Origin of the sequence: Nocardia sp. NPDC058518, from assembly GCF_042719655.1 — a bacterium.
Taxonomy (GTDB): Bacteria; Actinomycetota; Actinomycetes; order Mycobacteriales; family Mycobacteriaceae; genus Nocardia.
In genome coordinates this window covers 12768-69398 of record NZ_JBHXNJ010000030.1, presented here as the reverse complement: position 1 = coordinate 69398, position 56631 = coordinate 12768, and the positions used below count along the sequence as shown (strand labels likewise).

The 56631-nt window shown below is 65.8% G+C and carries 51 protein-coding genes and 1 pseudogene; 27 read left to right on the top strand and 25 right to left on the bottom strand.

What is annotated here, in order from left to right; genetic code table 11:
• Positions 1–133 precede the first annotated feature (133 nt).
• The 10 genes from ACFWPX_RS33560 to ACFWPX_RS33515 are packed head-to-tail and all read right to left on the bottom strand — an operon-like array spanning position 134 to position 10221.
• Positions 134–433 carry a hypothetical protein gene (locus ACFWPX_RS33560; protein WP_378932215.1) on the bottom strand — a complete coding sequence of 100 codons (300 nt, stop codon included), beginning with the start codon at positions 431–433 and terminating at the stop codon, positions 134–136.
• Positions 430–3126 carry an RRQRL motif-containing zinc-binding protein gene (locus tag ACFWPX_RS33555; protein WP_378932213.1) on the bottom strand — a complete coding sequence of 899 codons (2697 nt, stop codon included), beginning with the start codon at positions 3124–3126 and terminating at the stop codon, positions 430–432. Before ACFWPX_RS33555 ends, ACFWPX_RS33560 begins: the two co-directional genes overlap by 4 nt.
• Before the next feature lie 10 nt (positions 3127–3136).
• Positions 3137–6127, bottom strand: a complete 2991-nt coding sequence (locus tag ACFWPX_RS33550) for a toprim domain-containing protein (protein ID WP_378932211.1) — start codon at positions 6125–6127, stop codon at positions 3137–3139.
• A complete protein-coding gene (locus tag ACFWPX_RS33545) occupies positions 6124–6927 on the bottom strand; it encodes a DUF4913 domain-containing protein (RefSeq protein WP_378932208.1) in 804 nt (267 codons plus the stop codon). Before ACFWPX_RS33545 ends, ACFWPX_RS33550 begins: the two co-directional genes overlap by 4 nt.
• Positions 6924–8816: a type IV secretory system conjugative DNA transfer family protein gene (locus ACFWPX_RS33540; RefSeq protein WP_378932206.1), complete on the bottom strand. Its 1893-nt coding sequence runs from the start codon at positions 8814–8816 to the stop codon at positions 6924–6926. Before ACFWPX_RS33540 ends, ACFWPX_RS33545 begins: the two co-directional genes overlap by 4 nt.
• A complete protein-coding gene (locus ACFWPX_RS33535; protein WP_378932204.1) occupies positions 8801–9145 on the bottom strand; it encodes a WhiB family transcriptional regulator in 345 nt (114 codons plus the stop codon). The genes ACFWPX_RS33540 and ACFWPX_RS33535 overlap by 16 nt, the downstream gene beginning before the upstream one ends.
• The gene (locus tag ACFWPX_RS33530; protein ID WP_378932202.1) at positions 9142–9390 is read right to left on the bottom strand and encodes a hypothetical protein; all 249 of its coding nucleotides are present in this window, start codon (positions 9388–9390) and stop codon (positions 9142–9144) included. Before ACFWPX_RS33530 ends, ACFWPX_RS33535 begins: the two co-directional genes overlap by 4 nt.
• Entirely contained in the window at positions 9387–9689 is a 303-nt protein-coding gene (locus ACFWPX_RS33525) for a hypothetical protein (protein WP_378932199.1), read from the bottom strand. Before ACFWPX_RS33525 ends, ACFWPX_RS33530 begins: the two co-directional genes overlap by 4 nt.
• Entirely contained in the window at positions 9686–9991 is a 306-nt protein-coding gene (locus ACFWPX_RS33520; RefSeq protein WP_378932197.1) for a hypothetical protein, read from the bottom strand. The genes ACFWPX_RS33525 and ACFWPX_RS33520 overlap by 4 nt, the downstream gene beginning before the upstream one ends.
• On the bottom strand, positions 9991–10221 hold the full coding sequence (locus tag ACFWPX_RS33515; protein WP_378932195.1) for a helix-turn-helix domain-containing protein: 231 nt from the start codon (positions 10219–10221) through the stop codon (positions 9991–9993). The genes ACFWPX_RS33520 and ACFWPX_RS33515 overlap by 1 nt, the downstream gene beginning before the upstream one ends.
• A 136-nt stretch (positions 10222–10357) precedes the next feature.
• Between ACFWPX_RS33515 and ACFWPX_RS33510 the strand changes: the two genes are divergently transcribed.
• Both ACFWPX_RS33510 and ACFWPX_RS33505 read left to right on the top strand, forming a co-directional pair.
• Entirely contained in the window at positions 10358–11203 is an 846-nt protein-coding gene (locus tag ACFWPX_RS33510) for a GntR family transcriptional regulator (RefSeq protein WP_378932193.1), read from the top strand.
• An 18-nt stretch (positions 11204–11221) separates the two neighbouring features.
• A complete protein-coding gene (locus ACFWPX_RS33505) occupies positions 11222–12169 on the top strand; it encodes a glycosyltransferase (RefSeq protein ID WP_378932190.1) in 948 nt (315 codons plus the stop codon).
• Between the two features lie 86 nt (positions 12170–12255).
• Here the strand turns inward: ACFWPX_RS33505 and ACFWPX_RS33500 are convergent.
• Positions 12256–13090, bottom strand: a pseudogene (locus tag ACFWPX_RS33500) (recombinase family protein).
• A 473-nt stretch (positions 13091–13563) separates the two neighbouring features.
• Between ACFWPX_RS33500 and ACFWPX_RS33495 the strand changes: the two are divergent.
• Positions 13564–14001 carry a phage tail protein gene (locus tag ACFWPX_RS33495; RefSeq protein WP_378932188.1) on the top strand — a complete coding sequence of 146 codons (438 nt, stop codon included), beginning with the start codon at positions 13564–13566 and terminating at the stop codon, positions 13999–14001.
• 815 nt (positions 14002–14816) lie between these two features.
• On the opposite strand, the gene ACFWPX_RS33490 is transcribed toward ACFWPX_RS33495, so the two are convergent.
• Both ACFWPX_RS33490 and ACFWPX_RS33485 read right to left on the bottom strand, forming a co-directional pair.
• Positions 14817–15899: a hypothetical protein gene (locus ACFWPX_RS33490; RefSeq protein WP_378932186.1), complete on the bottom strand. Its 1083-nt coding sequence runs from the start codon at positions 15897–15899 to the stop codon at positions 14817–14819.
• A 223-nt stretch (positions 15900–16122) separates the two neighbouring features.
• Positions 16123–19137 carry a Tn3 family transposase gene (locus ACFWPX_RS33485; protein WP_378932184.1) on the bottom strand — a complete coding sequence of 1005 codons (3015 nt, stop codon included), beginning with the start codon at positions 19135–19137 and terminating at the stop codon, positions 16123–16125.
• 422 nt (positions 19138–19559) lie between these two features.
• Between ACFWPX_RS33485 and ACFWPX_RS33480 the strand changes: the two genes are divergently transcribed.
• The gene (locus tag ACFWPX_RS33480) at positions 19560–19781 is read left to right on the top strand and encodes a hypothetical protein (RefSeq protein WP_364412501.1); all 222 of its coding nucleotides are present in this window, start codon (positions 19560–19562) and stop codon (positions 19779–19781) included.
• Between the two features lie 327 nt (positions 19782–20108).
• Positions 20109–21827 (top strand): hypothetical protein, encoded by a 1719-nt coding sequence (locus tag ACFWPX_RS33475; RefSeq protein ID WP_378932182.1) that lies wholly within the window; start codon positions 20109–20111, stop codon positions 21825–21827.
• Between the two features lie 84 nt (positions 21828–21911).
• On the opposite strand, the gene ACFWPX_RS33470 is transcribed toward ACFWPX_RS33475, so the two are convergent.
• Positions 21912–22766 carry a ParB/RepB/Spo0J family partition protein gene (locus tag ACFWPX_RS33470; protein ID WP_378932180.1) on the bottom strand — a complete coding sequence of 285 codons (855 nt, stop codon included), beginning with the start codon at positions 22764–22766 and terminating at the stop codon, positions 21912–21914.
• Positions 22766–23461, bottom strand: coding sequence for a ParA family protein (locus ACFWPX_RS33465; RefSeq protein ID WP_301908291.1), 696 nt, complete (start codon positions 23459–23461; stop codon positions 22766–22768). Before ACFWPX_RS33465 ends, ACFWPX_RS33470 begins: the two co-directional genes overlap by 1 nt.
• Positions 23462–23714: 253 nt before the next feature.
• On the opposite strand from ACFWPX_RS33465, the gene ACFWPX_RS33460 reads away from it, so the two are divergent.
• The 4 genes from ACFWPX_RS33460 (at position 23715) to ACFWPX_RS33445 (ending at position 28454) form a co-directional block, all read left to right on the top strand.
• Positions 23715–23966 (top strand): hypothetical protein, encoded by a 252-nt coding sequence (locus ACFWPX_RS33460; protein ID WP_378932178.1) that lies wholly within the window; start codon positions 23715–23717, stop codon positions 23964–23966.
• On the top strand, positions 23966–25771 hold the full coding sequence (locus tag ACFWPX_RS33455) for a hypothetical protein (protein WP_378932176.1): 1806 nt from the start codon (positions 23966–23968) through the stop codon (positions 25769–25771). Before ACFWPX_RS33460 ends, ACFWPX_RS33455 begins: the two co-directional genes overlap by 1 nt.
• 309 nt (positions 25772–26080) lie before the next feature.
• The gene (locus ACFWPX_RS33450; protein WP_378932174.1) at positions 26081–26578 is read left to right on the top strand and encodes a hypothetical protein; all 498 of its coding nucleotides are present in this window, start codon (positions 26081–26083) and stop codon (positions 26576–26578) included.
• Between the two features lie 7 nt (positions 26579–26585).
• Complete coding sequence (locus ACFWPX_RS33445; protein WP_378932171.1) at positions 26586–28454, top strand: relaxase/mobilization nuclease domain-containing protein; 1869 nt, start codon at positions 26586–26588, stop codon at positions 28452–28454.
• Positions 28455–28524: 70 nt separating this feature from the next.
• Here the strand turns inward: ACFWPX_RS33445 and ACFWPX_RS33440 are convergent, their stop codons facing one another.
• From ACFWPX_RS33440 to ACFWPX_RS33430, 3 genes are all read right to left on the bottom strand, one after another.
• Positions 28525–29019 (bottom strand): hypothetical protein, encoded by a 495-nt coding sequence (locus tag ACFWPX_RS33440; RefSeq protein ID WP_378932169.1) that lies wholly within the window; start codon positions 29017–29019, stop codon positions 28525–28527.
• A gap of 231 nt (positions 29020–29250) precedes the next feature.
• Positions 29251–34017: a MobF family relaxase gene (mobF, locus tag ACFWPX_RS33435; protein ID WP_378932167.1), complete on the bottom strand. Its 4767-nt coding sequence runs from the start codon at positions 34015–34017 to the stop codon at positions 29251–29253.
• A gap of 254 nt (positions 34018–34271) precedes the next feature.
• Positions 34272–34757: a hypothetical protein gene (locus ACFWPX_RS33430; RefSeq protein WP_378932165.1), complete on the bottom strand. Its 486-nt coding sequence runs from the start codon at positions 34755–34757 to the stop codon at positions 34272–34274.
• 307 nt (positions 34758–35064) lie between these two features.
• On the opposite strand from ACFWPX_RS33430, the gene ACFWPX_RS33425 reads away from it, so the two are divergent.
• On the top strand, positions 35065–35388 hold the full coding sequence (locus ACFWPX_RS33425; protein ID WP_378932163.1) for a hypothetical protein: 324 nt from the start codon (positions 35065–35067) through the stop codon (positions 35386–35388).
• 19 nt (positions 35389–35407) lie between these two features.
• On the opposite strand, the gene ACFWPX_RS33420 is transcribed toward ACFWPX_RS33425, so the two are convergent.
• Complete coding sequence (locus tag ACFWPX_RS33420; RefSeq protein ID WP_378932160.1) at positions 35408–35569, bottom strand: hypothetical protein; 162 nt, start codon at positions 35567–35569, stop codon at positions 35408–35410.
• A gap of 31 nt (positions 35570–35600) precedes the next feature.
• Here ACFWPX_RS33420 and ACFWPX_RS33415 point away from each other — a divergent pair, with 31 nt between their 5' ends.
• The gene (locus ACFWPX_RS33415; protein ID WP_378932158.1) at positions 35601–35825 is read left to right on the top strand and encodes a hypothetical protein; all 225 of its coding nucleotides are present in this window, start codon (positions 35601–35603) and stop codon (positions 35823–35825) included.
• Positions 35826–35857: 32 nt separating this feature from the next.
• Here the strand turns inward: ACFWPX_RS33415 and ACFWPX_RS33410 are convergent, their stop codons facing one another.
• Complete coding sequence (locus tag ACFWPX_RS33410) at positions 35858–36319, bottom strand: hypothetical protein (protein WP_378932156.1); 462 nt, start codon at positions 36317–36319, stop codon at positions 35858–35860.
• Positions 36320–36432: 113 nt separating this feature from the next.
• On the opposite strand from ACFWPX_RS33410, the gene ACFWPX_RS33405 reads away from it, so the two are divergent.
• The 6 genes from ACFWPX_RS33405 (at position 36433) to ACFWPX_RS33380 (ending at position 40140) form a co-directional block, all read left to right on the top strand.
• A complete protein-coding gene (locus ACFWPX_RS33405) occupies positions 36433–36630 on the top strand; it encodes a hypothetical protein (RefSeq protein ID WP_378932154.1) in 198 nt (65 codons plus the stop codon).
• A gap of 759 nt (positions 36631–37389) precedes the next feature.
• Positions 37390–37692 carry a hypothetical protein gene (locus ACFWPX_RS33400; protein WP_378932152.1) on the top strand — a complete coding sequence of 101 codons (303 nt, stop codon included), beginning with the start codon at positions 37390–37392 and terminating at the stop codon, positions 37690–37692.
• Positions 37689–38318 (top strand): RNA polymerase sigma factor, encoded by a 630-nt coding sequence (locus tag ACFWPX_RS33395; protein WP_378932150.1) that lies wholly within the window; start codon positions 37689–37691, stop codon positions 38316–38318. Before ACFWPX_RS33400 ends, ACFWPX_RS33395 begins: the two co-directional genes overlap by 4 nt.
• Positions 38319–38502: 184 nt before the next feature.
• Entirely contained in the window at positions 38503–38742 is a 240-nt protein-coding gene (locus tag ACFWPX_RS33390; RefSeq protein WP_378932148.1) for a hypothetical protein, read from the top strand.
• Positions 38732–39349 (top strand): RNA polymerase sigma factor, encoded by a 618-nt coding sequence (locus ACFWPX_RS33385; RefSeq protein ID WP_378932146.1) that lies wholly within the window; start codon positions 38732–38734, stop codon positions 39347–39349. The genes ACFWPX_RS33390 and ACFWPX_RS33385 overlap by 11 nt, the downstream gene beginning before the upstream one ends.
• A 77-nt stretch (positions 39350–39426) precedes the next feature.
• Complete coding sequence (locus tag ACFWPX_RS33380; protein WP_378932144.1) at positions 39427–40140, top strand: sugar transferase; 714 nt, start codon at positions 39427–39429, stop codon at positions 40138–40140.
• 155 nt (positions 40141–40295) lie between these two features.
• Here ACFWPX_RS33380 and ligD read toward each other — a convergent pair whose 3' ends face one another.
• Positions 40296–41270 (bottom strand): non-homologous end-joining DNA ligase, encoded by a 975-nt coding sequence (gene ligD, locus ACFWPX_RS33375; protein WP_378932142.1) that lies wholly within the window; start codon positions 41268–41270, stop codon positions 40296–40298.
• Between the two features lie 135 nt (positions 41271–41405).
• Between ligD and ACFWPX_RS33370 the strand changes: the two genes are divergently transcribed.
• Positions 41406–41591, top strand: a complete 186-nt coding sequence (locus tag ACFWPX_RS33370) for a YegP family protein (protein WP_378932140.1) — start codon at positions 41406–41408, stop codon at positions 41589–41591.
• Between the two features lie 46 nt (positions 41592–41637).
• On the opposite strand, the gene ACFWPX_RS33365 is transcribed toward ACFWPX_RS33370, so the two are convergent.
• Positions 41638–43524, bottom strand: coding sequence for a hypothetical protein (locus ACFWPX_RS33365; RefSeq protein ID WP_378932138.1), 1887 nt, complete (start codon positions 43522–43524; stop codon positions 41638–41640).
• 534 nt (positions 43525–44058) lie between these two features.
• Here ACFWPX_RS33365 and ACFWPX_RS33360 point away from each other — a divergent pair.
• Positions 44059–44259 carry a hypothetical protein gene (locus ACFWPX_RS33360; protein WP_378932135.1) on the top strand — a complete coding sequence of 67 codons (201 nt, stop codon included), beginning with the start codon at positions 44059–44061 and terminating at the stop codon, positions 44257–44259.
• Between the two features lie 177 nt (positions 44260–44436).
• On the opposite strand, the gene ACFWPX_RS33355 is transcribed toward ACFWPX_RS33360, so the two are convergent.
• Both ACFWPX_RS33355 and ACFWPX_RS33350 read right to left on the bottom strand, forming a co-directional pair.
• A complete protein-coding gene (locus ACFWPX_RS33355; RefSeq protein WP_378932133.1) occupies positions 44437–44898 on the bottom strand; it encodes a hypothetical protein in 462 nt (153 codons plus the stop codon).
• A gap of 160 nt (positions 44899–45058) precedes the next feature.
• The gene (locus tag ACFWPX_RS33350) at positions 45059–46075 is read right to left on the bottom strand and encodes a hypothetical protein (protein WP_378932131.1); all 1017 of its coding nucleotides are present in this window, start codon (positions 46073–46075) and stop codon (positions 45059–45061) included.
• A 207-nt stretch (positions 46076–46282) separates the two neighbouring features.
• On the opposite strand from ACFWPX_RS33350, the gene ACFWPX_RS33345 reads away from it, so the two are divergent.
• Positions 46283–47452 carry a hypothetical protein gene (locus ACFWPX_RS33345; protein WP_378932129.1) on the top strand — a complete coding sequence of 390 codons (1170 nt, stop codon included), beginning with the start codon at positions 46283–46285 and terminating at the stop codon, positions 47450–47452.
• A gap of 517 nt (positions 47453–47969) precedes the next feature.
• Positions 47970–48158, top strand: coding sequence for a hypothetical protein (locus ACFWPX_RS33340; protein ID WP_378932127.1), 189 nt, complete (start codon positions 47970–47972; stop codon positions 48156–48158).
• Positions 48159–48257: 99 nt separating this feature from the next.
• On the opposite strand, the gene murJ is transcribed toward ACFWPX_RS33340, so the two are convergent.
• Entirely contained in the window at positions 48258–49964 is a 1707-nt protein-coding gene (gene murJ, locus ACFWPX_RS33335; protein WP_378932125.1) for a murein biosynthesis integral membrane protein MurJ, read from the bottom strand.
• 441 nt (positions 49965–50405) lie between these two features.
• On the opposite strand from murJ, the gene ACFWPX_RS33330 reads away from it, so the two are divergent.
• The 6 genes from ACFWPX_RS33330 (at position 50406) to ACFWPX_RS33305 (ending at position 56090) form a co-directional block, all read left to right on the top strand.
• The gene (locus ACFWPX_RS33330; protein ID WP_378932122.1) at positions 50406–50573 is read left to right on the top strand and encodes a hypothetical protein; all 168 of its coding nucleotides are present in this window, start codon (positions 50406–50408) and stop codon (positions 50571–50573) included.
• Positions 50574–50682: 109 nt separating this feature from the next.
• A complete protein-coding gene (locus tag ACFWPX_RS33325; RefSeq protein ID WP_378932120.1) occupies positions 50683–51783 on the top strand; it encodes a hypothetical protein in 1101 nt (366 codons plus the stop codon).
• 350 nt (positions 51784–52133) lie between these two features.
• Positions 52134–52634 carry a hypothetical protein gene (locus tag ACFWPX_RS33320; RefSeq protein ID WP_378932118.1) on the top strand — a complete coding sequence of 167 codons (501 nt, stop codon included), beginning with the start codon at positions 52134–52136 and terminating at the stop codon, positions 52632–52634.
• Positions 52635–53248: 614 nt separating this feature from the next.
• Complete coding sequence (locus ACFWPX_RS33315) at positions 53249–53839, top strand: recombinase family protein (protein WP_378932116.1); 591 nt, start codon at positions 53249–53251, stop codon at positions 53837–53839.
• Complete coding sequence (locus ACFWPX_RS33310; RefSeq protein ID WP_378932114.1) at positions 53836–55278, top strand: Mu transposase C-terminal domain-containing protein; 1443 nt, start codon at positions 53836–53838, stop codon at positions 55276–55278. Before ACFWPX_RS33315 ends, ACFWPX_RS33310 begins: the two co-directional genes overlap by 4 nt.
• A 2-nt stretch (positions 55279–55280) precedes the next feature.
• A complete protein-coding gene (locus ACFWPX_RS33305; protein ID WP_378932112.1) occupies positions 55281–56090 on the top strand; it encodes an AAA family ATPase in 810 nt (269 codons plus the stop codon).
• Positions 56091–56631 lie beyond the last annotated feature (541 nt).

The window sequence follows — 56631 nt, the reverse complement described above, 5'->3', positions numbered from 1 at the left end:
GGGCCGCTTATTTTTTGTCGTTTTTTGTTTACGCCCCCCAAACCCCCCCCCCCCCGCCCCAACCTCGCCCGGCCCCACCCCCCAAATCCCCCGGGGGGCCCCCCCCTTCTCATTGATGGCTACCGGCCGGTGGTCACAGCTCCTCGATACCGGTGGTGGCATCGGCGAAATACCGCACCGCACCGCTGGAAGTAACGCGCTTCCGCCACCCGCCAACACGGATGTATCCGGCGCGGCTCATCGCCTGGTCCAGCTCGTCGAGGCTGGCCGGCGCTGTCGAGTCCAGACGCACCGACTCCCACCAACTCGCCACGGTGCGACCGTGGAACGCGCCGTCGTGGGCGTCGTAGTAGACCTCACAGCTGTACAGGTCCGCTGCGGCGTCACCGTTGTCGAGGCGGGCGATGACGTAGAGATCGACGGTCTCGGTCACCGGCCGACCTCGGGGGTGTGGAGCTGACGACGGCCCGCGACCGCATGGTTTCGGGCTGGGACGGGGGTGCTGGCCGACTTGCCCCGGTCGCTGCCGGTCGACTTGCTGGCTCGCGCACCGCGAGAGCCGCGCGCGGAGGCCGCGGCCTGCTGCTGGGCGAGTGAGTCGTTGCGCTGGGTGACGATCTGCTCGGTGCGGGCCTGCCACTGGTTGCTGCGCTGGTGAGCGGCCTGCCCGAGCGCGCCGGCCTGGCGGGCGGTGGTGTCGATGTCGGCACGGATCGCGCCCATGCTCTCGGGACCGACTCCAGCCTGGACAAGGTGGCGCCCGAGCTCGGTGCGCTGGGCGACGAACGCCTCGCGCGCCTTGTCCACGCCCTCGGTCATCCCGCAGCCCACGTTGTAGAGGGTGTCGCCCATATGCCGGACCGAGGCCCGCACCGCCGAGGCGGCCTTCTCGGTCGGCTGTGCACCGCTACTTTCGACCTGTCGGGTCACCGCCTCGGCAAAACCGCGCTTGACCTGGGCGGCTTGGTCGCTGCTGCGCAGGTAGTCGAGGTCGACTTTGGTGCGTTCGTCGGCCCACATCATCTCCGGCAGCTGCTCTCGGCGTGAGATGTAGCCGATGTCGATGTCGTCGAGCACCGCGGTCAGCTGGGCCCGCTCGATCGGGGCCAGGCCCTTGCCCTCAACAGCGATGCCGCGCAAGTTATCCCGCGTGACTGCCATCCGCAGAATCCGCTCCCCGATGTCGTCGCTGACGCCGATCTGGTCGTACTCGTAGTCCTCCTCGACGAGGAAATCGGCCTCCATGTGCTGTTCTTCGGCATCGGTGGCATACATCTGGATTGCTTCGAGCAGCTGCTCGCGGTCGACGAACTCCGGCCAGGGGTCCAGGTCCGGCTTCTCCCCCGCCTTGATCGCACGCCCGATCGCGCGCACGGTCTCCTGGTCGGGCGGGCTCATCACCGCCAGGTCTTCGGCGACGAGCTGGGCCGAGGCGGACTTACCGGCGTAGCGGGCCAGCAGCGCACCCATCCGGCCCCGGGCCTCCACACCCGGATCGACCGACACCGGAGTGTCGAGCAGATCGAGGTCGCGAGTATCGCCGCGAAGGTAATCGACCGTGAAATCGACGATGGCACGGTCGGACTCACTGAGCTTGGCCTCGTCGAGATCGGCGGCCAGCCGTGCGCGCCGCTCGTCTTGGGTGGCGATGTGGGTCCGGGGTGCCTGTGGGTCGACTTCTTCGCCGGACCAGCGCTGCAACGCTTCCTCGACCGCCGCTTTTCCCGCGGGGGTGAGTGGGGCCGCGGCGAGGGCGCCCACCGCTGCCTGCTCGCGCGTCCACACGGCGGCGGCTTCGGCGTATTCCTGGCGGGCGGGGGCGTCGTGGCCGGGGTCGATGCGCACCGATCCGGTGATCGGGTCGACGATCACACCCCACGAGGCGGCGTAGGAGGCGATGAGTTGGTCGCCCCGCTCGGCCGCGAGCGGGGACTCCTCACGCCAGGTCAGCGCCTCGCCCAGCATCATCGAGCACGCATCGGGGTTGTGCCAGGGGATCTGTGCCATGCGCGCTTCGGCGCCGGTACGCGCGGCCGAACGAGCGACCTCGAGGTCTTCCTCGCTCGCTCCCTTTCGTGCAGCGCTCGCGAGCCGGGCATCGCGACGTTCGCGATCTTCTCGGGAGCGGTTGACCGCGACCAGGACGTGCAGCCGAGCCAAACGCTGACCGTGGCCGACCGGCTCAGGGCCGTCCCGGTGGTCGATTCGCGAGTAGTACAGGCTCCAGTGTTGGTCGTTATCGATCTCGCTGCGGTAGAGATGCAAGTGTTCCAGCAGGGCCTCACGCGCGGTCGCGATCTCGGTCGAGTCCTGTCCGCGACGGGCGGTGTTGAGTTCGGTCTCCAGCTCGTTGGCGCGCTCGTGCACAGTCAGCGCATCGGTGATCTCGCCTGCGGATTCGGTGGCGAAGTCACGGCCTGCGAGGTCTTCGCCGTTGATCGCCGCGGCGACGAGTGTTGCTGTCGCGGTGTCGATCCGGCCGTTTGCCGCCAGCGCTGCGGTGTCGGCGCCGATCGCAGCGAGCTCGGCGTCCTTCTGGTCGAATCGGTCGCCGGTGATCAGCACATCGCGCGCTTTCGAGCCCCGGCTCGGGCCGACGATGCCCTGGTCTTCGAGTCTGTCCATCACCGCCGATGCTTCGGCGTAGCCGATGCGGAGTTTGCGCTGCAGCATCGAGGTACTACCGAACTGTGCATCGACGACGAGCTCGGCGGCCTTACGCAGCAGATCCTGTGTGTTCTGGTCGTTGTTCATGGGGACTTCCTTTTCAGTGGGTGGTGGGGAATCGGTGGTCCAGCCCGGCCCTGGATCGCCGGGCTGGGTGAGATCGGCCTCGGTGAGGCCACGCCGCTGCGCGGCGCGGAGCTTGCGGCCCCGGACCGCCTTCCCGACGGCGCCGAGCTGGGCGGGGGTGGCCACACGCTTGGGTGGGGCTTGGGTGGAGTCGAAGAGTGCGGCCCAGATCCGGCGACCGCGCCCGCGACGACGGGTCTCGCGGACCATGACGGCGACGGGTTGCGCGCCGCCGGGGGCCAGGCCTGCCGCGCGCAGCTGGCGGCGGGTCATCAGGTGGGGCGGAGCAGCCCGCCACGGGTAGGTGTCGGGCTGCTCGTCAGGCGTTGTCATCGCAGAAACCTCATCGGCCCAAGCCCTTTTCGGGCCCGCGTCCCTTGCCTCGGTGGTGGGTGCGCGAGACACCCGCACCGGGCGAGGTACGGCGCTGACCACCACGGGCGTTGCGCACTGCCGCACTCGGCGGGCGTGCACGCCCGGCATCGGCGGCCATCCGCTGGGCCACCGAGTCCTCACTGACCCCAGCGGAACGAACGTCACGTTCGAGGTCCGCGCGACGTTCGTGGCTGTCGTAGTCCGGGCCCGCTGCACCAGCGGCCGCACCGGCCACCGAGCGGGCCACTACGACCGCGTCGCGGCGCTGCGCCCACCGGTCGGCAATGCGCTGGGCGGACTTGCCCGCACTCGCCGACTCCCCTGCCGCGGAGTCCAAGTGGTTCGCGACCTTGTTGCGCAGCGGCTCGGGCACGCCGACGGCGGCGAGTTTGGCGCCGAGCTGCTGGTCCAGGCCCAGACGTTCGTAGTCGGGCAGGGTGCCGTGGCCCCGACCCAGCTCGGTCTGGGCGTCGATCACGCGGCCGAGCTCGGTGCGGGCCCGCCGCACAGTGCCCTCGGGCGCCATATTCGACTTGAGCATCTGCTCGGCCTGGCGGCGGTGGGCGTAGCTGGTGTCACGGGCGATGTGGGTGGCCCGGTCGGCGTCCACGGCGGCCGCGGACCGATCATCGGCGAACAGCATGTCCGGGGTCTGGGTCTTCCCGGCCTCGATGTCGCGCATAACCGCGCTGATCTGGTCGCGCTCGTAGGTGTGCAATCCCTTGCCGGACTTGAGGGCCTTGGTGATGGCGCCGCGGTGCTTGGCGGCCTGGCGCATCAGCCCGGACGCGGCCGCGTCGTCGAGATCGGACGCCTTACCGGCGGCGAGCTCTGCTTGCGGGGCGAGGGTCGCGTACATGCGGATCTTGGTGGCCAGCTCGTCGCGGTCGACGTGGTCGGGCCACAACGCCGGGAACTCCGTGGTCGGGGCCTTGGTGATCGCGAGACCCCGATCACGGGCGGCGGCCTGGTCTTCGGGGGTCATCACCGCGATGGCCTCGCTCAGCCGCGTCCGGATCGACTCGGTCGGAGCACCGAGCTTGACCCGGTCCTGGAAGCGGGCCAGCAGCTCATCCACGCGCGGCTTGACCTCTTCGCCGGGGTCGACCAGCGCCTCGGGCAGTTTGCGCAGCTCGGCGGTGGGCTGCACCGCGCGGATCGCGGCGAGATCGGCCATCGGCACCACATCGCCGGGGCGGCCGATGTAGACAGCGACGAAACGCGCCTGGGTGCGGACCTTTTCGGGCACACCCTTGTCGTCCATGACCTTGCTCAGCTCGGTCAGCGCCTTGGCGCTGGGGTGGGAACGCCAGGTCTCGATCGCCGCGTACAGCTCGGCTTTGCGGTCCTCGTCGACCTGGGTGTTCGCGACGAGCTCCACCATCCGCTTCTGGGCGGTGGCCAGGCGGGCGGCGGCCGCGCGGTCGGACTCCGCGCTCATGAGCGCACTGGCCAAACCCGCGGTGGCTTCCGTGGCAGTCTCGGGGACGACCTCACCGGTGACCGGATCGATCCGGATGCCGAACCGCTGCTGCACCTGGTGGCTGAGCTGGGTCATCACCTGGGCGGCAACCTGGGAATCGTCGCGCCAGGCAGCCGCATCGACGATGGCCTCGGCCAACTGGGTGCGGGAGGCGTTGCCGAGGCCGGCGTCGGCGAGCTTGCTCAACCGCACCTCCACCGCCTTGCGCTCGGTGGCGTGGCGCACGGCGAGCTCTTCGGCTTCACGCTCGGACTTCTCGCGGGCGACCCGTTCGGCGTGGGCGCGCTTCTCCGCCTGTTTGCGGGCCATCTCGGTCAGCTGCTGCATGAACAGCCGCATGAACGCCGACCAGTTCGCACCGATGGAATCGACTTCGTCGGAGTGGGTCTGGGGGACATCACCAGAGGTGGCGAGCAGGTATTCGGGCACAGATCCTCCTGAGATTGCGGGGTCAGCAGATGGGGCAGCCGAGACGGCGGAGGTCTCGGCTGCGGGAGTGGAAACGGCATGTGCGGCAACAGCCGCGGGGCCTGGGGTATAGGGGTCCAGGTGCGGGACCGGGACCAGCTCACTGATGTCGTGGCCGCACATCAGGTGGTCGGTGAGGTCTTTGCCGGTGGCGGCCTGCACGACCCGCACGCGCCCGACCAGGCCCTGCAAGGTCGACATGACCCGGTCGGCGCGCCGGTATCCGGCGGTGTCGTAGTCAGCGACGATTACGACCGTGCTCGCGCCTTCGAGCCACTGGGAGTGCTCGGCGGTCCAGGCCACGGCGCCACCAACATTGGTGGTCGCGGTCAACCCCGCCGCGACGGCCGATCGCGCGTCCTTCTCGCCTTCGACGATGTAGACCACGCCGCCCTCGGCGACGGTTTCGAGGAGCTGCGGCAGCTGGTACGGCAGCGGCTCGAATCCGCCCGGCTCCATCGCCCCGGTGCTGGGGTTCCAGCGGCGCTGCCCGAAGTCTTTGTCACGCCCTCGCTCGAACTGGGCTTCCTTGCGGAAGACCTCACCGGCGACAGTGCCGTCGGCGCGCAGGTACGGGTAGGTCTCGACCTGCTTCCACGGCGAGAGACGACGCCCCAGATCGGGTTTCGTGGGCTGCTTGGGCGGCAGACCAGCTGCTTGCAGAGCACGATCAGAGCGCGAGGCCGGCCGCTGGGTCGGGCGGGGCCGATATGCGCTACGGCCCCGCCCAGCGGCGCGGTCCAGGCGCCGGTCGAACAGATCGCGAACCTCGAGGCCGACAGCTTCGAGGACGTGCTCGTTCTCGCAACCGGCGAAACACCGCACCACCGTGCGATGCTGGCGGTCGTCGTACTTGACGCCCAGTGACGGCTTGTGAGCTCGGCCATCACCTTCGTGGCTGGGGCAGCAGTACTGCGTCCAAGCACCCGAGGTCCGCCCTGGGCCGACCTTCGACTCCAGCGCGGCGGTGATCTTCTCCCACGACCCCTGGGGCGGCTGGCTGGTCATTCGCCGAACTCATCGATCGCGACCACCACACGGGCCCTGCCGGTCGAGGGCGCGGGCAGGATCAGACCCGAGGCCGTCACGCCGGGCTCGACATCGACATCGTGGGCGTGCCCGTCCTGGAACCAGCCCTGCGGCGCGGGCACGGTGGGCAGGACCTTCATCGACGGCCGGTGCCCGTCGGAGACGCTGCAGTACTTGAACACGCCCTCGGGGTCGAACAGGGCGGCCATCAGCGGATCGGCGAACTGGGTCCACCACGCCGCCATCTCCGAGCCCTCACCCAGGCGCATCTCCTCCCAGGCCATCCACAGCGCGTCCAGGCGGCCCACGGCCTCGGCGTGGTCCCACCACTGCGGGCACCAGCGGATCTTGCCCTCGGTGCCTTTCCGGGAGACCTCGCGCCGGTAGGTGTGGGCGATGTACTTCTCGACGAACAGGTCCAGGCGAGCGTGGTGCAGCTGGCGCGGCTTCTCCTCCGGTTCCGGCTTCTCTTCCGGCTCGGGCTCAGGTTCGGGTTCGGCCACGGCGGCGACAGCGGCGGCCGCGTCGGGGTTGACCGCGGCTTCGGCTTCCAGCAGTGCGGTTTCGCGCATCATCGCGATGACGTCCTTGGTTAGGAAGTCGTTGATCGCGCCTGTGGCGATTTCTTTGGCGGCGGCGGTGACCTGGGCGTTGACCGCTTTGCGGACCGCGCCCGACAGGGCTTCGGTCAGGTCGACGCCGCCGAGTACAGCAGCGGCCTGCTCAGCATCGGTGTCGGTGGGCTCGGTTGCGGTGGTGGTGTTTTCGGTGGTGGTCATGCGGACTTGCCTTCCTGGTGGGGGTTGGGGACGGCAAACAGCTGCGGCCGTGCCGGGGGCTGTGCGTTTTTGGCGAGATCGGCCAAAGCAGCGCGGATCTGGGGCGCGTAAGGGCGGTCCATCCACGGCACGGTGGCGCCGAGCATCGGGCGGTGACCGCTGATGAAGACCACGACCTTGCCCTTGGGCAGAGCGGCGAGATCGCTGGCGTGGAGGGTGATTTCGCTGGTGCGCGAGGTTGACACGGACTGCGACTTCGAGCCCTGGCCCTGACCGCGCGACTTCGACGTCGACGTCGTCAGCTCGTAGTGCGGGCCGATCAGCTCGGAGCGGTCACGCAAAAATCCGGCGTCGTCGAGACCGGCGCCGAGCACCTTGATGTTGGCCGCCGACCACAGCGCCAACATCCCGTCCGGGCCCCAGCAGCGCACACCCTGAGCCCAGGACTGCAGCACGGTCATCACGACGATGCCGCGAGATCCGAAGTGGGAGTATTGCTTCGGCAAGTCGCGCCATCTCACGATGTTGGCGGCCTCATCGAGCACCACCAGCAGAGGAACCGGCATCCGACCATTCGGGTACCGGGTGCCGAGCTGGGCACCGGCGAAGGTGATGGCCTCACACATCGCCGCCACCAGCGGGCCACCGGAGCCGGGGCCTTCCTTGCTCAGCGGGTAGAGGGTGTCGCGGCTGCGCACGAACTCGTCCACCTTGAACTCGCGGCGGTTGCGCTCACCCTTGGCCGGCGGGCACACCCACGGGCGCACGTGCGCGTACTGCAAGCACGACGCCATCTTCTTGGCGGTCGAGAAGATGCCGCTGCGCTGCTTGTCGGGGGCGTTGTACTGGTCCGAGAGCGCACCGGCGACCAGGTCGTATCCTGCCTCGCCGACGATGTCGATCGGCTCCTGCTCGGAATGCTTGGTCACCCATGCGAACACCTGCGTGATCGGGCGCTTGGCCAGCGCGGCCGCGAGGATCAACCCGGACAGCAGGCCCTCACCCTCGGGGTCGAAGAACGCATCACGGGAGTCGGCGTCACCACCAGAGGCGAAGTGCGCGGCCACCATCGCCGCCCGCACCTGTGCACCGGTGCCGCCGTCTTCACCAGCGACCCAGGCGATCGGATCCCAGAACCAGGTGCACGGTTCCTCTGCGACGCCCTGGGGGTCGAACACGTGCACGTCGCCGCGCTCGGAGCGGATCGTGCGGGTCGCGTCGACCACGTCGCGCTTGTTGCTGGTGCACACGACCGCGCCGATGGCCTCCACGACCGCGGGGATCACGCGCGAGGTCGACTTGCCCGATCGCGGGCCCCAGATGTCGAGGTGAAGGTCTTCGTAGCTGCCGTAGATGGTCGCGCCACCGACCACGTTGCGCGCCACCGTCACACCGGGGGCGTCCTGGGCACCCATCTGCACGCCCAGCTGCGCGGCCTTGGTAGCGACCGAGGCGTGCGTCAGGTCGGCGAGTTCCCTGCTGTCGGCCATGTAGCGGGCCTGCGCATCGACCGCATGGCGGGCGATCTTGGCCTCGGCGCGCTGTCCTCGGCGCTGCACGCGGCGGGACGAAACCTCGTGGCACTTGCGGCACGCGGCACGCCAACCCCACACCGACCCGACCGCGCCCGCGACCACGGTCGCAGCCAGGGTGACCGCACCGCCGGTGGCTGCACCGGTCCAGTGCAGCTGCCCAGTGCCGAGGTTGATCGCCAGCGCGATCGGGTTCCACGGCACGTTCTGTTGCTGCACATCGGCATAGAGGGCCTCACCGAGAGTGATGCTCGTGCGGGTCGCGACCGTGAGTCCTGCGCCAGCGCCCACAGCGATCAGTTCCTTCCACTCGTCGAAGGCCGTGCTGGAGCCGGGGTCTTTCACGCGGCGGTCCATGCCGCACCTCCTAGGTCGCTCAGGAACCCATCACCGGCGGCGATCGCGGCCAGCTCCTCGACGGCGGCCGCGCGAGCGACGGCGTAGCGCTTGCCTGCCGGCGGGGGCGTCAGCACACCGGCCACGACGGCTTCGGTGATCAGTCGGTCCGCGACCAGCGGGCCCGCCCAGCTCGCGCACTGGCGCAGCACCGGGCAACCCCTGCACAGGCGCTGCGCGCGGTCGAGGGTGTCGAGGTCGAACGGGCCCGGGAAGAACACATTCGTCGGCACGTTGTTGCAGGCCCGGTCAGCGGAAAACGCAGGGTCGCGCGGGGTTTCGACGCTCATCGCGGCTCACCCCCGGCAGGGGCATCGCAGAACGCCGCGCACACCGCACGGGTCGGTGTCGGCACGGTGGAGACCTGCACCGGTGCGTCGGGGTGGCGGTGGCTCGGGAACGCCAGGGTCACCGCGATCATGACCAGCACCGCCAGCACGATCAGCGCACCGAACGCTGCGGCCATTGCCCCGATGGGGTTGCTGGTGCCCGCACCGGGCCCGACCGGGACGTAGATGTCGACGTAGCGGTTCATGCCTGTACTCCCCGCACCCAAGTGAGCAGCTTCGGGTCGGTGACCAGGGCGTAGAGCTTCGGATCGGCCAGGCGGTCGGCGTCGATGCGCTGCACTCGTGCCGACGTGGTCTGCGCACCGTCACGCACGACCACCCGGTAGGAGACCTGGCAGCGGGCGCGGCCCTTGGCGTCGGTGGTGGGCTCGGCGAAATCGGTGACCAGCAGGACGCGGGCGCCGTCGCGGTAGATGTCGGTCCACAGCTGGCCGACGGCGAGCTGCACATTCTTGGTGGTGGTGAAGGTCTTCATCGCGGTCACGCCCCGACCGGCATGGCCATGTAGCCCAGTGCCTCAGCAGCGGTCAAACCCAGTACGGCAGACCACCTCTCGACCTCGGGCTCGGTCGGGGCGACGGCGATCTGCATCGCGGCCGTGGCCTGCTCGCGGGTCAGGTGGCGGCCCGGCAGGTAATCGACGACCCAACGGTCCTGGCCGACGAAGTCGGCGTGGTGCTCGGTTGCCTCGCTGACCATGTGCCCGGAGACGACGTGCACTGCGGGGATGGTGGGAGTTGCTGCGCGACGCCAGATGTCGCGGCTCCACGTGGTCGGGATGTTCATCAGTGGTCACCGCTCACGGTCGCGACGGGCTGAACGAGACTCAGAAGCTCGCTACGTCGCACGCGGTAGTGACGGCCGTTGAGAAGCCATCCGCGCAGGTCGCCCGCTTTGATCCAGTTCTTGATGGTCTTCGCGTCCACGTGGACGAGGGCGGCTGCCGTACTCGCGGGGATCAGGTCTTCTGGGATCAGATCCCCGGGGCTCGAAGCGGCGGAGAGATCGACAGTCATAAGGGCCTCCTGCTGCGGTAATTCCGGAACTTTCCGTGATGCCTATGCAGGTTCATGGTGCATCAACCTGCATAGGCAGGTCAAGAGTTGAATAGGTCGCTTATGCAGGTTTTAGGCAGGTTCTATGCTGATAGGCATGAGCGCGATCGACCCTGACGACCCCCGCCCGCCTAGGCGGCAGCTCGCTGACCTGCTACGCGCCGCGATCATCACCGGAAAGGTGAAGCCAGGAGAGAAGCTGCCGAGCGGCCCCGAACTCGCTCAGCGGTACGGCGTGTCGAAAGTGACTGCGCAACAAGCAGTTGCCGAACTCCGCACCGAGGGGCTGGTCTTCAGCCGCGCCGGCTCCGGAGTGTTCGTGAAGGAACGCACAAGCAAGCCGGTCGGACTACGACCTCACCTCGAGCGCGCCTTCGTCGAGCCGAAGGTGACAGTGGACTTCGCCGGATTCGCTGCTGAGACCCTGCACGGCGCTATCTCCGAGCCGCTGGACAAGATCCGCGATGGGCGATTCCGGCCCCAGTCGATCGACGTGCGAATCCTCGTCCCGGACCCGGGAATGCCGTGGTCGCTCCCCTCGCGGGCCTCGGACCTCGCAGACAGTCCTGCGTTCCGTCGCCGGATGCAACGGATCATGGAGCGCCACGCCTTCGGCATCCACGATGAAGTGCTGGAACTCAAGCGAATCGGACTGATCGAGTCCGCGTCTGTGCAGATCCGCGTCTACCCGGCCGCACCTCTGTTCAAGCTCTACGTCATCAATCAGATCGACGCCTTCTTCGGCTTCTACCCCATCGAGGAACACCAGCTGCCGCTCGACGGTGAGGACACCGTGATGCTCGACCTGGTGGGTAAGAACGCCACCCTGTTCCACCTTGAGAACGATCAAGCTGATCGGGACTCGTTCCAATCCCAGTTCATCGGGGAGTGCCAGCGCTGGTTCGAGAGCGTCTGGAAAATCGGCCGCGATCTCGAACCGTAGAAACGAGACAGTATGTCGATGCCTACCACCGCCCTCGGCGTAGTGATCGTGACCTACAACAACGCGGCTGATCTGCCTCAGTGTCTGGATGCACTCCAGTCCAACGCGGGTGAGGCATGGGTGGTCGTACGAGACTGCGGCTCATCGGATCAGTCGATCAAGATTGCCGAGCGGCACCCGGTAGTGAACCGGGTCATCGCCGGGACGAACGTGGGTTTTGGAGCGGCCTGCAACGAGGCAGTGGACAGCCTCGGGCCCGACGTACAGATGGTCCTGCTGCTGAATCCGGACACAGCGATCGACTGCGATCTGGCCGATCTACTCGAATACGTCGCGCGGTTCGGCGAATTCGGATGCGTCGGTATCCAGCAGCGGTCACTCGACGGCGACCTCGTTTGGTCCTGGGACGAGTTCCCCAATGTGCCGTTGGAGTGGCAAAAGGCCAGGCAGAAACCACTGTTGCAACGCTCCCCTGCGGGCTACGTCGGCGACCGTCGGGTCGACTGGAACATGGGTGCGTTCCTACTCATCCCCCGATCGGCAATCGCTCTCGTCGAGGGATTCGATGAACGGTTCTTCCTCTTCTACGAAGAGATCGACCTTCAGCAGCGCTTGGCACGCGTCGGCCGCCCGACCTACTACGTCAACAGATTCCACTACCAACATGACCGAAGCGACAAGGCCACCTTGTGGCGCGAAGTACTCCGCCTCAACTCCAGGCGGGCATACGACCGGAAGTGGCTCACCCCGTTCGAGACCCTGCAATGTCAGGTCGCGCAGTCCTGCCGATGGATCCAAGATGCCGTCCGTCCACAGCGGGAACGTGACCGGCGACTGGTCATCCCGCGGCTGCTTGCAACCTGGGGACTCATACGCGCGGTCGTTCCGCCTGAAGCGATCGAGGGCGAGCTCGACTCTTGGTGTTCTGTACGCCCGTTCTGGGCACGGAGGTTCGGGAGCATCTAGGGGCGTGAGGATCTGGCAGTAGCAGGGGTTCCGGTAGTAATCGCCGAAAATCGGGCGGATATGGCCTAGCGCTGCGAGTTCGGCGACTACGCGGCGTCGTCGGGATCGGGCTCTGGTCCGGCATCGCCGCCCATGCTCTGGTCGTGATCGCGCAGCAGCCGCATCACGGTGGCCGGCGAGGGCGGCTGGCCCCTCTTCTTCCCGGTGGTGATGACCAATCGCTCGGCGATGTCGCGCAGGCTGTGGTTGCTCGCGCGCAGGTGCAGCGCCATCGAGAGCATGGTCTCGTCGACAACGGAGACCCCGCCGATGGATTTGCCGCGCCCGCGGGCGGATTCGTGGCCTTCGAGGGTGCGGTCGCGGATGTATTCGCGTTCCATCCCGGACAGGGCGGCCAGTACGGTGAACACCACCCCGGACGGGTCGTGGGAGCCCTGGAGTTCGCCGGTGAGGAACTCCAGGCCGATGTCAGCTGCCTTGAGCTGCTCGGCCAGCGCGGCCGAGGCGTTTGTGTTCGTGCACGACCAGGGTGACCGCGGCGCCGGAGGCGCGGATCTCGCGGGCCAGGGCGACGGCGCGGTCGAGTTCGGGGCGGGTCTGGGCGCGGGTGGAGATCTTCTCGGAGAAGATCCGGCCGATGCCGGCGGCGCGCAGGGAGTCGAGTTGGGTGTCGAGGGACTGGCGCACGGTGGAGGCGCGGGCGTAGCCGATGCGTACGTGCGCGCTCGATTCGGCGGCGGCCGCGGGCGGGCGCGGCAGTTCGGTCCACACCGTTCCGGGCTTGCGCAGCGCGGGGGTGGCGACGTTGAGGACCTTGGCGAGCGAGGGCACGAGACGGAAGCGGGCGGTGTGGTAGCCGATGGCGACTTTGCCCTTGCCGGTCCGGCACGGTGACCCGGCCGGGGCGGCGCAACTTGACATCGGGCAGTCGTGGGCCTCCACGCGGAGGAAATCGTCGTCGCTCACCCGAAAAGTGTTTCATGGGTATGTTTCAACACGCCAGATCTATGCACCGTCCTATGAAACACCGAATGTCCTGGACGGCCAACGGATTTCGCGGTGTTTCATGGGTGATCACCTATGAAACAACGGGGTAGTTCATCACGCCCGCGAACTAGACTTCATGCAGTCGACGGCTGGTGGACTCGAGATGCCTACTTGGCGTGTGGGGTGCAACGGTGCGAAAAGTCGCGCTAAGCCGTTCGGATGCCGCCGAGGACGCGAGTGAGCACAAACAGTCCACTCGTGGTCCGGCTCTCCGGAACCTGTTCCGGACGCCCCCGCGGCGGGCACTCGATGACGTGATGCGGCGGGCTGGCGTGTCCGGGCGTGAGGACTGCTCGCAGCGAATACGCTTGCGGCTGTTACCAATACGACGTCCTAGGAGCGCCACCGTGACCAACGCAGCTGTTCCCGCACCCGTGCCGACCTACCGCTACCGGTGCACGATCGGCGATGAATCCGTCGCTTTCAACTCCGTCTCAGGACTGGAACTCAGCGTAGACGCGATCGAATACAAGGACGGCTTTGGCAACTGGTTCCAGAAGCCAGGCGAGCGGTCGGAGCTGAACATCACCCTGCGCCGGGGCGCACCGGGAAGCGTAAGTGGGGTCTGGAAACAGTGGGCCGAAGGAGTCGGCAACAACGACGTGGACAAGCGCGATCTGTCGATCGCCTTTACCACTGAGGACGGCTCGGGGTGGGTGGTCGCCTGGCACGTGTGCGATGCCGTTCCTACCAAGGTTTCCGTCGATGACCTCGACGGGGACGGCACCTACGAGTTCGAAGAACTTTCGCTGCTGGCATCACGAATGACCGTGGCCTTCTCCTGAATTCGTGCTGTGGAATTCGGTTACTCATATCGGGCACTGGCAGCGTTGCGTGAACAGGACTACCCGGTAGGACGCCGCACGGCTGTCAAGCCCGTGGGGCCCAGTTGGCCGAAGAGTTGTGGTAAGCACTGTTCCTGAGCGTGCTCGACTCAAGATGCTCGCATCAGATGCAAGATTCCTTCATCTGATGAAGCCGGTTACCCGGCTACCGCAGATAATTCGCAGAGTCGGCCCACGTCATCAGCCACATCCACCCAGCTCACACAAGCGGTTACCGCAGATAATGTGCCTTTATCTGCGGTAACCGCCTTAGCGCGACTTTTCGCAGACCTGGACCCCGCACGCCTACTTGCACTTGGTGACCGCTTCGGGATTCCGGGGCCGTGTATGCGCTGGTCCATCGCTGGTTGGCGGGCGACGGTGCGGCCTCGGATCTGTTGCCGCGCCGCTCGTCCGGCGGCAGCAGCGGGTACGGCCCCCGGGCGAGGTGGAAGAGATCGTCGGCAAGATCCTCTATGCCCGGTAGCTGACCGGCAGAAGTGTTCGGTCACCGTGATCCGCCGCGGGTGCCGGATCGCCGCGCTCGAGCCGCTGGCGCGGGCGGCGGTGACCCGGGTTGGACCCGGGTGAAGGCCACCACCGCCTTCACCCGGGTCGACCGAGGTGAATAACAGCCATCACCAGCGACCGCACCTGAGCACAGGCACCACCGACCCGAATCCAGCCAGAGTCAGAGGGTTTCGGTCCTCGAATCAGATGCGGTCGCCACGTCATCGCAAAGCGTAACGACTGCTTGAACTACATCTCCGTCACGCCTATTGGCGCGCGCCTTGAACCAACGGCGTATCGCAGTCGCCCAGGTCCAGGGTTACGGAGATCTGCTTGGAGATCTCGTTGACAGTAGGTGTGCCGGCTTTGGCCTGCTTGAACACGCTCCACAGGAACATGCCGCCACCACCTTGGGCCTTGACCGCTTTGGCCAGCGATTCGACCTCCGCCAGCGTGATTACATGGGCGTTCGGCGCCCCTTCCGCCGGCCATGCCTCGGGTGCGACTTGGACACCCAGCAGGATGGGTCGCTTGAAGTAATTCTGGTAGGCGGCCAGGGCCTCCAGCGGGTCATATGCGGTGCTGGCGTCATAGGCCATGATGTTGAGTCGGGTGATCTTTTCGGCCACGTCCGAGCGCAGCAGGGCGAGCGAGGTCCCGGTGAAGGAACACAACGGTTGGGAGTTGGCCCACTGCCCCTCGCCGTAGGCACCCACGTGGAAAACCGAAACCGAGAGAGTCGATCCCGGGGGCAGCCCCTGGGCGATTGCCCCCACTGTCCTGACGTACTCCTGATCCGTGCTACACGTATACGTCCCATTCCCGGGTACGCACCCCGGGTCTGTTGGCTCATAGCCGACATCGACACCGTCGAGGCCGAAGTCGCTGACGAAATCGGCAATCGCGGTCACGTTCAGCCCCGCCCAGTTGCGGTAGTCGGCGCCGCCGATCCCGAGGAGCACCTCGACACCGGGATTACGTTGGCGCAGTAGGGACACCGCATCGCGCACGACAGTCACATCGTATGAAAAATGGATGCCGGTCCCCTGAAACGAATAGCTGCCCTTGGCGTACTGCGCGTCGGGCCGCATGTAACACAAGATGATCGTGCCGACGTAAGCTGGAAGGTTGGCCAGCTTCGCCTGGTATGGGTCGCTCACCCAGGGGTCGGCCCAGGACTCGTAGTAGACGGCATAACGAAACGGTGTCGACGACAAAATATCTCCCTTGGGAAATGGTTCGGCGAACTGCTCATCTGACGCCGACCATCGTCTCAGACCCCCCGTTCGCGACCTCACGGTGTTCGAGATGACGAAACCGCCAGCGTCACAACGCTGCTCGTAGCTCACCGAAGAACAACGATCGGTCCGCCCCACGAGCCGCTGAGCGTGACTTTCTCGCCACTGGACCTCACGGGCCTCTACCTGCTCGCGACCTACCGCCGACAGGGTCGTGACGATCTCGCAGCGGCCCTGTCGGACGATCTCCCTGGATGAGGTCTGGCAAGACTGCGATATCACCGGAGGTATCGGAGCAGCCCGATGCCGAACAGCGCAACGACTGATTCGATGCTCAGAACAGAGTGTCGCGTACCCGCAGGGGCCGGTACCCGGTCGGACCGAGCTGAGCGAGTTCACCCTCGATGTCGACCTCGATCGCGCCGAAGAAGTTGATGTTGGCGCTGTGCGCCGGGCTGATGTGGGCCAGGACCTCGTCGTCGATGCGCTGCCCAGCCCGGCGCATCTGCTCCACAGCCAGCCCGTAATACTCGGTGGTCCAAGCGATCACGGCATTCGTCGCCAGGGTCAGGCACCAGGCCTGTTCAGCCTGCTGCTCGAGGTGACGGGCCCGAATCATGCCCTCGTGCGCGTAGAGCAGGTCCCGGCGCAGCGCGTGCAGCGATTCGCCCTTGTTGAGCTGACGCGAGATCTTGCGGCGATAGTCCGGGTCGGAGAGATATTTCGCGGCGTAGATCGTGCGCCGCAGCGCCCCGTACTCCTTCAGCGCCGCCGCGAGGGTGTTCTGGCGTCCGGAGGCCGAGAGCTTGCCGACCAGCAGAGACGCGGTGGCGTGCCCGAACTTCAGCGAGCCGGCCAACCGCAGCAGGTCATCCCAGTGCCCAGCGATCAGATCCAGGTTCAGTTTCCGGGTCAGCAACGGACCCACCTGCACGAACCGGGCCTCCGCGTCGGCGCGGGACTCGCACCGATACAAGGTGATGCGGCCAAGGTCGCGGATCCGCGGCGAAAGCTGCATCCCCAGCAGGTCGAACAGCCCGAAATTCACGAGCGTGACCCCGTGAGTGTCGGTGGCGTGCTCGGTGATCGGCAGATCCGTTGCGTTGCCGAGGATTTCGTCGAGCACGTAGTGGGCTTCGCGTTTGGTGGCGACGATGACCTTGGTGCCGTAGGTGGCGTGCTGATCGGTGACATGGGTGTAGGTCGACAGGCCCTGGTCGGCGAAGTAGCGGCTCATCGGCCGCGCCGTGGTCGACTTACCGCGCGTGGGGAAGCGTTGCCCGTCACTGGAAGACAGGGTGCCCGTGCCGAACACCGAGGTCAGCGGCAGCCGCTGGTGATAGTCGATCAGCACCACATTCGCCGCGCGCAGGGTTTCCTCGCGCACATACCATTCGTTGGTCCAGGACAAGATGTCGTAGGTGATGCCGCAGGCCTCGGCCATCCGCGTCAACCCCAGGTTCGTCGAATGTGCGAGCAGCACCGCGATCAGGTTGCGTTTCAACTCCGGGCTGCGGGTGGCTTGGCCGCCGGCGTGGGTGAAGCAGTCCAGGTAGCCGGTGCGCTTGTCCAGCTCGATCAGCAACGACACGATCGGCGCGAACGGCAGCATCTCTGTCAGCTCGGCCTTGAGCGAGACCGCCTCGGCCGGAACATCTTCGGCCGTCAGTGGCGAGATGATCAGATCACCGGTCTCGTCCAGGCGCACCGGACCGTCCCCCTCGACCAGCACGGTCTCCAGCTCGGCGAGCGCGGCGTGCAGCTCGTCGACGACTGCGGCCAAGGCGACGCCGGGATCGGCGGCCCGGCCGACCAGACGGCAGAACTCCTCACGTTGCGGTTCCCACTGATCGGCGGTGAGTAGGTAGGCGGCGGGGTCGGCGTAGCGGCGCGAGCCGGGCACGAACACATCCCCGCTGCGCAACCCGTCGCGTAGCCCGAGCAGCACGCACAGCTCCCAATAGTGCCGATATGCCGTGGCGCTACCGGTCGTTCGGGCCGCATCGAGGTAGCCGCGCCATTTCGTCGGCACGAACCCGGTCGGGGCATCGTCGAACACCTTGCGCCGCCCGGTGGCGTTGAGTTCGCGCAGCATCGCAACCGCGATCAGCAGCTCAGTCGCGGCAGTGCCGCCGGCGAAGCGCACCGTCTCGAGCACCGCCGGAGTGAACTGACGCAGATAGTTGTAGCTGGAGTCCAGGGCGGCTAGATGCCCGTGATCGCGGGGAAGGCGCGGTTTGGCCTGGGCGAGTGCGGCGCGCAGGCGTTCCCACCCGATCTTCTCGCCGCGGATCAGCGCGCCGATCTCCTCATCGGCGACCGCCGGGTCGGTGACGATTTCTAGGAGATCATCGAGCAGGACTTGGCGGTCTTCCCCGGACTTGCCGCGCTCGGCGAGTTCCTGCTGCATCTTGCGTTCGGCGGCACCGAATTTCGCCGAGATCGCCTGATCGAACAACGCCACGACCTCGTCGAGCACGTCGGTGCCGGACTGAGCGAGCACGGTGAGCAGGATTGGATACCGGCGCTGCGGGTCGCGGCGCTCGAGGGCTTGCGGGGTCAGCCGGCGGCCCATCGCGGCCAGGAACCGGCGCCGCTCGGCGGGCAGCACCGACATGTCCAGGCGATCGGCACCCAGGCCGCGCAGGAACGCCAGCTTGTCGACCTCGGCGCGCACCGCCGCCGCTGACGCCTCCACCGGGCCGGTCGACAGCCACCGCAACCGCGAGATCCCCAGCGAGGCGTCGGTGATCAGCAGCGCGTCCAGCTGTGCGCAGCGGTCCGGGGTGAACTCGTAGGAGAGCCGGTCGTAGGTTTCGGTTTGGGCTTGGTGGCGGGCGTGGGCGACGCGTTCGACCACGGTGACCGGACCGGGCCGGATCACCCGCGCCGAGATCAGGTACTCGCATCCCAGCCGGAACAGCAAGGTCGGCGAATCGTGTTCCATCGCCCGCGCGAGCAGGAACTCGTCGAGTTCCTTGAGTTCGAGCTGCCCGGCCGGCCGCCAGCCCAGATATTGCGCGGCCAAGCGTACGTGCTCGGTACGGGTCTTGGTCCGGCGCCCGTACGCGCCGATCTCCACCGGATCCACCCGCAGTTGCTCGGCGATGCGGGCCACCGCCACCGGTGGGGCCGTGGTGAGGCGGTCGGGCACGAACCCCAGCCACGGCAGCGTGCACAAGGCGATCGCCAGCCCGAGCCGCTCGGCCGGGCCCCGGCCGCGGCCGGGATCCACGAACGCCAGATCAGCCGGGGTCAGGGTGAAGTACCGGAACAGCTCCTCGCGGCTGATCTCCGGGAATCCCCGCAGACGTTCCAGTTCCTCGTCCGCGAACATCCGCGTCGCCACGAACCCCAGCCTCCATCAGTGCCGACCAACAACATCATCGGCAGCCAAGCACCTACCCGACCCACGCGCATCTCGAACACGAAAAATGGTGTCTACCAGGCGGCTACGCCATATCCGCCCGATTTTCGGCGAATGCTACGGCTACCCCTAGCACGAGTCGAACTGGTCCTCGACTCGAAAGACGTCTTTACCGCACTCGATCGCTCATCTGAGGCATCAAACCCCTTATGCCTCAGATGAGCCCGGGTCGCTGGCGCATGCCAGAGCGCGGTCACTCTCGATCGCACTGGGAGGCAGGCAGATGTCACACACGCTGTGTGACATGCGGTCCTTGCCCTTCGATCCCCGGACAATAATGCTGATCGAAGGGAAATCGGCGCGCCGATACCCCTTTTCAGAAAAACTCATGTAGGAATACGTGTATGTCGACCACATCTTCCCGGCGCGGCCGCCCCTCCAAGGGCGACAGAGTCGTGTCGATAACAACCCGCCTCCCTGCCGAGGTCCGAGAGGACGTGGACCGGATCGCTGCGGAGACAGGGTCGACCGTTAGCCAAGTCATCGCGGACCTGGTTTCGCGCGCAGTTGGACGAACTGACCTCGTTCTCGAGTTACAGGATCCGCTACCGGGGCTCGCCAGCTAATCTGCTGGGCGCCGTTAGCGACTCTCAAAGGAGCACACGCACGGTCGTAACCATCCAGGCGGCACCCGCCTGACCCACACAACCTAATAACGCGAAAAAGCCCCCGACGTAGCAGGTCGAGGGCAATCGCATCCCGAAGGGATCATGTCTTTGCAGGACAGCCCCCAGGATAACGCACGCCCACACAAACTTGTGTGTGGACACGGCTTTGTTGCACAACAAAGCCTTCGCACCCATCCTGACCAGCACAAACCGAAAACGTCACAACACGGCCATTCAGCGCGAACTGCGCCTACCCGCGCCATGCTTGGCGCCCTAGAGCGCGTCATGTACCGCGGCCAATGGCTGCTCATCGACGCTGACAACCGCAAGGTCCGCACTGTCCGCTCGCTTGACGCGTTGCGCAACGGTCTCGCGACCGGTGCCGCTGTCACCGCGGCCGCGCGGGTCGTCGACGGCGTCCACGGCGCCGATATCGACGCCGAAGACCCCGTGATCGGCGATGCCGTAGCCGAAGCTCTCGTCGCCTGGTGCGTCAAACACGCTCTGCCGTACCTTGTTCGGGAAAGCGGGCGGCCCGGCGGTCGACACGTGATCACCGCCATCACACACCACCGCGTCAATCCCGCCGAGTGGCACACGCTGTGCGTGGAGCTCGCCGAGGCGTTCGGGGTTGTCGTAGATGACCGCACCGACAAGGCATTGCGGCTGCTCACCGCGCCGCACAGACTCGGGCGCTCCAGTCGTGTCATTAGCTGCACCCTGTCCCCCGGCGACGTCGTTGATGCTCGAAACCTCTACGACGGCATCCCTTCCGCAGCCCGCACTGGTTCACGGCGGCCTAAGCCTGCTCGTTTCGCGCGTGGCGTGTCAGGACGATCGCGATCCGAAGCAGAATTCCGGGTCGCGATGGTCCTGGCACGCCGCGGCTACACGATGGACGAGGCATGGACTGAGCTGCACCATCAGCTCAACGAGAACGCCAAGGCCTTCGGGCAAGGTCGTGACTGGTGGGAGCGCTACGTCTGGCTCATCGCGATGACTAAAGCCGCTGCCGAGCAAGGTCTTTCACCCACCCAAGCGTGGGCTCTCGTCGAGCGCGACCGACTTAGCGCCTGCGGGCAGAAGTGGTGGGACGAGCTTTGGTCGCTCTCGAAGGACGAAGCCGCCGCCGATCGCCCCCGTGCAGTCCGGCTGGTAGGGGAGCTGTCGCCTACCGCGCTCGATAGCGCCGATCCCGGCGACGCCGATGCGATGCGACGCGGCCTGCACCATGCCGTCGGCGCAACCCTGAGCGGCGTTGATCCGCGCCGCCGACACAGTGTCCTGGTTGTCCTCTGCGCCCTCGTGCCGGCACTCCTGACGCGAGATGGGTCGATGAGCATGCGTCAGATCGCCGAGCGCGGCCACGTGTACACGAGCACCGTGCAGACAGCGATCGCCACGGCCGTCGAGTACGGGCTTCTCACCGTTGTACGCCGCTACCCCGGAGGCGCCCGAGCTTGCCAAACGTATGCGCTAGGACCAACTGCCGCGCGCCACATCAGGGAAGCCGAGAGTTCTCCGCACACTAGCTGTAGCACCCCCGCCCCCCTCGGCCGCAGCTCCCCCTCCCAGCTCTCCGCGCTCCACACAGCCGAGCGTGCGGCCTGGACACCCCGCAGCGACGTTCTGAGTTCTGTAGCTCTGGGAGAACGCCTCGCTACTAGCACCCACCCCATTGCGAAGAACCTGCGCTCCCAGTGGGTTCAGAAGCAATGGTGGACCTCGCTCACCGCCGAGCAGCAGGCTGACCGTATCCGGTTGCGGCGCACTCACCTGGGGCAGCTACACCCATCTCTGCGGCGGACGTGGTTCACCTGGCTCGATGAGCGCGCCGGAATCATAGAGGCCGCCACAACTTTCATCGCCTCGGCGCCCGAGCCAGCACCAGAGGCGGCTGCGGTGCTCGCGGCCGCCCCGGTCACACTGCACCGCGGCCTGCGAGCACTCGAGCCGAACTACCAGCCTGGCACGCACGACGTCCAGCTCGTGTTGGCCGCATGAGCTGGACATCGTGCACAGGTGCAGACTCGGACGACATGAGAGGCTCTCGCGGGAATTAACCGCGGTTAATTTACTGACTCAGATCTATCCGCCGACCTTCTTCAGCTCCGCGATCAGTACCGCGATCCCGGCTGTGTCCAGGTGCTCAGCCAGCGCTGCGGCGAGCGTAGGCGCCGGGGCGTCCCATCGTCTGAAGGTCTTGGCGATCTGGGTGCTGGACAGCGCGGGACGGCGGTCCGGTTTCGGCGTCTGATCCCGGGTCCCTTCCTTGTTGACTGCAGCTTGCCATCGCTCGACCTGTTGCTCCATCGGCACCTGGGCCAGATTGCGAGCTACCCGGATCGCGATGTCCCCGCCACGCAGTGCCTGCTGGATTTCTGGCGCGAGCTTCAGCAGCGCGCGCCGCTGGGAAACCCAGGCCGGTGTCTTGCCGAGTTCTTCGGCAGCCTTGATCGCCGATCCCGCATCGGTCACGAGCTGCTCGACTGCCCGCGCCTCTTCGAGAACGTCGAGGTTCTCGCGTTCAACGTTCTCGCGGATCGCCGCAGCTCGCAGGGCAGCACGGCTGGTCGCGATTTCGTCCTTGACGACGACGTCCATCGTCGTACGGCCATAGGTTTTGCAGGCGACCAGCCGCCGGCACCCGTTGATGACGACGATCGACGCGTCACCAAGCGTGTTCTCGTCCTCCGGGAACAGCTTGAGGTAGGCCGCCCTGCTCACGCCAAGGCCGGGCTGCAGCTGCATCTCGGCGATGGAGGCGAGGTCATCGACGTTCAGCGCGCCTTCGCGCGGGTTCTGCGGATTGGCGACCAGTTTGGTCAGCGGCGTCGACAGCGGGTGCCGGGCGAGGCCAGCCGCGGGCTGTCCGTCGATGACCGAGTTCGTGCCAACAGCTCCGGCAAGTTCGGCAAAGTTGGTGCGTCCACCCCGGGCCATCAACGACCGCCTGCCTTGAGCTCGAGCGCCAGTCGCTGGAAGTCCTGGCGAGCTTCCATGCTCACGCGGTTCTTCGGGTATTCGGTGACGACCAGGCCCTCGGCGGCCGCGCGGGTGTGGACCTTGTAGTGCCGGACGACGGTGTTGGCCAGGGGCCAGCCGTTTGCGCGGACGAATTCCTTGGTCTGGTCGAGATCTGTTGTGCCGTCTCGGGGATCCCAGTTGTTGATCACGACGAGGAAGTCGAGGCCGCGTGGTTTGACGATGCGCTCAATGGTCCTGGCGGTGGGATCGAAGCCCAGCACTTCAGGTTCGATCGGGACGAGAACGTGGTTGGCGACATCGAGCGCGGCCTCCAGGGCTTTGCCGGCGGCGCCGTCGCCGAGGTCGTTGGTGTCGGTGCCGATCCAGCCCGGGGTGTCGACGAAGACGTGCTCGATGCCGGCGAGGTTCCCCATCGAGCGCAGGCCCTCGATGTCGTCGTGTGCCTGGATGATGTGGAACGGCAGGGCCGCTACTCGGTCGGCCCACCAGACTGCCGAGCCTTGCGGGTCGATGCTGACCGCGGCGACCGGCGACATATCGTCGGGGGAGCCAGTGGACAGGACGTCGGCGGTGGTGGCGGCAAGGTTGACGGTCAGGGTGGACTTCCCGATCCCGCCCTTTTGATTGAGTATGAGCTCGACATGGCCCATGGTCGTACCTCCGTGTGCTTCGCCCAGATGCTGGTGGGCTACTTCGGATCTCGGTGGGGGAGCGGCGCAGCTGTTAGGCGGCGCGGCTGAGGCGATCCTATAGCTGTCCCGTGCGTCGAAGCCCGACACGCGGCAAGGGTGCGCCACTTCGTACGTGGGAGAGCCGGTGTCGGCTTCAGACAATTAACCGCGGTTAATTCAGACATACATGCATGCTGTACATGTATGTGTTGCATACATGCTAGAATGTGCTATGTCCGATCCGACCGAATCCGCGAAGATTGCCCTGCCGCCCCGTCGTAGCCGCCGTGGGCCCACGAAGCGACCGTTCTCGACACAGCTGCAGGCGACCACGATGGCGCGACTGGACTGGATCGTCCGTCAGGGATACGCGCTCACCGACATCACCGACGCGGCAATCACCGCATACCTCGACGCCGCCGGTGTACCGCGACCAGACGCGGACGGCCACATGCCCGACTCCAGCCCAGAAGGTGACCGCTGATGTTCCGTCAAACCACCACAACCTCGCCCAACGAGTACGACGAGTTGGTGGCCGGCGCGCTGCCGGACCGGGTCCAAACAGCGCGTGAGCGGCTCGAGCACCAGTACGACCCGGCGCTGCTCGAAGCCCTCTCGGAACGCGAGCTGGCCCAGGATCGTGAGCTGGCCGAGTTGGTGCGCGAGCATCAGCGCACCGAGCAGCGCGCGCGCATCCGCGCGGCCGCTGACGCCGCCGAGCGTGTGCGCGAGACAGCGAAGTCGCTGGCGGATCGCGAAGCGGTCGATCTGCTGCGTGCGGCGCAGGCGGTGGGGGAGCAGCGCCACAGCAGCAGCCCCCACGCCAAGGTCGCCCGACTGCACAAGCGCAAACCGCGCGTGCTGGCCCTGCTCGTCGGTGTGGTGGCATTTTCGATGCTGTTCTCCGCGGTCACCGTGCAGCAGAACATCGCGCCCGGGCTCGATGTGGCCAACCCGATGTTCTGGTTGTCCTACGGCCTGGAGGCGCTCATCTCCGCGGTGCTGGTCGCGCTGATGCTCTCGACGAGCGACACCTCCGAATGGGACGTCATCGACCAGAGCAAGCTGCGCCAGGTCTACCTCGTCGAGGCCGCGCTGCTGCTGGCCTCGATCGGGCTCAACACCTTCCCCTACGTCCGCGCCGGCGACGTGTACGGCTTCGGTATCCACGCCATCGCGCCGGTGATGATCGGCGTCGCGCTCATCACCCACCGTTTGGTCGCCGAGCGCTACGGCAAGGCGATCGAAGCGGCTACCGCCGCGATCCCCGATCACGAAGATCTCCAGGCTCGTCTCGTGGCGCTGACTCAGGTCGGTGATGCCGGGAACCGGATCGTGCCCGCCATCCTCGCCCCGCCTGCTACGGAGCACGAACGCCCCGCTGCTACACAGCAGGCGCTCGACGCAGCGCAGCACCCGGCGCCGGACGTACAGCACGAGCACGCCGCTGCTCCGCGCAGCAGCGCAGCACCCGTAGCAACGACTGCTTCGCAGCAGCCAGTGCATGATGAGCAGAGCAGTCCAGCTACCGATGCGGAGCACAGCCCCGTTTCCGACGAGGTAGTCACCGAGGAAGACATCGACCCGGCGACCGCCGTGCTTCCCGTGCACTACATCGCGCAGCAGGCTGCTGCAGAGCACTCGACTGCTGAGCAATCCGCGACCGCGCAGCCAGCCGACGCCAAGCCCGCCGTCGAGGTCCCGGTGGTCTTCGAGGCCACAGAGGACGCTCCCGTCCCGAGCGATGTCGAGCACGAAACCGAAGCCGTCGGTGGGACCCTGTCGGCGGTCGGCATCGAGGTTGCCGAGTCCGTCGCGGTACGTAGCACCGATGCGGCGCAGCCCGCGCAGCAGCTCGCTGCGCAGCATCCAGCAACTGCTCCTCTTCGCTCTGCAGAGCAGCGCAGCACCAGCGCGGAGCAGACCGTGGAGCACGAGCGCAGCACCCCGGCTGATGCCGAGCCGTTGGCGCAGCAGGTGCGCAGCAGCGCCCCGCCTGTGGAGCAGACACCCGCTGCTGTGCAGCACTCCGCAGAGCAGACCGAGTCGGGCGTGCTGACGGCGGAGGTATGGGAGTTGGCCCGCGAGGTGAAGGACGCGACGCAGTCGCGGTCCGAGGTCGAGCGCATCGCCCAGGCGTTGGCCCACCACGATGCAACCGGCTCACCCAGCCGCGTCGCTCGCGATCTGGGCATGGGCTTCAAGACGGTCGACAAATGGGTGGGCGCCGCGACCGAGATCCGTCGTGCGCACGGTGGCGCTCGCGTCATCCACCTGCACAACAGCTGAGTTCCGAACACAACTTCGGAAAAGAGACAGGGCCCTGGCGGCGCATATCCGCCAGGGCCCTGTCGTGTGCAGACCTTACGTGACCGACCCGCCGAGACTTCGCGGTCCACGTGCTGGGCGGCCGCGAGCGAGTGTCGCCATGCTGGAAATTCGGGCGGTGCGGTCTACGTTGCGTACGCTCCACGCTCGCTGACGCTCCGGTACGGTCATGGGCAGAATTGAGTGGAGCGAGCTAGTATTTAGGTGACCTAAGATCGGTCACCCCACCCGTCCGGGTGGTCGCTGCGCTGGGCTGTGAGGGAGGCTGCGATGGCAGGGGAGTCGCCGAATCGGCGGGCGGGGGTGCGCCGCCAGCGACAGGCGAATGTGCCCGGAGGGCGACCGCACAAGCACATCGTGAAGCTCTCCGATGCCGAGCACGAAGACCTCACGCGCCGTGCTGTCGAGGCGGGTGTGTCGGTGCCGCGGCTGCTGGTGGAGTCGGCGCGGGACTCGGGCAAGGTCGAGGCCGGCCGCGCGTTCGCGGCGATGCGGCTGCTGGAGTTGGACGATCAGATTCGGCGGATCGGCGCGAACGTGAACCAGCAGACGAGGCATATGCACCAGGTGGGTGGGGAGCTCGCGCCGGATCTGGTGGCCGCGCACCTGGACGCGTTGCACGCGGTGGTGCGTGCGTGTTTGAGCGTGGACGCGACCGCGCGGTGGGTGATGGGCAAGGCTCCGGCGGTGACCGAGAAGTCGGTGAGCGTCGAGCAGGACCTGGCCGTGAGCGAGGAGTGGGCGGCCGCGGTCGACGGCGAAGGGTGAGCAGCCGATGATGCCGAACGTGGTCAAGGGCTCGGATATGGGCGGGCTGCTGCGCTACCTCGCGGGCCCGGGTCGGGCCAACGAGCACACGAACCCGACTGTGGTCGCGGGCGACATCGTGACCATGGCCGTGTACGGCGGCCGGATCGACGTCTCGCGCGCGACCGAGCTGGCGAAACTGCTCGACTCACCGCGGCAAACGGTGCTGCGGGGGGAGCCGGTGTTGGTCACCAACTACCGCGAAGCGCGCGCGAAGATCGCCGAAGGCGTGCCGCGCAAGGAAGCGTTCGAGGCGGCGACGCGCGATCAGAACGTCTGGCACTGCAGCCTGGCGTTGGACCCGAAGGAAGGGCAGCTCGACACCGCGAAGTGGGGCGAGATCGCGCGCCGGTTCATGGAGGAGATGGACTTCGTCGACCGCACCGACGGCGCCCCGGATGTTCGGTGGACCGCGATCCATCACGGTCTGACCAAGAACAAGGGCGACCACATCCACATCGCGATGGCGGTAGTTCGTCCGGACGGATCGTTGGCCGACGTGCGCCGCGACCATCCGCGGTCACAGGCCGCGACCGCGACGATCGAGCGGGAGTTCGGGCTGAAGGTGCTCGCCTCGCGCGAGGACCGTGCCACCGAGCAGGCGACTCGGCCGGACGAGCGCGGCCGCGCCGAACGAGTCGGCGCGCCGGAGACTGATCGCGAAGCGCTGCACCGCCGGGTGCGCGCGGTCGCGACCGCGACCGAGTCCGAGGCAGAGTTCGTGCGCGAACTGCGTGAGGTCGGGATGGTGCTGCGGCCGCGGTTCGCGAAGGGCGGCACCGACGAGGTCGTCGGGTACGCGATCCGGATGCCCGCGCAGAAGAACCAGAAGACCGGCTCGTGGGAGAAGGCGATCTGGTACGGCGGTGGTCAGCTCGCCAAGGATCTCACCCTGAACTCGCTGCGCGGGTGGACCGGATGGGACGCCTCCGACGACGCGCGCACGGCAGCTGTCGCGGAGTGGTCGCGGCCGCCAACCACACGCGGCGGTCGCGCGATCGGGCCGAACGTGATGAGCGAGCAGGACGCGATCCGTCAGCTCGGCCGGTGGAGCCAATACATGAGCACCATCCCGGCCAGCGATCGTGATGCGTGGGCGAAAGCCGCGTCGCAGACCGCCGGCCTTTTCGCCGCGGCGAGTGTGCGCACCGAAACCAAGCCCGGTCCGCTGGATTCGGTGTCACGCCAGCTCGCCCGCGCCGGGCAGCTGCCCGCGCATCGGCGCCGACCGCAGCAGGTTCACGGACAGGGGATGCGAGCAGTGGCGCGGATGCTGTGGTCGATGCAGTCCGACGCGGCGAGCAAGGTCGCGCTGGCGGTCGCGTTGACCGAGTGCCTGCTCGCGATCATGGACATGCTCGCCGAGCGTGACCGCGCCCAGGCCGCGAAGATGCTCGCCTCGCACGCGCACCGGTCGCTGACCCAGGTCCACATGCGCGCGGCCGGGATCGACCCGACGCGACAGATCGTGCCGGTCACCGAGGTCGGTTCCCCGCCGTGGGCAGCCGCCCGGCGGTCGCTGGCGGTCATCAACCGGGAGGACTACCAGGCCGTCGAGGACGAGGTCTCGACGTCGACCCAGGGTTGGCAAGCCAAGCGGATCTCGTTCCAGGGCCGCCCCGGCACGCTTCAGGTCGACGAATTCGGTCACGTGGTCGGCGAGAACAAGCCATGGTCGGCGAACAAGACCGCGCGGGCAGCTGGGCCGTTGACCCCACCCTCGGGTGCTGGGAAGTCCGGGCCGACGCTGCCGAAGCCAGGATCGGCGCCGTACCCGGGTTATGACCCCTACGGCCATGGTCGTGGGCGAGGCCGCGATCAGGGGCCGGGCCGCTAGACCGGCAATCGGTACGACGAACGACAGCGGTGGCCACCCGAGATAGGTGGCCACCGCTGCCATTTCGTGGCTATCCGCGGATCACGATTTCGATGGAGTCGACACCGACACCGTAGGTTTCCGCGAGTCCGGCCTTGGCTTGGGCGATCGTGAGCGCGGTCGATACGGCGGTTTCATTGCGTTCGAGCTTGTGGAATTCCACTCCGTCGAGGTTGATCCCGAGGGATGCGAGGGTGGTGTAGCGGACGGGGTTACGGTCGCCGGTCCACGCATCGGCCTGGCTGATACGCGCGAATTCGCTGAACTCGATCTTCCAGCGGCCCTCGACGCCGACCTCGGTGGCCGGAGTGATGCGGGAGATCCGGCCGACGAGGAAGGCGCTGCCGTGCGGTTCGCTGCCGTCGGCGTACTCCTCGTAGTTGTGGGCGTTCTGGGTGCACACGAGCCACTCGCACTTCCTGGCGCGGGAGGGGTCGAGCTTCCATGCCTGCGAACCACCCTCGCTGAGGATCTTCTCGGAGCTCTTGGCGGTGAACACGACCACGGTGTTTTCGGTTTCGCTCATGGAACTATAGTAGCAAATATCCTGAAAGTATCAAGGTTTTTATTTCGAAACTATATAAAACCCTTGATACCAGGGGTTTTATCGTTCGGCAACGGGCCATCGTCAGCCGAGAGAGGCGGATCGGTGCGCTGAACGGTGGTGGCGTTGGTCAACGGGCTGCCGCACCCGCACGCGGGCTTGCCACAGGGTTTGGGAGGCAAGCCCGCGTCAGCGGGTGCGGCAGTACTTCGGTCAGATCCCCAGGTCGTGTCCGTGGTCGCGGGTGGGTTCGTGGAGGTTTCGGTACTTCAGTTCTGGCTCGATCGAGCGATCCGGGTTCGAGCGGGTGTTGCCGTACGCGATCTGCGCCACCCTGATTGCTTCGCCGGGGCCGTCGAAGTACCGGCGCGCCTGGTCTTCGTGTTCTCGGGCAAGGTCGGTCAGGCCGCTGCGGCGGCGGTGTTCGGTGACGACGGCGTTGAGCCCGTAGCGCAGTTTCGCGGTCTCTTCGGCCTGGCGGCTGGCACGCTCGGCCTGCTGGTCGTCGAGGTTGCGGGCGCGGTCGAGATCGACCCGGCGCTGCTCGACGTTGTCGGCGTGGGCGAGGATATCGGGCCACCCGATTCGGGGTCCGAGGCTGTGGGCCTCGGCCATGATGGCTTGCTGCTGCCGTCGGCGGTAGGCGAGTTCGCGTTCCAGCTCCGCGATCTCGCCTCGGTGCTCGGTGATCGCGGCGGTGCGCTCGCGGCGGGCCTTGCCGTCCCACCGGGAGATCTCGCGTTCCTCGAGTGTTCGGATGGTTCGTTCGTGGGCCGCGAGGGCGTCGGCGGCCGCACGGCGGTGTTGCTCGACGACGGCCAGGTCGTCGAGGGCGGCGCGGATCTGGGCGGCGCGGGCATCGAGCTCGGCGTGGGCGGCCTGCTGTTTGTCGAGCTGGCTCCCGCCCTGTGCGGCGGCGAGTTCGGCGGGTGCGGTGTGGCGTTGCCGGTCGAGGATGTTGCGCAGCGAGCTCAGTTGCCGGTCGAGGTCGATATCGGACATGCGGCGTGCCGGGTCGGCCCGCATGATCTCGATCAGATCGGGCACCGGATCGGCCGGTGCCGGTGGTGGTAGCTCGTCGAGGTCGTCGGCCAGGCGCCAGCGCAGCGCGGCCGCGGGCTGCTCGGCCGGAAGGGGCCGGGCGGCAACCGCGGCGCGGGTGGCGTCGTCGATGTCACGACCGGCGTCGGCGGCGCGGGAAAGTTCTTCGGCCAGGACCGGCCACACCGGGTCGTCGGTCAAGCCGGACACTCCGAGCTCCTGGGCCAGGGGTGCCCAGCGGCGGACATTGGTGTCGGAGTCGCCGAGCAGCGCGGTGACCTCACGGTCGAACTTGGCTTGAAGCTCGCGTTCGGCGCGGGCGGGTACCGCGGGCCCGGTGGGTCGACGGTCATGGTCGGGAACGCTGTGGGCAGCGCGCCAGGTCGCGACCCATCCGACCAATCGTGAGCTGTTGGTAAGCGGCTGAGCCCACAACGGGACCTGGTCGGTCGGCAGGTGAGGCCAATCGCGGACCGCCGATTGGATCTGGCGGTCCAGGATGCGGATCTGCTCGGCGCGGGCCCGCAGGTGCGGACCGAACTCGGCGTCCTCGCGCAGCTGGTTCGGAATGGCGGGCAGCCACGGCAACGGCGCCGCCGTGCCGATGCCGGCGGAATGGGCGCCGGTCGGGTCGATACGCCAATCGAGCACCGCGGCCGGGTCGGCGGCGGTGTCGAGTTCGCGGAAGTTGATCGCGTCGGTGAGTGCACTGATCGGGTCGCGGCGGCCGTGAAGGGCGATGGTGGCCAGGTGCTGACGCAGGACCGGCCACGCCTCAGCAGTGGTCAGGCCCGGCAGCAGGTTCTCGGCGGCGGTATCGAGGGCGGCGAGTTGGGTGGGGCCGTAGCGGGTTTCGGCGGCGACGCCGAGCGCGTCGAGGTAGGAATCGACCGCACCGGCGAGCTGGCGGCGCGGGTCGTGGGCGTCGGCTTCGGCGGTGGCGGCCGAGACCTGGGTGCCGTCACGGCCCAGGACGCGGGTGAGGATGTCGAGCGCGGTCGGTGGGCGGACCGACTCGTAGTCGTAGAGGTTGGGTTCGTCGCCGGTGTTGGTGGACAGCCAGATTCGGTTGCTGGCGCGGCCTCGGGTGAGCGCCACGTAGAGCTGGGGGCAGCTTTCGCGGCCGGTGAGCACGCCGTGGCAGGTGTCGACGGTCATGCCCTGGGCGGAGTCGATGGTGGTGGCGTAGCCGAGCTGGGTGTGGGCGGCGACGTAGTCGGCGGGCAGGGTGACCCGGCGTCCGGATCCGAGATGGGTGGCGGTGATCGCGCCGTCGTCGTGGACCGTGCGGACCTGCCAGCGGTACCCGTTGCGCACGTAGTCGGTCTTGGAGATCCGCAGCTTGTAGTTGTTGACGCGCGTGGCGATGATGTCGCCGGTGCTCGCCGAGTGTCCGTCGGCGAGCACCGTTTCGGTTTCGGTGCCGGTTTCGGTGCCGGTGCCGGGGTCGGTTGCGGCGCGGGCGAGGCGGTCGGCGCGGGCGCGGCCGTTGAGCTCGCTGACCAGTTCCCTGGTCGGGGCCAGCAGCGCGGAATCGAGTCCGGCGTCGATGTCGGCGGCCCACGCCAGGTACGCCTGTTCGGTGACCGAATCCAGGCTGCCGATCCGGATGCGATCCTGGTCGGTGTAATAGGCCAGACCTGCCGGGTCGCCTTCGCGCACAGCGAGACTCGCGGCCCGCTCCCCCGGATCGCTGAACCGCATGACTCGTGTGAGGTTGGCCGATCCGGCGTAGGCGACGATGTCGCGGATCACGCCACCGGCCGCGACCGAGGACAGCTGCCGGTCGTCGCCGATCGCGCGGATACTCGCGCCGCGTTCGAGCAGCCACGACACTGCCGTGTCCAGGCTCAGGGTCGCCGATTTCGCGGCCTCGTCGAGGATGACCAGCGTGCGCGGCCCGATGTCGGTCAGCCAGGCCGGTGGTTGCACCAGTTCCCCGGCCTCGAGGTAGCGGGCCAGGGTGACCAGCATGTCGACCGTGCCCGCCTCGGTGCCGATCTCCTCGGCCAGGACCGCGGCCGCCGACGCGGTCGGCGCCATCCCGACCACGGTGCCGCCCTGACCTTGCCACGCCTGGGCGAGGACCCGCATCGCGGTTGTCTTGCCCGTGCCTGCCGGTGCCAGACCGACTTGCAGGCGCGCCCCGCTGGTGGCGAAGGTGCGCACCATCGCGGCCTGGCCGACCGTGAGCCCTTGGCCTTTGTTGTTGGCGGCGTGGGCGATGATCGCGGTGTCGACATCGGCCACGGTGATGCGGTGTCCGTCATGGCGTAATCCGGCGTCGACGAGACGGGCTTCGGCGGCGATGATCTGCGGCGAGGTGTAGAGAGTGGAGCGGGCGGTGGTGTAGACGCTGGTGCCGTCGCTGCGCGAAAGTTCGGGTGCCGTCGGGGCCAGGTCATGGACACCACGAGGGACCGAGACCGGCTCCGTCAACGCCGTTTCGGTGACCGCGCTGACGGCGATGGCCCACTGGTCAGGGGCGATGCGGCCGCGGACCTGGCGCTCGACTTCGGCGCGGATGTGGTGGTGCTGCCAGGTCGCACGGGTTTGCGACACGACCGTTACCGCCTGCTCGGCGGTGTGCTGAATCCAGTCGCTGGTGATCTGTTCGCGGTCGGGGATCTGCTGCGACAACGCGGTGTTCACCATCTGCTCGACCGCGGTGTCGCTGCCCAGGATCGCGACCGCGTCCGCTTGCCAGGCTGCGCGTTGCTCGGCCTGGCTGCGGGCGGCGTGCTTGCTGCGGCGCGTGGACAGCGTTGCTTGCTGGGAGAGGTCGACCAGCTCCAGCGCGGTCGGCTCGCGCCCGTGGTCTTGCTCGAACTTCGTGGCGAGCGTGGCGGTGGCCTTGCGGATGGCATGGCCGCGCTTGGACCACTCCTGCGCGAGCTCGGCATCGACACCGACGACCTCACGCACCGGGCGCTTCCCGGCAGGGTCGCCACGGTCGGCGAAGACCAAGCCCAGCGACGCCTCGAGGTGCGATTCGAGGCGGGTGTTGTACATCTCCGAGCAGGTGACGTTGTAGCGGTAGATCATCCGCCCGTCGATCGCGCCCCACTTTCCGTCGGCGCGGAGCACGTTGTTGGAGACCACGAGGTGGGTGTGTAGGTCCGGATCACCGGCGCGGGAATCGCGGTGGTCGAAGGCGGTGGCGATCAGGCCGGCGACTTCGACCTGGCGCACGCTGTGGCGCCCGACGCGCGTGTAGAGGACCTCGGATTCGATGTAGGAGATGACGTCTCGGATCGCCGCGTGGTGGGCGGTCTCGATCTGCTCGGCGACCTCACGTGAGGCCACCGCCCACAGCGCCGACACCGACTTCACCGGCGAGAAGGTCAAGTCAAAACCGGCGACCGCGGTCTTCGACGGCCGCGAGGCGCGGGCGATCCAGCCGGACAGCTCGCGTGAGTTCAACGGTGCGCGGCCGACGTCGTCGGTGAACATGCGCAGTGCGACTTCGGTGCGGACGCGACGGCGTTCCTCGGCCGGGACTGCCGCGCGGGGATCGCGGCCGTGCGCGGTGTTCCAGTCGGTGAGTTCCTTGGCGCATTCGTGGCGGTAGCTGCCCGGCGCGGTTGTGTACCTGCTGTAGGGGCGACCCAACTGAGCCTGCTTGAGCGCGTACCGGATCGCGTCTTTGCCCTTCGCGCCGAGCGCGACCTGCTCGGCGATCGCGGCGTCGATGATCGCATCGGCGTTGGGGTGCAGGCCTTCGCCGAGCAGGGCTCGCATCTGTGATTCGGTGACCTGGTCGCCCTCGTCGATGCCGAGCGCGGCCAGGCCGGCGCCGAGCCACACACCCGGCGACTCACCCTTTTCGGAGTAGTAGTCGTTGATCCCGGTGGTGCCGCGCTCGTTCGCGTCGTGGGTGGCAATCACGCGCGTGTAGTACTCGAAGCCTTCGCCCGCAGACAATTTCGCCAGTGACATCACCCCACCCACGGTAAGCACGCCACCGACCGATCAGGCCCACCTCGGACGCTATGTGTGGGATAGCTCGATCACGTCGCCGTGTCTACCTTCGGATTCCGTCGAACCGGCGCCGGATTCCCCTCTTCCATCAGGGGTTCGCGGTGTGAGGACCGCATTCGCCGCTACTGGTTCTACCGGGGATCTGTGACGTCGCCGATCGGTGATCCTTGTCACCTGAGATCCGAAGTTGTTCGTATCGCCGAATTTTGACGTCATGATCTTGGTTGCCTGGACGGCAGGGCTGTCTCGCCGCGAACACCGAGTTCGGTGCGCATCGCGGCATGCAACGCGCGGCGGAGCGGCGACCCGGCGGCCAGCTCCCGTTCGAAGACTTCGCTATCGCGCTCTTCGGCCGCCTTCGCTAGATCCCACAGCTGTGCCTGCACGGCGTCCGCGGCTGCTGAAACACTGGCACTGGCGGTGATCTGCAGTGTGTGGAATGCGCGATTGAAGTCGGTCGACTCCGACGGGGCGAATGCTTCGATCAGTGTGGCGGGCGTGGCGGCTTCGTTGCACTCGTTCCGGAATACGAGGATTCGATCACGCAGCGCGGTATAGGCCGAGAGATAGTCGACGAACGACTCGCGAACCTCTTGCCGGAACTTCTCGTCAGCAGCGGATTCCAGCTGTCGTTGGGACGCGAGACGTTGATTACGGCTGGTCAACGAGCTAGTGGTGATGCCTCCGACGGTACTCACAACCACACCTGACAAGGTGCCGAACACTGCAATCCACGCGGGTTCCACGAGGTCATGGTAGGTCAGTCGCAGCCAATCCTGGCGTGTCAGTCGAGCTCCTATACCCGCAGATGCGTGAAGGCCAAAGGCATCCTGCCAGTGACATCTTCGTGCTCGATGGCGTTGCCGAGCAGCCACGGCTGGGGCAGTACGTGGTGTCGGGTTCTCGCTCAGGAACTTCCGAAGCCAACGTTCTGTTATGCGCACGTTACCTTCAGAGCATGAGGTGTGAACGATTTTTGATGTTGTGTGCTCACGTGGTTTGTGGGTGAGGGATACGGTGGGCGCGTTTCGGTTGGTGCGAGGGGTGGAGGTGGTGGCGATGGTGGGGCGCTATCGGTGTGATCGGTGTTCGGTCGGCTGGCACGACAGTCCGTCATGCCCGAATTCGCCGGGCGCGCGGTTCGCGCCGACCCTGGGCGAGGTGCAGCGTCAGGTCCACGCGCTCAACCGTGTCGGCAGCCCAGCCGATCGCGACCGCCACCGACGCCTGTCCGGGCCACTGCCGGAGATCCCACCACCGATCGGGTTTCGGTGGTGGTGGATCCCGGTCGGGTTCGTGGTGTTCGTCGCGCTGGTGATCCTGATCTAGTCAGGCGCGCCGGGTGCCCCTACTTGTAGTTGATGCTGGTGATTCGGTGGCGGTCGTCGGCGACCTCACGGGTGCGGATGACGTAGGCGATCTTCTCGACCGTGGTGTCGTCGGGCCACTGCTGGCGCAGGGTCACGTCCCACACCGAAGTGTCGGTGGCGGAGCCGCGGGTGATGTGCACGCAGTAGCGCACTCCCTGGGGCAATCCGGCGTTGCCGGTGGCGAGCGCGGCCTCGTTGCCGGCGCTCGCTCCCCCACCGGCCTCCGCCGACGTCGAAACGGTTCTGCGGATACTCGCCCTCGCTCCTGTCGCCTTCAAGCGCGGCGAGCGGCCCGCCGCCGTGCTCGCGCGCATCCTGACCGCGGTCGAGATCTCCTCCGAGGGCGGCGAACTCGTCCCGCACCGGCCGGTCGCCGAGGTCGACGACCGCTATTGACTCGCTGATCTAGCGGATATCCGACACCGACATCAGCCGATGGCGGGAAGGGTCGTCCGCAGTGCACGAATCTGCTGGGCCCACTGCTCCCAGGTCTGATCGTCCGGTTTGCGGGCGTCGATATCGACGGCGCCGGCGGCTGCGGCTACCGACTGGGGTGAAGGCGTTGCGGCAACGAATTGGAACGGCTGCGCCCACTCGATCAGGCGCACAGGGTCGAGCAGTTCGTTCGCGTCGTCTTCGGTGCTCGGGTGTGCGATGGCTTCGACGTTGATCTGGGGTTCAGCGAGTTCTTCGACATCGAAGTAGTGGAAGATCCCGGTGACGTCCGCGACCAACGTGCAGCCGTCCGGCCCATCGAAGTTGAGCTGATCGCCATTGCGAGGTAGGAACCGCGCGGTGATCTCCAGACAGATCTCGTCATCGACGAACAGCGGTGCGTTCGGTCGGATGGTGAGGGTGTAGCGGGGCAGGTGGCTACCGTCTGTGGTCACCGCGCCAGTATCGCGCCGAGCTACCGGTCGCCGGAGCGCAATGGCGCACCGTTGGTGACTGTCTCGCGGTAGATGTTTGAGTCGCTGCACCCCAATTTTCTAATGTCCGCAGCATGTCCTTGATTCCAGATCTCGCCGGTCTTTCGCCTGGCGAGATCATCACCGCCGTCGGCACGGTGTGGTTCGTGTTCGACGGCGTTCCGCGACTGCTGGCCGGGCTTGTCGTCAACTTCAGCGACGACCCGCGCCGTCGCGCCGACCAGCTCAAGTTGCTGGCAGCGACCCGGCGCCGATGGTGGTGGTCACGATGAACTTCACGGGCGTGACAAGCTCACGCAAGCATCACCAGGAACTCCAGGCTGTGAGCATCGGGAGAGGCGGTCATCCAGCCATCATGGTGGCGATGAGCGCTGCGCGAGACCGAAACCGGTTCATGGTCGCCTGCGACATCTACGGCACGGGCATGCCGACCTCATCGGGCGTCTTGTCAGTCCGGCCGAGTCAGCTTGCCAACGGCAACCGCACCGTCGATCGCTACGGCGTCCGGCCATCACTACCGGAACCCGCCCGTCAAGGGGGGTATAGGCATGGGTATCGCATGAATCACACTGCCGCAGCGGGTCTGAATGCCCGCGGGCCGGTAACGGGGCGACTCGGTAGCAACCGAGCAAATCCCGAAGATGGACACAATTCGCCCAGTCCGGGGGGGTGGAGACGCATCAAGTGAGCGCCTCTTTGGCCCACCGCCCTGGACTTTTCCTTGGCCGGGAAGGGGCGGCGGGCCTATCAAGAGACAACGGAGTCGACCGTCCTAAAAGTGCGGACACAAAAACGTTGTCGAAGGTTAAGAGTCAAGTCGCGCGCGTTCGGACCCCTTTTTGTGAGAGTCGCCACTTTTTCGGGTCTACCTCGGTGAATTGCTGAAAGTCCTTGCGCGATACCGGCTCATCCCATGACTTGGTCGGTGGCGGGGGCCGGGGTAGAGATGACTCTGTCAGCCGTCTCCCAGGACCTTGGCCGGGAATGGGAACGGGCACTTGCTATATCAAGAGACACAACGGAGAACATCCATGTCCTTCACTCTGCCCCTCCCGGGGGTTCCGTTGGACCCGCGCTACTTCCAGACGTGTCGGCGCCAGCGCCTCACCGGCTACGGGGTCGCCGCCGGTTCGTTCGTCGTCGCCTTCACCGACGGCATCGTCCAGACCGGCTCGACCACTGTGGTGCTCGCGGCCGCCGGTTTCCTGCTCCTCGATGCCGGCCGCTCGGTGGGCAAGGAGGTGCGCAGCCACTGGAACGACTGGAAGCGCGCCCGCGTCACCCTGCACCGCAACGACGCCACGGGCTCCACCCAGTTGGACGCCCGGGAGTGACGCCGACGGAGACGGCCGCGCAGTTCGCCGATTTCTACCGGGCGAACTACGCGGTCCTCTACCGCCACATCCAGAAGAAGATCACCAGTGACGGACTGTGGCGGTTGCGCGCGAGCGACGTCGAGGACGTCGTCGCCCTGACGATGGAGCAGATGCTGCAGCGTTGGGAGACGATCGACTCGCCGGCCAGCTACATGTTCCAGACGGGATCCCGTCTGGCATACCGGTTTCACCGCGGCCTGGCCGACCAAGGTGAACTCACCGAACACTCCGAACGTGAGGAGAACAACCCCGACACGTACTCGACCCGCCTGAGCACGGCGCTCTCACTGAATCCCGAGACCGACCCGGTCCGGGCCGCGGTGGGAATCGAATTCCTGGCCGTCGCGACGAGCAGCATGACGATGGCCGAGAAGCAGGTCTTCATGCGTCGGATCGCCGGCTACCCCAACGCGGTGATCGCCGAAGAGCTCAAAGCGACCCCGAAGGCCGTGCAGCACCGCTACGACCGGGCTAAGAGCAAGGCTCTGCACAGTCTGCAACGAGCGGAGTTCCTCAGCCCGGACTTCGGACACGACTTCCCGTCATCTGCCGCGCAGCCGAACCCGATCGACTGGGCAATCTGACCCGGTGACAGTCCCCCAGCAGTTCGCCGCAGGGGACTGTCACCGCGCACGACCCGGATCGAAATCGGCCGTCACTTCAGCTCGTGTGACGACACGTCTGTTGGCGACATGTAGTAGTGAATCGCTGACAGGAGGACGAGAGATGCTAGGTCTTATCGCTGAGCTTGTGTGCCCAGGTGCGGCGGTGGTGCTGGCGCTGATCGTTCCGCTGATCACCCCGCTGATCCTCGCGCTGACTCAGGTGTGGCGCGAACGCAGCCGACGCAAGACCTACCGGGTGCTCCTGACCGCGGCCCTGCCCGGTACCGTTCTGCGCGATAGCCATCCTGACGGGCGCTCCCTAGTTCTTATACGCGACCGGAACCACTTCCCGGCGTACGCGATGCCACGCCCACTGAGCGCCTGTGATGCGAATGAGCGCTGAACGCCATGGCATGCCCTCCGCGCAGGACCGCGCCAGTTTCGAGACCTTCCTGCGCGTGTACCTCGAACTGAAGCTCATTCCCGTCGCCTATCGCTATGCGGCAGTACGCCAGTTGCCCAGTGCCAGTGCGATGGACATCCTCTCGACCGCACTGGTCCGAGTCTGGGAGAAGCAATGGCACACACTGGCGACCGAAAATGACGAGCGCCGTCTGGCGACGATTTTCCGGTTCATGCAGTTGGTCAGCCTGGAGCAGCAGCGAAAAGAAGGACGCGCCATCGTGACAGCGCCCGACGAACTGCCTGACTGTGCAGGCCGTGATCCTTACGAATACGTCGATAGCCGGTTGGCAGCCGAGTCGGCCGTGGCCCTCGTCGCCGAGGCTCTTAGCGAGCTCCCCGACGAACAGCGAACGATCATCGAGCTGGCGGGCATCGCAGGGCTGTCAGTCAGCGAAATCGCAACGCAGACCGGCCTTACCGCAACCAACGTGTCCAGCAGGCTGAGCCGCGCCCGAGCGCGGCTGAAACACATGGTCGGAGGTCACGTGCTTGCCGAATTCGGAATCGGAAGGCTGTCGAAGGAACCGGAGGGAGGTACACGATGAATCCGATCGAACGTGTCAGGGCATCCATCCCACCCATCGACAGCTACCCGCCGAGCAGTCACACCAGTGACACCGGGATGGACCAGCTGTTCGACCTGTTCAACGCGGAAGCCGAAGCCGACGTGACTGCCCCGATCACCGCCGAGGGCGTACTCCAGTTGGTGCTGGCTCGCACCGCCGAGGTGCCTCTTGGCGAGCCGCAGTCTCGTCCGCGCCGCCGCGTCGGAAAGGAAATCTTCGATTTCTGCTTCGCGCTGTCCATGGTGATTGCCGTGTTGCCCTCGCTCGTCTTTATCGCCCTCGCGATCAAACTCACGAGCCGAGGCCCGGTCTTCTATCGAGCGGAGCGAATCGGTCAGGACGGCAAACCGTTTCGGATGTTCAAGTTCCGGACGATGTACGCCGACGCGGATCTCGACATTCTCACGGCGCGCTCCATCAAGAAGAACACGCTCATGTTCAAGCTGAGCGCCGACCCGCGCATCACGCCCGTGGGCAGATTCCTGCGCAAGTACGCCCTGGACGAGCTGCCGCAGTTCCTCAACGTGCTGCGGGGCGAGATGAGCATTGTCGGACCACGGCCGCGGCAGACCCGTGACGTGGTCAATCGCCGCGTGCTTCTGGTGAAACCCGGGATCACCGGATTGTGGCAGTTGAGCGGACGCGACCACATTTCGATGGAAGACGCTCTGCGACTGGATCTGTCGTATGTCGAGAACTGGTCTCTAGCGCTGGATCTACAGCTCTTGACCAAAACGATCGGCGCGGTCGTACTGCACAATCCGACATAGGCAGCGTCTACCCGCGGCGGCCGAGTGGTCGTCGCGGGCAGACCGATGTTGGCAAATACGTTGCGCAATTGGGTGACTCGGCCCGTTCTGGGGCTGCGGTCAAGCCTGGATCTTGTCCGGTGCGTGCGCCGCATCGATGGTCGTGGGTCCGGCGGTCAGCTGGGCAGGCCGACCTCATCGGGTGTCTTGTCGGTCCGGATCCCCCGAAAACTTGGATGCCGCAGCAGACCGTCGCCGCTGATCTCGCGGTACTCGATATCGGCGACGAACACCGGCTCAACCCACCACGCGGACCGCGCGACCGACGCCGGCGGTGGGTCATCGAGCGGGCTGGTCTCACGGCGCACCTTGTCCAGCGCGGCGCGGATACTGCGCCGCGAGGCTGCGGTGAAACCGGTCCCGACCCCGCCGATACAGCGCAGCCGCCCGTCGGGGTGGTGCCCGGCCAGGACGAGGCCGCCGAAGGTGGCGGCGTTGGCGCCGTTGCCGGGGACCGCGCCGACGATCACGGCCTCGGTCGTGAGCCTCAAGACCACCTTCGTCCACGCCGACGAGCGCCGGCCCGGCTCGTAGACCGAGTCACCGCGTTTGCAGACGATCCCCTCCAACCCGGAGTCCGCGGCCACCCGCATCAGCTCCTCGGCGCCTAACTCGGCCAACGACCACATCGGTGGAACCCGCACACGCTCACCGTCGTCGAGGGTCAGGTCGGCCAGCTCGGCGCGGCGCGTGCGATAAGGGTCGTCGAACAGCACTTGGTCGTCGACGCCGAGCAGGTCGAACACGATGTAGTTGACCCGGACCTGGTCGATCAGCGAGGGCGCGGGGCGTTGGACGTGCATGCGCCGCTGCAACCGGGAGAACGAGGGTGCGCCGCGGTCGTCGGGGGCGACGAGTTCGCCGTCGAGCAGCATGGTGCGCCCGTCGGTGATCTCGGTCAGCGCGCCGACGATCTCGGGGTAGGAGCCGGTGATCTCGCGTAAATTGCGGCTCCACAAGCTGATCCCGCCCGGGGTGCAGTGCGCGATCGCGCGGACGCCGTCCCATTTCATTTCCGCGCACCAGCCACCTGGCGGCTGTGGTGGCCGTCCGGCCTTGGCCAGCATCGGTGCTGGCACCGAGAGACCCACAAGATCAGCCTATGCCCAGCTTGGAGCCACCCCGCGCGGGCTGCGGATGCTCGGCGCGGCGCCCTCCGCTCGACCGGAGCGGGCTTATTCTGCGCTGGTAGGCGCGTTTTCCCTTCGAACGAAGCGAGGCCGACCATGGCAGGAAAGTTCGAGCTCTTCGACGACGCCGCGGGCAAGGTTCGGTGGCGGCTCAAGGCGGGCAACGGCGAGATCATCGCCCAGTCGCAGGCCTACGAATCCAAGGAGTCGGCGAAGAAGGGCATCACCTCGGTGCAGACCAACGCCACCGGCGCGGCCCTCGTCGACCTCACGACGAAGTAGCCACCGGTGCTGGGGGCGTTGAACGTCGACGAAGTCGATCGTTGATTCAGGGCAGCACCGGCATCACGTGACGGGTCGATCGCTTTGAAATCGGTGCTGGTTCGAGGGGATCGTTGATCTTGAGGGGACCACTGATGTAGATGGGGATCTCCCTTGGGCGGGAGGCGTGTTCGCGTCTGCCGGTATCGAGGTTTGTGGCGATCACTTCTCGGATGTCGGCGACGCCGTGGTCATCGAGAAGGCCCCGCATGCGTGTGTTGAACGTGGGGGCGTGCTCTTCGAAGTAGAACAGCACATCCAGAATCTCGCGCGCGTGTTCAGCGACGATCCAGCGCAGAATCGGGTCGGCCGACTCGCCCGCGGCTACGACCAGTTCTTCGCAGAACCGTAGCTGGCGGCGACCATCGGGCATGCCCATGATCATCCGCGCCAGCACCACGGTCACGGTGGCGTAATCCTTGGCCAAGGCGATGAGCATCTTCTGGAACCGCTGGGGGGCCAGCCACGGCAAGGCCTCGAACAGAAGCCAGCCGCTACCAGGGTGTTTGGTGATCATCTCGGCGACGAGCGGGGCCGGGTGCGGCAACATCAGCACGGCCTCACCGAGCTTGGCCAGGGGCGGGTACAGATCTGGTATCCCGGTCCATGGCCGCAGTCGCTGGTCCCAGTCACGCAAGGCACTGGCCAGCACTCGCGTCGTCTGGTCTCGGTCCTTGTGGAACATGACGTCGAGGAGCGGGTCGAGGTGGGTCACTGCTTCGACGAGGTGGCCCACGCCGTGCTCTTCGTCGCGGGTGAGTCGTGGGTCGAGCATCGCGGTGCTCAGATAGTCGAGGTGTTGGCGCTGGACACCGACGAAGGCGGCGAGGTCCTCGATTCCGTCACCCTCGAGCCCGATCTCGTTGGGCACGCGGGAGATATGGCTCAGTCGCACCAGGATCTCGGTTCGCAGCTCGGGGCGCAGTTGCAGGTACAGGTCGGCCAGCAGGTTCGGGCGTTGCAGCACGCATGAGTGGCGGATCAGCTGCACCGCGGCGAGGAACATCTGGTCGCCGAAGCTGCCGGCCAACGCCGACAACAGCTTTCCCGCCAACGTCGGCCCATCGGTACCGCTGTCGATGATCCCGCCGAGCATGCTCTCCGGGCCGTGGGACAGGTCGTCTGTTCGTACGACGATTTCACGGCGAACCCGGGCGATATCGCCCTTCCTGATCACCCCGGCCAGCCGCCGACCGAACGTGATCATCGGATTCTGCTCGAGGACGCTGAACTCACCGTCTCCGCTCAGCGGAGGAGACACCGCCGCGATCCGCTCGGCGATCTCGGAGTTCCTGGAACTGATCTCGGCGAACATTCGGGAACTACGCGGGTAGTCGCGGCGCCGGATCTCCTCCAGAAGCGCCGCCGACATCCCCGGATCGACCACGGCCGCCAGATAGATCAAGACGTCCACCAAGTCGGAGAAGCAGAAAATGTCGTCCATCTCGTCGACGGCGCGCTGTTCGTCGTTGGCCTCGAGCAAACCGGCCAGCCACTCGGCGTTGCGCTTGAGCTCCGGGGACAGCGAGGCGTCGGCCGAGCTGCGGGTCGTCGCCGACACTGTAGACCTCGACTGCTGCCCGCCGCCGCGGGGCGGCCGCGGTCGGCCCAGCTCGGTCTTCATTGCGGACGGGCGCGAGTTCGACGTCGTCGCATTCCTCGCGCGCTCCAGCTGGGGGTCGAACTCGATGTGTAGGTCGTTCGACGATCTGCCGATCTTGCCCGCCACGCTGGTCAGGATCGCGTCGTAGAAGTCCTGGTTCGGGCCGGTCTTGGATTCGCGCATCTGGCGGCTGCACCGTTTGGTATCCAGCGCGGTCAACCCGTTCGCCTCGACGACCTGTTTGTAGGTCAGGTCCGCCTCGACGAGGAGTGCGTTTAGGCCGGCGTTCAACTCCGCCGTCGCCCGCGGCAGCTTCTCGAACGCTTCCGGAGAGGTCGGCAGAGGCCGCCCGGCTCGACTTTTCTCCGGCACCTGCGGGCCTTTCCAGTTGTCTGAGCTATCTGTGAGCGAGCCTCGTGCTGATCAAGTGTAGAACTCCACCCGGACAATCCCGAATCTCCACGGGGACAATCACATTCGCGCACGTCAGGGACTATTCCGGCTTGCTGGACAATTCTGTGACGCTGTTGAATCAAGGGGCGACCGTCAACCGGCCGTCGCACGAAAAGGGACCCGCATCGGCAACTTGACGGCCATCGATGCGGGTCCCGCGTCAGACCAACTCAGAAGGACCTGACAACACATGTTCTCTCATGAGGTCTCCGGATCGAAAGATCCACACGCCGAACATGACCGGGCACCGCTCGACAGTGGGCGCGGCGGCGGCATGGCGGCACTCAGTGGCGCCGGTCTCCCTCGGCGATCCTCGGTCATGATCAAGGCCACCGGGATGTCGGTGACGCGATCAGCGGGGCGGGTAGCGGCATGAACCTGCCAGCGCTCGTCATCGTCCTGGTTGTGTGCCTGCTCGCAGCGTGGGCAGTCATCTGCGGGCTGGGGGCAGTTGTCCTGGCCCAGAAGAAGGGCCACGACGGCGCCACGGTGGTCATGGCCGGGTGCGCCGCCGCTGGTGCCGCCCTTGTCATCGGGTGCGCCCTGCTGGGCGTAATCGCGGACATGGCCTGAGCCGTATCGCGGGCCCGCGCATGGCATGAGCGAGATCGCGCAGCCCTGCGGTCTTACTCGTGCCCCGCGGCCCGGCCGCCGGGATTCGTTGGGTGGCTGGTGAACACCAGGATGCCCGGGCATAAGACTGTCCCCAAGGCTCGATCGGCCTTGGGGACAGCGGGTGGTTGCGGTGAGTTACCGGCGGCACCGGTGGCGGCGGCGCCGCACAAGGGTGCGCAGCCGTCGCCAGCCGACATGAGACCGGCGGGCCAGGAACCGCATGCCGTGGCGCACGGCATGGACGAGGCGCCCGCTCAGCTGCGCGATACCGCGCCCCAGCCGGGCGAGGCCGGCACCCAGACCGCGCGCGGCCCGCAGGATCATGCCGAACGCCCTCACAGCGACCCCGCTGGTCAGCGCGCGCAGGATCCATACGCCGATGCGCAGGGCCCAGGCCGCCTCGGCGAAGCCGAACTGGGTGAGGGCCTCGGCGAGCAGCTCCGCCGCGGCGATCATGTGCGGCACGACGGCCTTGGCCGCACCGAATGCCGCCATGTATGCCTTGGGCGCCACCTTCTCAGTGGTGCCGAGCTCGGTATCGGGGACCCTAGAAACTACCTGTACTTCAGGTGACGTGTTGCCGAATTTGTTTTCCATGCCACCGACAAAACCTTATCGAAGGCATTCGGTCGAACTATTCAGCATTAGTCATGTATTCGTTTCGTGAATCACGAAAGCATTCATGGTTCATGCCTTGTTCCATGTTCCGAATCGTTAATCTGATTCGCGAACTTGAATGCATTGATGAACGCTTTCGTCATTCATAAACGGAAGCCGTAGGTGGCGTAGGTCCTTCCTCGGTCGGCAGCTCGGACGGGAACAGGATCGCCTTGAACTCGGGCGTGCGCATCACGGTCTCGATCGTGGCGTAGAGGGCGAACAGGTCGTCCTGCAGGCCCCTTCCGCGGCGAGCCGTGGGTCGGGTGATGGCCGGGTCGAGCTCGTTGAGCTTGGCCAGGACGTGGCGCGCGACCCTGGCACCGGCCTCCATCCACCGTTTGCGGCTGCCCTCAAGGTCTTCGGCGTCGATCGGGCCGGGGAAGGTCGGTTCGAACAGGACGTATTGCAGCCGGTTCAACCCGCTGTCGAGCACCGGCCGAAACAGCGCGGTGAACTTCGGGTCTTCGTAGAACTGGATGCACTCCTCGAAGACCACGCGCACCGCGGCGACAGCCTCGACGTCGGTGATGCCCCACTGCAGCAGCAGTTCCCAGGCCGCGATGTGGTTGCGTTCGATCTGCGACTGCACGACGGTCAGCGTGGCGCCCGGGGCGTACACCGAAAAGAAGTCCACCTCGTCGAGGGTGGACTTCAAGTCGATGCGGTGCTCTCGGCACACTGATCGCTCGAGCTGTTTGAACCTGTGATAGTTCAAAACCCGTGAACGACCAGCGATCTGGAGTACTCCTGTCCTGTACTCCGGTAGGCGTCCGGACAGGACGGCGTCGATCCCGTCTCGGCGGATCGCCCGGTAGTAGCGCATCGCCCGGGCGAGGTCGACCAGCGACTTGATCTCCGAGGTCGTGCTCGGCTGGTCGGGCACGGTGACGACCATGCCGTGGAAGACCCCGACCTCCTCGACGTTGAGCTTGTCGATCCCCACTACCTCGTGGCGTACACCCCGATCCTCGCATTGGGCCACCGCGCGCGAGGTCAGCTCACACGCGAGAGGTCCGGTGGATTCGATCACCATCCATGGTCCGCTGCCGTACAACTCCGCTCCGTCGGGGGTGCCGGGGTCACCGGCGCCGTCGTGAGGATCGCTAAGGCTCATATCCGGAATTGTCCGAGAATTCGCCACGGCCGTCAATACATGTCCGTATCTGCGATTGATTCATGTATTCGACTGTGGTGTTTTCATGAATACGTTCATGAAACCCGAATCCGTTCATGTATCGGTTGATGAAGTTATCATGTGTTTTCTAGGCCATTCATGAAACACGTATTGTGTTGATCTCTCGAATGTCGGAGAGTAAGAGTCGTGTCCGATCAGATTCTCGCCAGGTACGGTCATCTGGACCGCGCTCTCGCCACTGTCGTCAGGACGAGTATCCACTCCGTCCTGATCGTCGTTGTGCTCAGATTGGAAGAGGCTCATCGGAAGCTGGCCGGCCTGTCGAAGGACGGTGCCGAGGTCTGCCTGCCCGACAACGGCCCATCAGACAGGCTGCTGGTCCTGATGGTGGAGTTGTTCGGTGTCGAGCACACCGAGCTCCTCGATACCGAGCTCGATCCGATGTTCGCGCAGCTGACAGTGATGGCCTCCCGCGATGACCACGAAACTCAACGCACTGTGGTCGAGATCTTCGCCGCGGTCAGCATGTTCTTGGTCGCCGAGGCCAACATGTTGCGCCGATGCGTCGACGACCTCGGTCTCGTCGATGAGGAGGTCTTCGCGCTCATCGAATCGGTAGCGATGGAAGCGTTCACGCTATCGATGACGCTCAACCGAAGAGCCGACGAGGGCAGTTGGCTTCATCTACCCGAGCGCGTAGCGCGTGTAGAGCCCGCCAACGAAACCATGGAAGCCGAAATCGGCAGCGAAGCCTGTGACGAGTCCTCACAACAGGATCCGCTGTTCGAGGGACCTCGACGGCTCAGCAGCTGCCGGTGCCAGGCTCCCCTCGACGACGAGTACCGAATACCCGACTCGGTGGAATGCCTCGACGACGATGTGGTCTGGGAGCAGTTGCAGCAGGTCTTCTACAGCGAAGAGCACCCACCAGCTGCGCGAGATCCCATACGCCCCGATCTACCTGACGACGAAACTTCTGGCTCTGGATGTCAATTGAATGCCGCTCTGGTCAGAACTTCTGACGAAGTGACCAGGGCGGCGGCTCCGGAGAAAGGTTCGGTGGTCCTGACGGTTGTCGAGAGCGAGACGCGGCGTCGGATACGACCTATCGGGCCGTGGATAAAACTAGCTCTGACCTGCTCAGCCTCGGTAGGCTTCGTTGCGCTGATCGTGTCCGGGGGCGTACCGCCACTATGGGCTGCCGCCCTAGTTCCGCTCTGGCACATCGCAGCCGCCGGCCTCTATGGCCTATCAGGGCTAGCTACTCCGGAAGAAGTCGTCCGCCACTGGGCAAGCCGACATTTCATCTCGACTGACCGACGTTTCATCCTTGCTGATAGACGCTCTATCCACTGATGCCTCCGGCGGAGACCGGGGGCATCAGCGTATTCAGGGCCCGATCAGATGAGCGTGCACGAAGAAAGCGTCCGTCGACCGACAGACCAACACCTCTCGGCTCTCAGCCCTGGGTGCCGACGGCGTACTTGCCGATGCTCGGCGTGTCAATGACAGTTCTGCCCGAGCTCTTGCGGAACTATCAGTGACACAAGCGCATCCGCTGCGCGACCCTGGGCGACATGACAGATACGGGTGCACCTCCGCGGCGACAGTCGCGACCTAACCGCCTCCGCGCTCGGCGAACCGAATCGCACCCACCTCGGAGCTGTCCCCGACTCGGTTCGGCCCCTGCACTGAACAGCGCAGCCTGCCGATGCTGCGCAACATCGGAGAGGCCGCGTGGTAAGTGGCGTGACCAGCGGGGGCGCCGGTGCAACTCAGCCGTCGCGGCTGGCGATTTCGCGTTTGCAACAGATGGAGAACCCCCCTTCTAGGTTGTCGGCAGCACTCCCGTAACCGAGAAGGAAGAATCCCCATGAGCCCCGAAATGCTCGTCCTGACCGTCGCGTTGGCGGTCCTCGTGCTGGCGCTTGTCGTTGTCGCGATCGTCGTCGTCCGGGCGCCGCGCACAGACCTGCTGGCGATGCTGAAGATGATCACGACCACCTACGGGCCCGCTGCTCTCGTCACCGCCGGCCTTGCGCTGAGCGTCCTGTGGAAATGAGGTCTCTCGGATCCGGCAATGTTCCAACGAGAGCTCGACGGCCGTTCGGAAAACGACCGTTTCTCGAACGGTCCAGTCGACCTTTGTGAGTCGCCTGTCTTATCGGCGGGGCAGCAGCGTCTGTATTGCGCGCAGTTCAGGGATCCCGATGACGTAGGCGGCGATCGCGAAGACGACCATCGCTGCGGCGGCCCCGGCGGTGAGCGCGGTGATCTGTTCGAGGTGGCCCGGGTCGAGCGAGGCGTGAGTCAGGGCCACCGCGCCGAATCCGGCCGCGCCGGCGAGGACGGTGGCCCCGGCGACGCGGGTGACGGTGGTGGCGACGGTGGAGAATCCGAGCAGGCCGTGGCGGCGGCGCAGCAGGATGTGACCGGCGATCGCGCCGGCGACGTAGGCCAGCGAGCTCGCGACGCTGAGGATGACGATGACGGTGTGGTCGGTCAACACGGTGGCGGCCGCGACGAGAATGCTGACCTTGGTGGTGACCATGACCAGGTTGAGCAGGGCGGGGGTGCGGGTGTCGTTGTAGGCGTAGAACACTCGCATTTGCAGCATGACCAGTGCGAACGGCGCCAGACCGAAGGCGGCGCAGGCGACCGCGGTGCCGATCAGCGCGGCAGCGTCGCTGTCGACGCGGCCGGTGAACACCAGCGCGGTGAAACCCGGACCGAGCAGGGCCATGGCCATGGTCATCGGGATCAGCGCGACCGACAGGTACCGGGCGCCGCGGGCGAGGTCGGCCACGACCGCGCCGTGGTCGCCGAGGGCCGCCGCCCGGGAAATACGCGGCATCAGCACGGTCAGGATCGAGGCGGCCAGGATGCCGTAGGGGACTTGGAACAGCAGTTCGGCGTAGGTATAGATCGAGACCCCGCCGTAGTCGAAGGCGATGCGCATGGTGATCGCGACCCCGATCTGGCTGATCACCGCGTAGACCAGCAGCCAGCCCATCACCGGTAGCCCCGCCCGAACCGGGCGCCAGGTGTAGGGCAGTGGCCGCACCCGCCAGCTCCAGCTGAATCCGTCGCGGCGCAGCGCGGCCGCCACCCAGGCGGCCTGCCCGGCGATCCCGGCCGTGGTGCCGATACCGAGGGTCAGGATCTGGGCGGTGGTCATCGAGGCCGGGGTCAGGGTGACCGGACCGGGCAGGGCCACGAACACCGCGCAGGTGGCCAGCACGATCACGTTGTTGACCACCGGCGCCCACGCCGCGGTGGCGAAGCTGTCACGCACATTGAGCACCGCGCCCACCACGACGCTGATGCCGTAGAAGAAGATTTGCGGCAACAGCAGATACGCCAGCAAGGTCGCCAGTCGCCGCTGCTCGGCATCAGCGACGAAACCGCGGACGATCCAGGGCGCGCACAGCACCGAGGCCACGGTGACCACCGCCAGTACGAGCATGGTCGCGACCATCAGCCGCTGCGTGAACTCGCGGGAGCGTTTGCGCCCCCGCCGTCTCGCTCGCGTCAGCACGGGGATCACCGCGCTGGCCAGCACGCTGCCCAGCAGCAACTCGTAGACCATGTTCGGCAGGTTGTTGGCACCGTTGTAGGCGTCGCCGACCGCCGCGGTCCCCAGCACCGCAGCGACTACGAGCGTGCGCACGAACCCGGTCAACCGGCTCACCACACCCGCGAGCGCGACGCCCCCACCCGCCCGAACCAACCCCGAGGACCCGGAGTCTTGCTGACCGCGTACGCCTTTCAGCGCCATCGGTGCCACTGGTGCCACCGGCGCGACCGCACGCTTCTGCTGGTGCTGCACCGGCAGCGGTTGAGTCGCGAAACTGCCGTAATCGTTCAACCTGCCCCCTCGGCCGAGAATCCGTGAACAGCCACCCTACGGACCTCTCCGAACCGTCCGGATCGGCTGGGATGAGCATCTGCGGCGGGGTGTTCGGAAAACGAACGTTTACAGAACATCCGGCCGCCGCCGAAGCGCTGGCGGTGTGACTCGCAGTGATAGGTGGCGGTGATTTCGCAGGGTCAGGTGGCGCCGATGACGAGGGTGCCGGTTTCGACGACGTCGGCGGTGATGGTGTATAGATCGTTGATCTTCATAATGCGGTGGATCTGGGCGAACAGCCGCTGCAGAGACAAAATGACCGTTTGATCGTGGCCGCGTCAGCGACCACCGTTCGAATGTAACGGATAGCCAGGGCTCATTGAGAATGTTCGCAGACCGGGCTATTGTGAGACGAGTTGCAAGGTCCAGCGGTACGTGCCACAGAGGAAGGTTCGGATCATGGCCGGTAAACAGCTTCCTGAAGGCTTCTCGGAAAAGCTTCGCTCTCTAATTGGAGATCTTGAGGCGAACGACAAAGCCAGCCAGCGCGCCGAGTTTGGGGAAATAGAACTCAAGGTATCCGAGGAGGAAGCGCTTTGGTTTGTTGCCTACAGAACGGCGCAGTGATATTAGCTAGTTAGTTTGCTTTAGCGCTATCGGTCCAACTTTTGAATAGGCACCCGACCCTTCTACGTGAGGTGTGATCGTCGTGTGTAGTGCTATCGCGGACTTTTCCGTGTGCTCTGATGAGCATGTGTGGGCTGGAATCCAATCTCTCCTCGACAATTATGTACAACTTGATTCAGACGATGATGTCGTCATCGCGTACACGCCGGATTCAACAGAACCTGCGGCATGGGTGTTTCTTGCATTCGAGGAACGCGGCGTGAAAGCGGTTCTCGTCCGCATGAACCCATTGCGTGACCCGGGCTTCCATGAGCGGCTGTCCTCGGTAATACCGGAGCGTCGGGAAGGTCCAGGACGGTGCGTATTTCTACTCTTTGAGCGCCACACCATGTCGCACAACAAGGTGGTGAAGACAGCCTTCTCGAACTACGGGCCGGAGCAATACAAGGTCATTCGCGCAATTAACTCAGGACGCGATCTTTTCGGGATTGGTCTGGCAAGCAGTCCATCGGAGCTGTCTGCTCTGAACACGACAATATTGGAAAAATGTCGGCTCGCCAAGACGCTGCGGATCGAAACCGAGGGGGGCACAAACCTCACGGCTACGCTCGATAACTCTCGATTCCAATGGCTAAGCAACCGAGGTATCAGCCAGCCGGGGAAGTTTGTGGTGATTCCAGCGGGCGAAGTGGCGACCTTTCCTGCGCACATCAGTGGTACCTTGGTAGCCGACTTCGCCATAAACGTCAATATGTACTACGACGGTGACGCTCGACTCGAGCGCAGTCCTGCGATAGCCGAGATTGATGACGGAGTACTGGTCGATTTCCGCTGCGAAAATCCTGAGGTGACCGCCTTCCTGAAGAAGTGCTTCAAGAGACGCCACGCCAACAGGGTCGGGGAGCTGGGCTTCGGCACTAACACGGCGGTCAAGTCGGCAGTTGCAGAGAATTCGCATCTAAACGAACGGGTTCCAGGCGTTCATATCGGCTTTGGGCAGCACAACCAGACGGTCGACGCAGCGGGCTACTTCTGTGATATTCACGTGGATTTGTGCGCGAAAGGCGGACTGGTTTGGTTTGACGACTCGGTAGACCCGCTTGATCTAACGAATGTGGCACCGTCCCGGAATCCGCATCCCGTATTGATCAATTGCGAAGACGTGTTTTCTGACGATGCAGAAGATGATTGCTGCGGCATCTTGTCATGACTCATCCGACTAACCGAACAGCCTGCTTAGCCCTCGAAGCTGTTGTCAGAGAATGCGTTGGGTATCTGCCTGAATACATCAGCAACGAACTCCCACCGCTGCGATTCGGGTACCACGGAACGAACTTCGAAGATTTGGGTGCAAGAATCGTGCCGGCCGACCAGCGGACAGACGTGCACAGACAGATTGCGGATGCGTACACCTGGTGCACTGATCGGTTCCCTCTATCCGTAAGATCCTATCCTCGAAATGATCTAAGACCAAGTATCGGCGAATTAATCGTAGGCCATAGCCGCCACCGCGACGAGGTGCTTAGCGCATCCTCTGCCCAAGCGTTGGGTGTCGTCTTTATGGCCGCCGACTGGCCGCTGACAAGTCCCTATAGGTTCGCATCGCTCATCACTCATGAGGGCATCCACCAAGCTCTGTTCATCCGAGAATTGGAGGATTCTCCCGTTCGGCCAGGTTCGTCTGGATACTCGCCGTGGAAGAAGACTTTACGGCCAGGACGCCTCGTGTGGCATGCGTTTTGGACCTTTACGTGTCAGCTGGTGATGCTGTGCGAGTCTCTTCAACTTGACCAGCGTCTCATAGCCCGAGACCCATCCCTATTTAGCTTTCTTGCCGATATGGAGGCGCGTATTTCGGTGTGTCTTGACTCGCTGAAACTGACTGAGGTCGTCACGCCGAAGGAGTTCGAGCGGTGTACCAGCGCGTTTAATATCTTGACTGGATTGATTGAGGAACTGCTGGTCTTGCCGACTTTTCGCAAAAGCCGAGCTGACGCCGGGGATGACGTTTTCGGTGAATTCAATAATTGGGCCATCGAGTTCATGGATAGCCATTCGTGACGATGAGGGCTCTAGCCTCGATCTTTCGCCGGGCCTCCCTCCTGGCTTGATCGGTTTCGGATTGGTTGAAAACCGTTGATCAGCGGTTTTCGGGCAACCTGTAGCGACCCCCCCAGTTCTTTGAGCCGTCGTCGACCCGAGCGGGTCAATGCGATCAGATTGCGGCTCCCAGCCGCGGGCGGGGGTGGTCGTGCAGGGCGATGGTCTGCATCCAGGCGGTCACCTCCAGAACGAGCGCGAACCAGGGCGAGCCAGATATGGTTCGCGGCGAATGCCTTGTAGGGGGAGGTTACGGGCGCTGGTGTCTTTCGCGCCGCGGATGCGGTCTTCGCAACGGGGCCGGCGACGGTGCTGTAGTTCCAAGGTGACCTGCTCAACACCTTGTCGGCCACTGAACGAGGTCATCTGGCCGCTACTCGCCCGGGTTCTCGAATAGATCATCTACGCGGGTGCATCAACACACTCATCTGCCGCGAGGGTGCGGCATTGTGGATCGTTAACGATCGTTCGCGAGACACTTTGCCGCGCAGGACGTTCCCGCAGGTCGCCTCTGTAACGCTTGCCGTGTACGCGGCAATGTCAACCTGTCGGGGGTTCGCAATACACTCCGCGGCATGCGAATCGGCTACGGACGGGTCTCCACCCGCGATCAGCATCCCGAGGCCCAACATGACGCGCTCACCGCGGCCGGCTGCGAACAGATCTTCCTCGACAAGGCTTCCGGCAAGCTCGCCTCCCGCCCCGAGTTGAGCAAGGCGCTGCTGGTGGCCAACCGGCCCAAAGACCAACTGGTGGTGACCAAGCTCGACCGGCTCGGCCGTTCCCTCGAGCACCTGATCGAACTGTCGAAGACCCTGCAGGACCGAGGCGTGGACCTGGTAGTCCTCGATCAGGGCATCGACACTTCCACCGCCGTGGGCCGTATGTTCTTCCAGATCCTGGGCTCCATCGCAGAATTCGAGCATGCCCTGATGTCGGAACGCACCCGTGACGGTCTGGCCGCGGCTCGCGCCCGCGGGCGCACCGGCGGGCAGAAACCGAAACTCGGCCCGCGGCAGGTCGCCCTGGCCCGGCAGATGTATGACGAACTCGACGAGCGCGGGAAACGCCGATACACCGTCGAAGCGATCGCCGCCGAGTTCGGCGTTACCCGCCCCACCATTTACCGACATCTGGCCGCTGACGCAGCCAAAATGGAGGCGTGACGGCGGCCGGGCTGACCGGATTGACCGACGCGGACCGCCGCCAGGCGATGAGCCGCTTTGCAGTGCTGCGGCCTCATCTCGATGACGAGGTGCCACTGACCCGCGCTGCGGCACAGGCGGACGTGCCGCTGCGGACCGCGCAACGATGGTTACACCGCTATCGAACCTTCGGTCTGGCCGGGCTCGCCCCGACCCGCCGCCGATCGACCGACCGACGCACCCACCCGGACCTGGTGAGACTGATCGAGGGTATGGCGTTGCGCCGCCCACGCCCGTCGCTGGCGGCGATCACCCGCCGCACCGCCCGCGTCGCCGCCGAACAGGGGTGGGTTCCGGTGTCCTACAGCACTGTTCGTTCGATCGTCACTGCACTCGATCCGGCGATGCTGACCCTGGCGCACGATGGTGCCGCAGCGTTCCGCGACACCTATGAGCTGGTTTACCGGCGCCGCGCCGAACGTCCGAACGCGATGTGGCAAGTCGACCACACCCAAGTCGACATCCTGGTCCTCGATGGCGGGAACACGCGCCGGCCGTGGTTGACCGTGGTGCTCGACGACTGCTCGCGGGCGGTGCCCGGCTACACCATCAACCTGGGCGCGCCATCGGCGTTGAACACGTCGTTGGCGCTGCGGCAAGCGATCTGGACTAAATCTGATCCGGCCTGGCCGATATGCGGGATACCTGAGATCCTCTACGTCGACCATGGCAGCGACTTCACCAGCGAGCACCTCGCCCAGGTCGCCGCCGATCTGAAGTTCCAGATCGTGCACTCCACCGTGGCGCGACCCCAGGGCCGCGGCAAGATCGAGCGGTTCTTCGGCACCATCAACACCGAATTACTCAGCGAACTGGCCGGCCACCTCGTCCACGGCAAACCGGTCACGCCGCCGACGCTGTCGCTACGCCAGCTCGACGAGGCAATCGGCCGGTTCATCACCGACACCCACCACCGGCGCACCCATTCCGAAATCGGCGTCACACCACAGCAAGCCTGGGTGGCCGAGGGCTGGCTGCCGCGTATGCCCGAGAGTCTCGAACAACTCGACCTGCTGCTGATCCAGGTCGCCACACCGCGCGTCGTGCACCGCGACGGCATCCACTTCCAAGGCCTGCGCTACCTGCACCCCACCCTCGCCGCCTACGTCCGCGAACCGGTCACCATCCGCTACGACCCGCGCGACATCACCGAGATCCGGGTGTTCCACAAAAACCGGTTCCTGTGCAAGGCCATCAGCCCCGACCACACCGGCGACACCATCGGGCTCAAAGACATTCAGGCCGCCCGCCGCGCCTACCGGCGCCGAGTACGCGAGCAGATCAACGAACGCATCACCGTGGTGACCGACTACCTACCCGCACCTCCGCACCGGCCCTCACCACCGAAACCGCCGGCACCCGCACCAACACCGCCTCTGCGTGCCTACCAGGAGGACTGACCATGCCGACACCACGGAATTGGCCGTTCATCGCCACCAAGGAACACCGCCGATTCGTCGAGTTCGCCGACACCGTCAAACGCGACCGGACCATCGGAATCTGCTACGGCGCGGCAGGAATCGGTAAGACACTGTCGGCTTCTCGCTACGCGCGGTGGGACAAGTCCGGGCACCTGCTCACCACCTGGGGTCCCCGCGAAGAATCCGACAAAGACCTCTACGCCGCACTCTCCCGAGCTCGCACCGTGTTCTACACGCCCACGGTCGCGGCTACCCTGCGCGAACTGCGTGGCGACCTCACGAAGCTCTACAACCGGGTGAATATCTGCATCGACCAGCACGTCCACACCGGCAGCCGTGAGCATCGGATGCCCGACTACGTTGAACTGCTCGTCATCGATGAATCGGAGCGCCTGTCCGCCACTGCTGTCGAGCTTCTGCGTGACCAGTACGACCGCGGTGACCACGGGCTGCTGTTCATCGGGATGCCCGGAATCGAAAAGACCTTCTCCCGCTACCCGCAGCTCTACAGCCGTGTCGGCTTCGCCCACCACTACCGGGCGCTGACCGGCGAAGAGCTCACCTTCGTCCTGACCCGGCACTGGCACAAACTGTCCCTCGAACTCGACCCCGACGACTTCACCGACGCACAAGCCGTCGCCGCGGTCGCCCGCATCACCGGCGGCAACTTCCGTCTCCTGCAACGACTGTTCGCTCAGATCCGCCGCATCATGAAGATCAACGAACTCCACACCATCACCGCCGACGTCGTCGAAACCGCCCGCAGCACCCTGGTCATCGGCGCCACCTGAAGCTGCGAGAACAGCGCCACCTATCGCTGCGAGTCACAGCCAATGCCACTGTCGCGCCGGGTGTTCGACAAACGGTCGTTTTCCGAACACCCGCACGGGTGTCCGATAGTCCGCGGGCACGCCGGGGCCGGGTTGACGGTGTGTGGTCATCGCAGCCAAATCCGGCAGATCTCGATCTGGTCCCGCAGCAGGCTGTTCCGCCACGGAACAAACAACGCTCCAAACTGTGCTATCCCGGTGGAGGTCGGACCCGTACCTCTTAGGTACCCTTTGTGTGCGAATACATGCTGAGCATGTAAAAGCACGACCTCGCGAAAGGCTGAACCCCGGCTACCAACAGCTGGTAACCGGGGTCCGTGGCACGTAGACGGAGACTTGTTCAGGGCGTCCGTTTACGAGCAGGTGACGTGTACCGGCACCTATTGATTACTTGTGTTCGTTAAAAACTGCGGGGGTGTGGGCCCGTGGGGGCGCGACAACGGGCTGTAATGCAACGCCGCGTTGAAAACGAAAAAACACCCCCAGAGGAAGTGGATGAACG

Bases quoted from the DNA above. Each gene is read 5' to 3' on its own strand.
- ACFWPX_RS33555 (WP_378932213.1), bottom strand. From the start codon at position 3,126: ATGACAACGCCTGACGAGCAGCCCGACACCTACCCGTGGCGGGCTGCT.
- ACFWPX_RS33550 (WP_378932211.1), bottom strand. From the start codon at position 6,127: ATGACCAGCCAGCCGCCCCAGGGGTCGTGGGAGAAGATCACCGCCGCG.
- ACFWPX_RS33545 (WP_378932208.1), bottom strand. From the start codon at position 6,927: ATGACCACCACCGAAAACACCACCACCGCAACCGAGCCCACCGACACC.
- ACFWPX_RS33540 (WP_378932206.1), bottom strand. From the start codon at position 8,816: ATGGACCGCCGCGTGAAAGACCCCGGCTCCAGCACGGCCTTCGACGAG.
- ACFWPX_RS33535 (WP_378932204.1), bottom strand. From the start codon at position 9,145: ATGAGCGTCGAAACCCCGCGCGACCCTGCGTTTTCCGCTGACCGGGCC.
- ACFWPX_RS33530 (WP_378932202.1), bottom strand. From the start codon at position 9,390: ATGAACCGCTACGTCGACATCTACGTCCCGGTCGGGCCCGGTGCGGGC.
- ACFWPX_RS33520 (WP_378932197.1), bottom strand. From the start codon at position 9,991: ATGAACATCCCGACCACGTGGAGCCGCGACATCTGGCGTCGCGCAGCA.
- ACFWPX_RS33515 (WP_378932195.1), bottom strand. From the start codon at position 10,221: ATGACTGTCGATCTCTCCGCCGCTTCGAGCCCCGGGGATCTGATCCCA.
- ACFWPX_RS33510 (WP_378932193.1), top strand. From the start codon at position 10,358: ATGAGCGCGATCGACCCTGACGACCCCCGCCCGCCTAGGCGGCAGCTC.
- ACFWPX_RS33505 (WP_378932190.1), top strand. From the start codon at position 11,222: ATGCCTACCACCGCCCTCGGCGTAGTGATCGTGACCTACAACAACGCG.
- ACFWPX_RS33480 (WP_364412501.1), top strand. From the start codon at position 19,560: ATGTCGACCACATCTTCCCGGCGCGGCCGCCCCTCCAAGGGCGACAGA.
- ACFWPX_RS33475 (WP_378932182.1), top strand. From the start codon at position 20,109: ATGTACCGCGGCCAATGGCTGCTCATCGACGCTGACAACCGCAAGGTC.
- ACFWPX_RS33470 (WP_378932180.1), bottom strand. From the start codon at position 22,766: ATGGCCCGGGGTGGACGCACCAACTTTGCCGAACTTGCCGGAGCTGTT.
- ACFWPX_RS33465 (WP_301908291.1), bottom strand. From the start codon at position 23,461: ATGGGCCATGTCGAGCTCATACTCAATCAAAAGGGCGGGATCGGGAAG.
- ACFWPX_RS33460 (WP_378932178.1), top strand. From the start codon at position 23,715: ATGTCCGATCCGACCGAATCCGCGAAGATTGCCCTGCCGCCCCGTCGT.
- ACFWPX_RS33455 (WP_378932176.1), top strand. From the start codon at position 23,966: ATGTTCCGTCAAACCACCACAACCTCGCCCAACGAGTACGACGAGTTG.
- ACFWPX_RS33450 (WP_378932174.1), top strand. From the start codon at position 26,081: ATGGCAGGGGAGTCGCCGAATCGGCGGGCGGGGGTGCGCCGCCAGCGA.
- ACFWPX_RS33445 (WP_378932171.1), top strand. From the start codon at position 26,586: ATGATGCCGAACGTGGTCAAGGGCTCGGATATGGGCGGGCTGCTGCGC.
- ACFWPX_RS33440 (WP_378932169.1), bottom strand. From the start codon at position 29,019: ATGAGCGAAACCGAAAACACCGTGGTCGTGTTCACCGCCAAGAGCTCC.
- mobF (WP_378932167.1), bottom strand. From the start codon at position 34,017: ATGTCACTGGCGAAATTGTCTGCGGGCGAAGGCTTCGAGTACTACACG.
- ACFWPX_RS33405 (WP_378932154.1), top strand. From the start codon at position 36,433: ATGTCCTTGATTCCAGATCTCGCCGGTCTTTCGCCTGGCGAGATCATC.
- ACFWPX_RS33400 (WP_378932152.1), top strand. From the start codon at position 37,390: ATGTCCTTCACTCTGCCCCTCCCGGGGGTTCCGTTGGACCCGCGCTAC.
- ACFWPX_RS33385 (WP_378932146.1), top strand. From the start codon at position 38,732: ATGAGCGCTGAACGCCATGGCATGCCCTCCGCGCAGGACCGCGCCAGT.
- ACFWPX_RS33380 (WP_378932144.1), top strand. From the start codon at position 39,427: ATGGACCAGCTGTTCGACCTGTTCAACGCGGAAGCCGAAGCCGACGTG.
- ACFWPX_RS33370 (WP_378932140.1), top strand. From the start codon at position 41,406: ATGGCAGGAAAGTTCGAGCTCTTCGACGACGCCGCGGGCAAGGTTCGG.
- ACFWPX_RS33360 (WP_378932135.1), top strand. From the start codon at position 44,059: ATGAACCTGCCAGCGCTCGTCATCGTCCTGGTTGTGTGCCTGCTCGCA.
- ACFWPX_RS33355 (WP_378932133.1), bottom strand. From the start codon at position 44,898: ATGGAAAACAAATTCGGCAACACGTCACCTGAAGTACAGGTAGTTTCT.
- ACFWPX_RS33350 (WP_378932131.1), bottom strand. From the start codon at position 46,075: ATGAGCCTTAGCGATCCTCACGACGGCGCCGGTGACCCCGGCACCCCC.
- ACFWPX_RS33340 (WP_378932127.1), top strand. From the start codon at position 47,970: ATGAGCCCCGAAATGCTCGTCCTGACCGTCGCGTTGGCGGTCCTCGTG.
- ACFWPX_RS33330 (WP_378932122.1), top strand. From the start codon at position 50,406: ATGGCCGGTAAACAGCTTCCTGAAGGCTTCTCGGAAAAGCTTCGCTCT.
- ACFWPX_RS33320 (WP_378932118.1), top strand. From the start codon at position 52,134: ATGGCCGCCGACTGGCCGCTGACAAGTCCCTATAGGTTCGCATCGCTC.
- ACFWPX_RS33315 (WP_378932116.1), top strand. From the start codon at position 53,249: ATGCGAATCGGCTACGGACGGGTCTCCACCCGCGATCAGCATCCCGAG.
- ACFWPX_RS33305 (WP_378932112.1), top strand. From the start codon at position 55,281: ATGCCGACACCACGGAATTGGCCGTTCATCGCCACCAAGGAACACCGC.